Here is a 56276-nt window from a genome sequence, read left to right on the forward strand (position 1 = left end):
CCGCACCTGTCGCTGCACGTGAACGCGGCAGACCTGGCGCAGACGGATAACGATCATGCGCATACCGGTGATGATCCGGATCTGTTCGGCGACAACGACATCGCCCACATGCCTTGGACGGGGCCACTCTCGATCGCCACCGCACGACGCCTCGCCTGCGACTGCCACCTCGCACCCGTCGTCATGGACGACGGAGTGCCGCTCAATCTCGGACGTAGCAGCCGAACAGTCTCCAAGAAGCAGCGCCGGGCGCTAGTGGCCCGCGACCACGGCTGCGCCTTCCCAGGCTGCGGCACACCACCCGCCCACTGCGAAGGCCACCACGTAAAACACTGGGCAGACGGCGGACCCACCGACCTCGACAACCTCGTGCTCATGTGCCGCTACCACCACCGACTGCTCCACCACTCACACTGGCAAGTAGAGATCGGCGACGACCACCACCCATGGTTCACACCGCCAGGCTCACTGGACCCATACAGAAAACCCATCCCCGCCCACAACCGCGCAGGACCACGCGCGGCCTGAAACGCCGCCGCTGTATCCGGCACCCGATGGGTGCCGGCTACAGCGAGGTGCCGGCTACAGCGAGGTGCCGGCTACAGAGCAGTGCGACCGAGGGCTTCCAGCCACAGCCGGATAGTCGATCGGAGTCCGGCGGTGCGCAGGTCCGAATCCTCTTCCAGCACGGAGCGTGGCCCGTACGTCAGGTCGAAGAGCAGACCCTCGAGGAGACTGATCAGGTTGTACGCAGCCGCCAGTGGGTCTCTTGCACCCAACTCCCCCATCAGCCCTGTCGCCTTCTCCACGGAGAACAGGCACGTTGCGAGCGCCGCCCGAAGCTCGTCGTCTGCTGCCGCATCGACGGCGAGCGCATACCGCGCCAGAACATCCCGGCGCCGGTCGGTGAGCAGCAGGTCGAGTTGTCCCGCAATCAGATCCGCGGCACCGTCGATAGTGGGAACCGAGCTATCGGTCCGCGCCTCGAGGAAGGCCTCCCTCGATCTCTGTGCCAACCGCCGGACCGCCGCACCGACAAGCGCGGCCCGCGTACGGAAGTAGTACGACGTCGACCCCTTCGCCAGCCCCAGACGCTTGTCGATCGACTGGTGAGTGACGGCATGATTGCCCCCTTCGGAGGCGAGGTCGAGCGCGGCCTCACAGATCGAATCGCGGCGCGACGGACGGTGACTCATGTCTCCATCCTGCCAGACTCTACGATGATAGAGTTCCGGCCATGAGATGGCCGTGGCGCGTGTCCCATCCGGATCTGTCCGTGCCCGCCGCGGCGTTCGACCGGGCGGCACAAACTCAGGGGTTCACGATCGATCATGCTCAGCAGCAGGCGATCTCGAGACTGCAAAACACCTCCGGTCGGGGTACGTATCTGTGGGGCCCGGTCGGCCGCGGCAAGAGTTGGCTGATGGCAACGTATTTCGCGGCCCTACCCACCGAACACAAACGCCGCGTGCACTTCCACGAGTTCTTTCGAGAACTACACACGGCGATCCGCCGGCACCACAACGATCTGGATGCGGCGCTCGACTCCATCCTCGACGGTGTCCACGTCCTGTGCTTCGACGAGTTCCACCTCCACGACATCGCCGACGCAAAGTTCGTCGAACGCCTGCTCCCCGACCTGTTCGACAGGCACGTCGCCCTCGTGGTCACGTCCAACTATCCCCCGCACCGACTGCTACCGAACCCGCTGTTCCACGAGTCGTTCACGCCGACGATCGAGCTGATCGAACAGTCCCTGGAGATCGTCGAGGTCGACGGCCAGCAGGACTACCGGACCGAGTCGCGCCATGTTTCGGGGTTCGCGTCGGGCCGGTGGATGACGCCCGGCGATGCCGATCAACTGGCCGGGCTGGGGCTCGAACACCCCGGGCCGGACGAACTCCGAACGCTCACGCCGTGTGGGCACCCACTCGTCGCGCTGCGCGCCGAGGCGCACTGCCTGTGGTTCGACTTCCGGGATCTGTGCGAGCACACCACGGCACCGGCGGACTACCTGGCGCTCGCCTCGCGGTACGACCGGTGGACCCTGAGCGGTATTCCCGATCTGGCGCACGCGGGACGCGAACCGACGCAACGGTTCGCGAACCTCGTCGACGTCCTTTACGACAAGGATGTCCCGGCGGTGTTCCTGGCCGAGTGCTCCCTGGATTCGCTGACCACCGCCGAAACGCCGCCCGCCGACATCGACCGCATCCTGAGCAGGCTCAGGCAACTGCAGCCCGTACCGACCGCCTGACCTGCCCCGAAGGCAAAAGGAGGCGCCGCCGACCACGTGGTCGGCGGCGCCTCCTGGCGAAGCAGTCGTCAGTGACCCGAGCGGACTGACTCACCGTCGGCACCCGCGGGCACCTCACGAACGGCATCCCCCTTGCGCGGATTGACGAAGAACAGCACGGCCGCGAAGCCGAGCATCAGCGCGGCGGCCGGCAGCATCGCCGACTGCGCCATGGCGGTCGAGAACGGCTCACGCACGACCTCCGGCAACTGGCCGACATGGAAGCCTTCGCCCCCGACCTCGGCGCCGCCCGAGATGCCGAGGGTCGACAGCTCCGCGGTGATCCGCGACGTCATGAGCGCGCCCATCGCGGCGCTGCCGAGGACGGCACCCACCTGGCGGGTCGTGTTGTAGACGCCCGATCCGGCGCCGACGTGCGCGGGCGGCAGGTTGCGGGTCGCAGTCGCCGCGAGCGGCGCCCAGATGAACGCGTTGGACGCACCGATCAGCGCCATCGGCACCAGGATCTGCCAGATCGGGGTGGTCGGGGTCAGACGCGTCGCCAGCCACGCGGTCGCGAGGGCGAACACGAGAAATCCCGGTCCCGCGATGAGCCGCGGATGCGCCTTGTCGACGAGTCGCCCCACGAACGGAGCGAGGATGCCGGTGACGATCGCCATCGGCGCCATCAGCAGTGCCGAACGCGTCGGGGACAGCCCGGTCACGCTCTGCGCGTAGAACATGAACGGCAGCATGACGCCGGTGATCGAGAAACCCATCGCCGCGATACCGAGGTTGGCGACCGAGAAGTTGCGGTCCTTGAACAACACGAGCGGCACCAGCGGTTCGTTGCGGTTGACCTTCTGCCACCACACGAACGCGATCATGATCACGACGCCGAACCCGATCAGCCCCCACGTGCGGGCGTCCCAGTCGTACGAATTGCCTTCCTGCAGACCGAAGACGATGCAGAACAGGCCGATCGCGCTGAGCGCGACCCCGATCATGTCGAACTTGTGGTTGTTGGTCGGCAACGACGGAACCAGACGCCACGCGAGCACGAAGGCGATGACGCCGACGGGGACGTTGACGAAGAAGATCCACTGCCAGCCGAGGCTGTCGACCAGGACACCGCCGAGGATCGGGCCGACCAGCGTCGCGACACCGGCCACCGAGCCCCACAGGCCCATCGCGGTTCCGCGCTTGTCCGGCGGGAAGATTCGCGTGATGACGGCCATGGTCTGCGGCGTCATCATCGCGGCGCCGAGGCCCTGGAACACGCGGGCGACGATGAGCATCTCGACGCCGCCGGCGAGACCGCACCACAGCGATGCGAGCGTGAACACGACCAGGCCGATGAGGTACATGTTCTTGGGGCCGTACCGGTCACCGAGGCGTCCGGTGACGAGCAGCGGCACCGCGTACGCGAGCAGGTACGCGCTCGTCACCCAGATGACCGCATTGACGTCGGTGTTCAGCTCCGCGGTGATGACCGGATTCGCGACGGCGACGATGGTGCTGTCGACGAGGATCATGAAGAAACCCAGACAGAGGGCCCACAGGGCCGGCCAGGGCCTTATTTCGGTTTTCATGTGTTGCCCTTCATATCTGCAAGTTTCAGGTTTTCGAGGAGTTGCGCGGTGACCCAGGGGATCTCACCGTCGCGGACGCGGTCGACGAAGGTTCGCAGCCAGTCGACTTCGGCCTGCGCCATCGCCCGGGTGTACGAGAACGGGATGGTGAACAGCTCCGGAACTGCGTTCGCCGTCTGGAGCAGGTCGTCCAGTTCGGCGATTTCGGTCGCGAGGGCCTCGATCCGACGTTCCAGCAGTTCGAGGGCGGTACCGGCTTCGAGGTTGTGCAGTTCGGCGAGACCCAGCGGGAACTGCGGGAATTCGCGGGTCGGCACCTCGACGATCTCCACGACACGGTCCCGCACCGCAGCCCGTCCGGACTGAGTGATCTCGTACGTGGTCCGCTCGGGCCGGTTGCCCTGCCGATCTGTGCCCACCACCGCGACGAGTCCGTCACGTCCGAGGCGCTCGACCGTGTGATAGAGCGACCCGGGACGGACCTTGACGATGCGGTCCTTCCTCCGGGTGGACAGCAATTGATACATCTCGTAGGGGTGCATGGGCCGCTCGAACAGCAGCGCGAGCACCGACACCCCCAACGGTGTGACAGAACGCGGCAGCATCCCTCACCCCACTTCCACGTCGTATATTCCACGTGGAATATACGACTGTGGGGACTGGCGATCAATGCCGTTCACCGCCTGTGACGAGCGACACCCCGACTCGGGGTCAGCCGAATACCGCGGGATCCGGTCCGAGGCGCCCGTCAGAAGAGTCGAGGGATCCGATCGCGAACATGTCGTCGACGCCGAGTTCGAAGCCGAATACGTCGAAATTGCTCGCGATCCGCTCGGGCGTCACCGACTTGGGAATCACCACGTTGCCCAACTGGATGTGCCACCGCAGGATCACCTGAGCCGGCGTGCGCCCATGCGCGTCGGCGATCGCGCGGATCGTCGGATTCGCGATCGTGGTCCCCTGGCCGAGCGGGCTCCACGCCTCGGTGACGATGCCCATGTCGGCGTGTACCGCCCGCAGGCGCGCCTGCGCGAACTCGGGATGCAGTTCGATCTGGTTGAGCACCGGCGTCTCCCCGACTGCCTCGACCAGTCGCTCCAGATTCTCGGCCGTGAAGTTCGAGACACCGATCGAGCGGATCCGCCCATCGGCCTTCAACTGCTGGAATGCCTTGAACGTGTCGATGTACCGGTCCTGCGCGGGAGCCGGCCAGTGGATCAGATAGAGGTCGAGGTAGTCGAGGCCCAGGCGGGCGAGGCTGTCGTCGAAGGCTCGCAGCGTCGAGTCGTAGCCCTGGTCGGCGTTCCAGAGCTTGGTGGTGACGAACAGGTCTTCCCGGGCGACGCCCGAATCGGCGAGCGCGCGGCCGGTGCCGGATTCGTTCTCGTAGATGCGGGCAGTGTCGATGCTGCGGTAGCCGACGCGCAGCGCCTCGGCGACCGCGTCGTACGCCTGGTCGTCCGGCACCTGGAACACCCCGAAGCCCAGTTGCGGAATCGCGTTGCCGTCGTTCAGCTCGACGGCCGGTACAGAACTGATGGAAGTCATGTTCGGGGCAACCACCACGACGCCCCGACATGTTCCCCGCCGTCTCAGGAAGTGGACGTCGTTGCGCGGCGAGTCGGGACGGGCCTACGTTCATTCCAGGTGGTCTGATCTCCCGGAAGGGGCGGACGATGAACCTCGGATACCGATTGGCGTACCGACTCGGCTTCACACCGTGGGAGAACGCCGGGCGCTCCATCTTCGCCGAGCAGTTGCGCCACCTCCTCGACGAGGTTGCCGCCCCCGGAGACGCCGCAAAGGCCAAAGCGCTCGATCTCGGCTGCGGGACCGGCGACCATTCGATCGAACTCGCGATCCGCGGATGGTCGGTCACGGCGGTCGACTCCGTCCCGCTCGCCATCGAGCGGGCCCGCGCGAAGCTGCCCGTCGCCGGCGCCGACGTCACGTTCGTGCTGGGCGACGTCACGAACCTGCCCGCATACGTCGATCACGCGTATACCCTCGCGCTCGACGTCGGCTGCTTCCACGGTCTCGCCGACGAGCAGCGCATCGCGTACGGCACCGGGCTGACAGCGGTCACCGAACCGGGTGCCGTGTTCCTGATGTTCTCTTTCTCCCCCGGCCACCGCGGGCCGTTGCCGCGAGGCGCATCGCGGGCCGACGTCGAACGTGCGCTGGACGGGTGGACGATCGTCGGGGACGACGCCATGGACACCAGCGGCGCACCGGGCATTCTCGCGAAAGCCGAGCCGCGCTTCTTTCGCCTCGTGCGCGACTGACGGGCTCGACCCAGTCCGGGCAGAACGAACTCGGCCCACCCACATCGCCGATGTGGGTGGGCCGATCCGTATAGACCTGCGGTCAGGCCTGCGGCGTCCGCTCGGCGGCATCGCGTGCGGCGATGTAACCGAACACGAGACCCTGGCCGATCGTCGCGCCGGCGCCCGGGTAGGTGTGCCCGAACGCGTTGGCGGCGGTGTTACCGATGGCGTACAGGCCGTCGACCACGCTGCCGTCCTCACGCACCACGCGCGCACGCTCGTCGGCCTGGACACCGCCACAGGTGCCGAGGTCGCTCAGCGTCATCTTCACCGCGTAGAGCGGTCCACCGGTCAGGGGCCGCAGGTTCGGGTTCGGCTGCTGGGTGGGATCGCCGTAGTAGCGGTCGTAGGCGCTCTGTCCCCGCTGGAACTCGCTGTCGGTTCCTGTTGCGGCGTCCGCGTTGAACTTCCGGAACGTCTCCGCGAACGCATCCTCCGGCAGTCCGGCCTTGCGGGCCAGCTCGGCCGGATTCGACGCCTGGTGGGCGATGCCGGCCTTGTACCAGGACTCCGGGAGCGGCTGACGTGGGAACAGTCCGGCCGCGAAGATGTAGCTGTTGCGGTACTTCTGGTCGAACACGATCCACTGCGACTCGATCGGGTCACCGGCGCGCTCACGCTCGAGGACCTTCTGCCCGTAGGACATGTAGTCGATGGACTCGTTGATGAACCGGCGACCGGTGTGGTCGACGATGAACGATCCGGGGAGCGAACGCTCGGCCAGCATGACCGTCGGCGGGCGGCCGGGCAGCGCCGCCACGGCGGGGAACCACCACGACTGATCCATCAGGTCGGTGGTCGCGCCGACCTCCTGGGCCAGCCGGATCGCGTCGCCCGTGTTGCCCTCGGCGCCGAGGCTCTCGTGGTCACCGAGCGACTCGGACTGATACTTGTGCCGCATCGCCATGTCGTGGTCGAAGCCGCCGGCCGCGAGCACGACACCGCGGCGCGCGGTCACGGTGACCTCGCGATCGCCCTGGGCGACGACGGCACCGGTGACGCGATCACCCTCGGTGATCAGGCGCACCAGCGTGGTCTCGGTCCAGACGGGGATCCCGGCGCGCACGACGCCGGCGAACAGACCCGCGGCGAGTGCCTGGCCGCCGGCCATGTACTCGCGGCGCAGCGCGAGACCGCCGACGCCCTGGGCGAGACGCTTGACAATCCGCGGGATGCCCTTGTGGGGCACGCGCGCCATCAGGTTCATCCACTTGTAGTCGGCGCCCGTGGTGGGCATCGGCATCGGCGCTTCCATCAGACCCGGGCGCAGACGCGGGCGCTCCGCTCCGAGGACCGAGGCGTCGAACGGGCGGCACTCACAGGTGCGCCCGATCGCCGAACCACCCGGCAACTCGGGGTGGTAGTCCGAGTAGCCCTCGGCCCAGAAGAACTTCATCGGCGTCGTGCGCTGCAGCAACTCGACCGTGGCGGCCGAGTTCTCGACGAAGGCGGTGCCGCGCTCGGCGGGTGCGGTGCCACCGACGACGGCACTGACGTAGGTCTGCGCCCGCTCGCGGGAGTCTCCGGCGCCCGCATCACGCAGGATCGGGTTGTCGGGCAGCCAGAAGGCGCCACCCGAACGGGCCGTCGACCCGCCCACGTACTTGGTCTTCTCCACGATGAGCGTGGACAGTCCCAACTCCTTCGCCGCCAGGGCGGCTGCCATGCCGGTACCGGCACCGATCACGAGCAGGTCGACGGTGGTGTCTTTCGCGGTAGGTGTGGTCGCTGCAGAACTGACGGCCATGAGTGCTCCTTCGCCTAGTTGTGGGAGCACGCTAAGGACGTTCGGTGCGCACCGAAAGCGCCGGTCCCATTCGCTGGGAGGCGACCCCCTCCGAGCGGCGCGAGGACCTTCCCACGCAGCGGGAGAGCAACTGGCATGTGATCTATCCCACTTTCAGAATGTCTGAGCGACCGCCGTCCGACCGAAGGAGTCCCACCGTGCGATTCACCTACGCCGAGGCCATGACCGACCCCGCCTTCTACGTGCCGCTGGCGCAGGCGGCCGAACGCGTCGGCTTCGACTCCATGACCGTCGCGGACAGCATCTGCTACCCCGAGGATTCGGATTCGGTCTACCCGTACACGCCGGACGGCAACCGCGAGTTCCTCGAGAACAAGCCGTTCGTGGAGGCGATGATCCTCGCGATGGCGCTGGGGGCGGCGACGACCACGCTGCGGTTCACGACCTTCGTGCTCAAACTGCCCATCCGTCCGCCGGTGCTCGTCGCCAAGCAGGCCGCATCGGTGGCATACATGACGAACAACCGACTGCGACTGGGTGTCGGGGTGAGCCCGTGGCCCGAGGACTTCCAGGTGATGGGGGTGCCGTGGGAGCGACGCGGCAAGCGAACCGACGAGGCGATCGACATCGTGCGCGGGCTCACGAACGGCGGCTACTTCGAGTACCACGGCGAGATCTATGACGTGCCGTCGATCAAGCTGAATCCGGTATCGACCCAGCCGATCCCGATCCTCATCGGCGGTCACAGCGACGCAGCACTGCGCCGGGCCGTCGTGCGCGGAGACGGCTGGACGCACGCCGGCGGTGACCCCGAGGAACTCGATCGGATGCTGGAGAAACTGCAGAAGATCCGTGCGGCGGAGGGCAAGACCGATGCACCGTTCGAGATTCACGTCGCTTCCGCGGATGCGTTCACCGTCGACGGAATCAAGCGACTCGAAGACAAGGGCATCACCGATGTAATCGTGGGGTTCCGCAATTCCTACGAGGTCGCGCCCGACGCCGAACCGCTGGAGCAGAAGATCGCGAACCTCGAGAACTACGCGGAATCGGTGATCGACCGGGTGGCCTGACGCGGCGCGCGATACCAGTCCCGACCAGTGGAATCGGGGGCGGTTTGCGACCCACGTCACACCATACTCGGGGATACCTGACTGAGCGGACGACCGATCAGGCAGTTCATTCCCGAACGTCGGGATCGAAAAGCGAAGGGACCGATACATGATCGACGCAGCCAAGTACGGGCCGTGGGCCGTCATCGCGGGCGGCTCCGAGGGAGTCGGCGAGGAATTCGCCGTTCAGCTCGCCGAGGCCGGCCTGAACCTGGTCCTGCTGGCCCGCAAGCTGGAACCGCTCGAGGTGGCCGCCGAGAAGGCGCGCGCCAAGGGCGTCGAGGTCCGGACACTGTCCGTCGACCTCACGGCGGCGGACATGCTCGACAAGATCCGCAGCGTCACCGACGGGCTCGAGGTGGGACTGCTCGTCTACAACGCCGGCGCCAACACCTACGGCCACGAGTTCGTCACCGGCGACCTGGATCGCTTCCAGCAGGTGATCGACCTCAATATCACCGGTCAGCTCAAGCTGATCCAGCACTTCGGTGCCCCCATGAAGGATCGTCGTCGCGGCGGCCTGCTGTTGGTGGGCTCGATGGCAGGCTTCCTCGGCTCGGCTCAGATCAGCATCTACGCGGGCGTGAAGTCGTTCTGCCGCACCTTCGCCGAGGGTCTCTGGCTGGAAATGCGCGAGTACGACGTCGACGTCCTCGAGATGGTCCTCGGCGTCACCCGCACCCCGGCGATGGCCCGCGCCGGACTCAACATGGACATCCCGGGACTGAACGTCTCGGAGCCCGCCGACGTTGCGGCGCAGGCACTCGCCAACCTGGGCAACGGCCCGGTCGTGGTCGCGAAGGGCAACGAGCGCGCCGTCGAGAAGCGCAGCGGCGGCAACCGTGTCGAGCTGCTGCTGGCCGCGCAGGCCGCCTCGAAGGCGATGCTTCCGCCGGAATCCAAGTAACACAGCATTGTTCGTGGCCACCCGCATCGCGGGTGGCCACGACTCTACGTGCCTGTCGCGTGCAGTCCGTTTCGAACGACGAGGGGATCGAACAATGATCGACATTGCCAAATACGGACCGTGGGCCGTCGTCGCGGGTGGGTCCGAAGGTGTCGGCGCGGAACTCGCAGTCCAGCTCGCCGAGGCCGGCCTGAACCTGGTCCTGCTGGCCCGCAAACCGGAGCCGCTCGAGGCGACCGCGGAGCGGGCCCGTGCGAACGGTGTCGAGGTGCGCACACTGTCCGTCGACCTCACCGAGGCCGACGTGCTCGACAAGATCCGCACCGTCACCGACGATCTCGAGGTGGGACTGCTGGTCTACAACGCGGGCGCCAACACCTACGGCCACGAGTTCGTCACCGGCGACCTGGACCGGTTCCAGAAGGTCATCGATCTCAACATCACCACGCAGCTGAAGCTGATCCAGCACTTCGGCGCGCCGATGAAGGTGCGTCGTCGTGGTGGTCTGATGCTCATGGGTTCGATGCAGGGCATGTCGGGGTCGGTGCGGATCAGCATCTACGCGGGCGTGAAGTCGTTCTGCCGCACGTTCGCCGAGGGCCTCTGGCTCGAGATGCGCGAGTACGACGTCGACGTCCTCGAGATGGTCCTCGGCGTCACCCGGACGCCGGCCATGGACCGGGCTGGACTCAACATGGACATCGACGGTCTACACGTCTCCGAACCGGCCGACGTGGCCGCTCAGGCCGTGGCGAATATCGGGAACGGCCCGGTGTTCATCACGAAGGGCAACGAGGAGAAGGCCGAACGCCGCAGCGGCCGCGACCGCATCCAGATTCTGCTGGACGCGCACAACGAGGCGCTGTTGATGCTCCCGCCGGAATCGCGGTAGCCCAATGCCCATCGGGGTCGACCGCGACAATGCGATCGACCCCGATGTGCGGTTCGGGGACCGTCAGAGCCCGACGAGCTTGTCCGACAACGCCCACAGCGCGGCCGCAGTATCCGGGTGCACGGCGTGGCGGGAGGCCCTGCCGACGGCGCAGTCCGAGAGATAGGCCCCGCCGTCCGTGCCGAGTTCGGGTGCTGTCGCCGCCCACACCGACGTTGCTGCCGCCTGCGGGATCGTCTTGAGGTTGGACAGCAGACCTGGCTTGCCGGCACTCATCCGCTTCATCTCCGCGAAATCGTCTCGGGACATGTGCCGGGAGAGCCCGGTGGCGCACACCCCCGGATGCACGGAAAAGGCATGAATCCCGCTGTCCGCGTTGCGCCGCTGCACTTCGACGGTCATGAGCACGTTGGCCGCCTTGGACTGTGCGTACGACACGAACTTGTCGTACGGGCGGTCCTGGAAGTTCGGATCGACGAGATCGACGGCGTGCGCCCGGTGCGCGTCCGACGAGACGGTCACCACGCGCGACGCCGTGCCTGATCGGTCTGCCGCGAGCCTCAGGTTCGACAGCAGCAGGTTGGTCAGCAGGAAGTGGCCCAGATGGTTCGTGCCGAACTGCAACTCGAACCCGTCCGACGTGCGCTCGAACGGCGTGTACATCACCCCGGCGTTGTTGATCAACAGATCAATCGGTTGTGCGCCGAGATTGTCGACGGCCGCACGAACACTGGACAGGTCGGCCAAGTCCATTGCCAGGGTATTCAGTTCGGCACCGGGCACAACCTCACGGATACCCGCGGCCACGACGGCCGCGGCATCGCCGTCGCGCGCGGTGAGGATCACCGCCGCGCCAGACGCCGCCAGTGCGCGGGCAGTTTCCCCACCCAGCCCGCTCGTCACCCCGGTCACCAGCGCCGTCCGACCGGTGAGGTCGATGCCGTCGCGAACGTCGTCGGTGGTGCTGTCGGGGCCGAAACCTGTCATTCCCACGGTAGTTCCTTCCAGTTCGTCGATACCCGCGTCGTCCACTCCGGATCGCGGCGTTCGAGGAACGCCCGCACACCCTCGGCGGCATCGGGGCCGCCCATGACGCGATGATGAAGCTCGGTCTCGTAGTCGGCGACCTGTTGCGGCGTGAATCCGTAACGGGCCGTGTCCCACAACAAGCGTTTACTCAGCGCCGCCGACATCGGCGCGACGTTGATCGCGATGTCGCGCGCCAGGTCCAGCGCGGCCGGCAGCACTTCGTCGGCGGGCAACGACCGGCTCGCGATACCCAAGCTGACGGCCTCGCGGCCGTCGAAGGTGCGTCCGGTGAGCAGGACCTCCGCCGCCACCGCCATGCCCGCGGTTCGCGCAACCGTCCAGTGCGACATCGCGTCCGGCACCACGCCCCGACGCACCTGCGGGATCGCGTACTTGGCGTCGTCCGCGACGATGCGGATGTCGGCCTGCATCGCCAGTGTGAGCCCGATGCCGATGGCGTGCCCGTTCACGGCCGCGATCACCGGCTTCCGGATCTCGAACGCGGCTGGATTCACGGGGGACGCGGTGAACGCGCCGTCCGCCGGGGACGCGAACGTCTCGCCGCCCGAGGACAGGTCGGCTCCCGCACAGAATGCAGGCGGGGTGCCGGTGACCACGACGGCTCGAACATCGTCGTCGGCGTCGAGGTCGCCGTACAGATCACCGAGTCGACGACCCATGTCGGCGGTGAAGGCATTGCGCGCCTCCGGCCGGTGGAGCGTGAGAACCGCTACGCCCCCGTCGATCTCGACGAGTACATCGCTCACGACGTCAGCTTCTTCACGGCGGCGACCAGATCAGCGATGTGTTCGTCGCGGATCGGGTAGCCCGGGAAGTAGCAGCACACGCGGTCGCTGTAGGCACCGAATCGCTCGACGATCTCGGCGGCACACTCCTCGGGTGTGCCGTGCACCGCGAGGGTACCGAGCATCTTGTCGTCGATCAGATCTGCCATGCCGGCGAATTCCCCGATCTTGGACAGCGCGTTGAGTTCAGGCTGAAGCTCACCCCATCCCTCGACGTCGAGCACGGGCCGGTAGGCGGGCGTGGACCCGTAGAACGCGAGCAGGCTCCGCACGCCGCGGGATGCCGCGGAGAGTTCGTCCGGGGTGCGCCCCGTCCCGACGATCACCTGCGGATAGATCGCGAGATCCGCGGCAGCACGACCGGCCCGATCGAGTCCTTCCTCGATCGCCGGCACCGTGCGTTCCCGGTAGTGACGGACGCTGTTGAACGGCATCACCAGCAGGCCGTCAGCCACCTCGGCGGCCGTTCGCGTCATCACCGGTCCGAGCGCGCCCAGGCAGATGGGCGGCGGGCCGTACGGATTGGGCCCGGGGTCGAACGTCGGGGTCATCAGGGTGTGAGTGGTGAACTCGCCCTCGAATCGCAGACGCGAATTGCCCTCCCACGCAGCAAAGATCGCCTTGATCGCCAGCACTGTCTCGCGCATCCGTGCGGCGGGCCGCGACCACTGCGTGCCGTAGCGCTTCTCGATGTGCGGACGGATCTGCGAGCCCAGGCCCAGACGAAAGCGGCCGCGGCTGAGTGTCTGCAGGTCGTATGCCGTGTGCGCGAGATGCATGGGACTGCGGGGCAACGCGATCGCGACGTTCGTCATCAGATCTGCGTCGACCACCGCCGCCGCGGACACCAGGGGTAGGAACACATCGTGCGGGCCCTCGAACGTGAAGAGCCCGTCGACACCGAGATCGACGAGTTCCCGCGCGCGCCGCGCGGCGTTCTCCGGGCGACCGTCTAGCTGGACGTCCATCTGCACTGTCAAACCCCTTCCACTGCAGCTGACACCTCGGCGCCGTTGCACGCCAGGACGTACAGCGCGCCGGCCAACGATTCGACGAACTCGTCGGCGCCTGAGCTTCCCTGGATCACGCCCCGCAGTGATGTCGTCCCCGACAGGATGTCGAAGATCATCGACGGGTCGACCGCCCGCGGAATCTCACCGTTGCGCGCGGCCAGTTCGAGACGCGCCGAGAAGGCGTCGCGTACCGGATCCTGCAACGCCGACAATCGTTCTCGGTCCTCCTCGCTGACGGCGTCGGCGAGGAGTCCGGGAATACCGGCACGCGCAGCGGGGCTGGCAGCGCGTACGAGGAAGATGCGCGTCCACGTCACGAGATCGGCCTGCAGGTCGTCCGTCGGCCCCGGGAAGGCGTGCCCTCCGGTGCCGTGGACAGCCTCCTCGAGCAGGGCCTCACGCGTGGGCCACCGCCGATAGATCGCCGGCGCGCTGACCTCCGCCCGGCGTGCGATCGCGGTGATCGTCGTCTGCTGGTAGCCGACCTCGCCGAGCAGCCGGCGCGCCGCGACCAGAACCGCACGATCCTTGGCCGGGTCACGAGGACGTCCGACCTTGCCCACGTTCTCGTTCATTACGTTTCACCGTAATACGTTACGTTTGCGAACGAGAGCGGATTCGCGAGATTCCTCGTTCATCGAGGCCATGCGGCCGCTTCGAACGCGCCGACGCCGACCTGGGACAATGGGCCTCGTGACTGCAACACTGCGTATCTCCGGCCTCTCCGCGTCCCGTGGTGAGCGCACGCTCTTCTCAGACCTCGACCTGACGGTCGGGCCGGGCGACGTGATCGGCCTGGTCGGCGCCAACGGGGCCGGCAAGTCGACGCTGCTCACGACGATCGCCGGGGTCGGGAGCGCTGATGTCGAGGGCACGGTCACGCTCAGCCCGCCGGACGCGACCGTCGGCTATCTCGCGCAGGAACCCGACCGGATCGCGGGCGAGACGATCCTCGAGTTCCTCGGCCGCAGGACCGGCGTGGCCGCCGCGGAGGCCGAGATGAACGCCGCGGCCGAGTCGCTCGCGAACGGCGGCGAGGACCTCTACTCCCCCGCGCTGGACCGGTGGCTCGCGCTCGGCGGCGCGGACCTCGCCGAACGAGCCGAGAAGGTCCTTGCCGACCTGGGTCTCGACGTGGCCGGCGATGCCCACATGACGGCGCTGTCCGGTGGACAGGCTGCGCGTGCGGGGCTGGCGTCGCTGCTGCTCTCCCGCTACGACGTCCTGCTGCTCGACGAGCCGACCAACGACCTCGACCTGCCCGGCCTCGAGCAGTTGGAGCAGTTCGTGGCCGAGACCCGGACCGCGCTGGTGGTGGTGAGTCACGATCGAGAGTTTTTGGCGCGCACCGTGACCGGGATCGTCGAACTCGATCTCGCGCAGCAGCAGATCGCGGTGTACGACGGCGGGTACGACTCGTACCTCGCCGAGCGTGAGGTGGCCCGACGGCACGCACGCGAGGCGTACGACGAGTACGCGGGCAACCTGTCGGCCCTCGAAGATCGTGCCCAGATGCAGCGCAACTGGCTCGAGCACGGCGTCCGCAACGCCCGACGCAAGGCCAAGGGCGGCGACTCCGACAAGATGGGCCGCAAGGCGCGTGCCGAGTCCACGGAGAAGCAGGCCTCCAAGGCACGTCAGACGCAGCGCCGGATCGAACGCCTCGAGGTGGTCGACGAACCCCGCAAGGAGTGGGAGCTGCGGATGGAGATCGCCGCGGCCCCGCGCAGCGGCGCCGTGGTCTCCACGATGAACGGTGCCGTGATCCGCCGGAACGGGTTCACGTTCGGACCTGTGACCGCGCAGATCGAGTGGGGCGACCGGATTCTCGTGACCGGGCCGAACGGCTCCGGAAAGTCCACGCTGCTCGAGGTGCTACTCGGCAAGCTCACGCCCGACGAGGGCTCCGCGACGCTGGGTTCGGGTGTCGCGGTAGGCGAAATCGACCAGGCGCGTGATCTTTTCGAGGGTGACGAGCCCCTCTCGGATGCGTTCGGCGCGCAGGTCCCGGACTGGCCCGACGCCGAGGTCCGCACGCTGCTGGCAAAGTTCGGACTCAAGGGTCACCACGTGCTGCGGTCGGCGGCGACGCTGTCACCGGGCGAACGCACCCGCGCGGCGCTGGCCCTGCTGCAGGCCCGCGGAGTCAATCTGCTGGTGCTCGACGAGCCCACCAATCACCTCGACCTCCCGGCGATCGAACAGCTCGAGGAGGCGATGGAGTCGTTCACCGGCACGCTGCTGCTGGTCACCCACGACCGTCGGATGCTCGACACCATGCGTCACACGCGGCGGTGGCGAATGGAGGACGGACGGCTCAACGAGGACTGAGCCGCCGCCCTCCCCCGTCAGCCGAGAAGACTCCGGCCGAGGTACTCGCCCTTCCGGCAGCCCGGGAGGATCGCGAACACCGCCGACCCGATCGGCGTCGACCACTGGTTGAACATGTCGGCCTCCGCCAGTCGCTGCTGCACCGGCACGTACTGGGCGTCGACGTCCGCCTGGTAGGCGACGAAGATCAGCCCCGAGTCGGACACCCCGATGCCGTCGGGCGCCTCGTCGTAGTTGTATGCGCGGCGGTGGAATCGTTCGCGCGGCGCCATCGGCCGCGCCCGCGCGACGTGCGAGAACTCGGGGATGATCTTCAGCCCGCCCGGGCCGGCGGCCTCGAAGTCCGGTGCGTCGTGCTCGGATTCGCCGGTGAGCGGGGCACCGTCCGACATCCGTCGGCCCATCACCTCGTCCCGCCCGGGACGGTCGAGTTCGTCCCAGCCGTCGAGGTCGAGGTGGATGCGCCGGATCACCACCGAGGTGCCGCCGGCCAGCCAGGGCTGCTCTACGCCGTCGTTCCACACCACCTGAGCGAAGTCGTCACTGCCGCCCTTCGGGTTGACGGTGCCGTCGACCTGCCCCATCAGGTTCCGCATCGTCGTGCCCTCGGGTTCACTGCCCCGCGCCCGGCGGAAGCCGCGCTGGACCCACCGGACCGTCGCGGTCACGCGCGCGGCCTTGAGCAGCACCCGCAACGCGTGCGCGACGGTGACCGGGTCGTCCGAACCGACCTGGAGCAGGACGTCGCCGTCGTTCCAGCGAGCCTCGAGTCTGTCGATCTCGAACGGCGGCAACGGTGTGCACCACGACGGGCGCTTGTCGTCCAGGCCTGCAGCCCGGAACGCGCCCGGGCCGAAACCGACGGTGACGGTGAGCCGCGCCGGCGCGGTCGCGAGGTCGGGTTCGGTGTCGGCGAGAGCGCCGCGCCCCTCGGTGAGCCGGACGGCGTCGTCGGTCCACACCCGCATCAGCCGCACCAGTGCCGCCCGGTCGGTTCCCGGTCGCAGATCGAGTCCGACGAACGTGGTGTGCGCCGGCGGCGGAGTCTCGACTCCGGCCTGGTGTTCCCCGTGGAACGGGACCGTTTCCGCGACGACGTCCGCCGTCGCGGGACGCGCGACCGCCACGCCCGTCCCGAGCCCGAGGCCGACACCGCCGATCGCGGCGGCGCCGACCCCGAACAGTTGCCGGCGGCTGAGGTCAGCCACTGTGTGCCTCGCCGTTGCCGTAGTCCTCGCGGGCACCCGTGAAGTCACGGACCTGTGACGTGAACTGTGCGGTCACGCCGTCGGAGAACGTGAACGTGAACGGGACATCCGTGCCGGCCTGGACGGGTGCGGGCAGGTCGAACAGCATGATGTGGTCGCCGCCCGGTTCCAGTTCGTACGAACCGTGCGCGGGGACGGTGACTCCGCCGTCCTTCTCCCGCATCTTCATCGCGCCGGTGCCGTCGGCTGCCATCTCGTGCAGTTCGACGCGAGGAGAGACACCGGTGGTGACGGATGTGAGGGTGACGTCGGCGCCCGACGCGTTGACGATCGTCCCGAACATCGCGGTCATGCCGGAATCTGCGGCCTTGATCCAGGAGTCCTCGAACGCGATCGCGGACGCGTCCGTACCGGACGCCGATTCCTCGGAATTGCTGCAGCCGGTGAGGACCAGCGCGGTGGCCGCCGTCATGCCGATCGCGACAGTGCGGGCGCGGGTGAATGCCTTCATGTACGTGTGCCTTTCGTGTGCGGGCGCGTGCCGGCCCCGAGCGCAATGGGGCGCAATCGGGGCGCAATCGGGGCGCAGTCCCGCAGGGTGTGGGAGAACGCGCGTCGCCGGCGCGCGAATGACGGCCGTGACGCGGTGAAGTGAAGTGGGCTCAGCAGAAAGCGGGCGGGCCGCGGCGCGCGATGGGTCCGACCTGCACGGACGAGTGCACGGGCCGGATGTCGGCGACGACGTGCGGCAGCGCCGGTTCCAGTCGGACCGGCAGGGTCGCGACGATCCGCGGCAGGATGCGACGCATCGCCGCGCAGGCGCGAGGACCGATGCTTTCGGCGCCCGCGATCAGGACGGCGCACACGACGACCGCGACCGAGTGCGCCACCAGCATCGGCAGGGTGAGGTGTGAACCCGCGTGCATGCCGCTGTGGGCGTCACCGAGGGACAGTGCGGCATGCGAGAGCACCTGCCCGGTCGCGAGCACGGGCACGAGCCAGCGGCGCCGGGTCGCGAGCGCAGGCACCGCGATCACGGCGGCCGCGATCACCGCAGCCAGGCCGCCGAGCAGCAACAGCGTCATCCCCTGCGGCACGCCGCCACCGGCGAGGCCGTGGGCGCCGATCGCGAGGGCGACGACGGACGCGGCGACGGCGAGGCCACGCACCTGCCGTGCGAGCTCCTCACCTGGGCCGTTCCGCATGACCAGAGGGTACTACAGGCGGTCGTACAGACCCATCGGGGAACCGCTCGCGCGTTCCCTCGATTTGACACATCGTTGGGTTTTCCTAACGATGTGTTGCATGAGTCCGGTGCGGCGTGGGACGAGTCTCCCCATCTTCAATCGCCTCGCCGTGCTGCGCGCCGAACGGAAGATGTCCCGCGCGCAACTCGCCGAACTGATCGAGGTCAACCCTCAGACGGTCGGCGCGCTCGAGCGAGGCGACCACTATCCCAGCCTCGACCTGGCGTTGCGGATCTGCGCGGTGTTCGAGCTTCCCGTGGAGGCCGTTTTCTCCCGGACCGAGTTCGGACCGATCAGCGCCGAGTTGTACCGAGCCGACCGATTACGAGGAGTCGACGACGATGGCTGACACCGGCCTACTCGAGCGGTACCAGGATTTCCGCACCCGGCGGTTCCTGAAGAACGAGGAGCAGTTCAAGCACTGGCTACCCGGGTGGCGGACGCGGGCACGACGACGCATCCTGGTCGTCACCCTGGCCGTGATTCTCGGATGCATGGTCGCCGTCGGCGCGGTCTGCCTGACGAACATGCGCGTCGGACCGCTGCTGTGGCTGCCGGCTTGCCTCGCCTTCATGGTGACCTGGACAGCCCTGCAGATCGTCTCGGGCCGCCAGGGCGACGCCCCCCGCCGCGCTCTCGACGAGTGGGAGGTCCAGCAGCGCGACAGCGCACGCTCGATCGGGCTCACCGTCACCCAGGTCCTGACCTTCGTCCCGGCGATGTTCCTGATCATCAGCGCTTCGCTGGACCTCGACATCGACCGATCCAACCTCGTCTACTCAGGCGGACTCTTCGTTCTCACCACGCTGATCATCGGCGCGTGCTCGCCCGCGATGATCCTGGCGTGGACCCGCCCCGACCCTGACACCGACGACCACGAGGAGACCACATGACCGGCCACACCCTCACCTTCGACGGAATCGCCAAACGGTACGGCGACGTCGTCGCGCTCGAAGAACTGAGCTTCGACGTCCGCCCCGGCGAGATCTTCGGATTCGTCGGCAGCAACGGCGCCGGCAAGACGACGGCGATGCGCATCGCACTCGGCGTCCTGGCCGCGGACCGCGGCGAGGTCCGACTCGGCGGCAAGCCGGTGGACCTCGAGGTCCGCCGCTCCATCGGTTACATGCCCGAGGAACGAGGCCTCTACCCCAAGATGAAGGTGGGCCGACAGCTCACGTACTTCGCGGAACTGCACGGACTTTCGCGCAGCGAGGCGAGCGAATCGGCCCGTCGGTGGACCGAGCGACTCGGCATCTCCGAACGCGTGAACGACAGCGTCGATGCCCTGAGTCTGGGCAATCAGCAGCGGGTCCAGCTCGCAGCCGCCCTGGTCCACGATCCGGCCGTCCTCATTCTCGACGAGCCCTTCTCCGGCCTCGATCCCGTGGCCGTCGACGTCATGAGCGACGTCCTGGTGGAAAAGGCGAACACCGGCGTCCCCGTGATCTTCTCGAGTCACCAGCTGGATCTGGTGCAGCGCCTGTGCGACCGGGTCGGGATCATCGCGAAGGGGCGGATGAACTCGATCGGCACGGTCGACGAACTCCGCGGCGGTGGAGACGTCCTGCTCGACGTCCACGCGCCCGCGGCGCCGGACGGGTGGGCCGACAACCTGCTCGGGGTGTCGACCGTCAGCCACGCCGACGGCCGCACCGTGCTGTCCCTGGGTGCGGGCGCCGACGACCAGGCCGTCCTGAACGCCGCCCTGAAGACCGGACCCGTGCACAAGTTCGCAGTCCGCAAGCCGTCCCTGACCGAACTGTTCCGAGAGGTGGTGTCCGCATGAGCGACCGCAGCGGACTGAGCCCTGCCCGCGCGATCGCCCTGGTGGCCCGGCGCGAATTCCTGACCCAGGTCCAGAAGAAGAGCTTCGTGGTCAGCAACGTGATCGTCCTGATCGCGATCATCGGCGGCATCGTCGCCGCATCGATCTTCTCCGGGTCCGACGACGACTCCCGCTCCAAGGTGGGCCTGGTCGGCGACCAGTCGCTGAGCGCGGCACTGACCTCGACCGGCGATGCGGCCGGTAACCCGGTCGAGGTGATCGAGGTGGGCGACGAGAAGGCCGCGCGCAGCCAGGTCGAGAACGGCGACCTCGACGTCGCCGTCGTGCCGGGCACCGGGGGCAGCGTCACCGCGATCACCGAGTCGGAGATCGACGCACCGCTGCGCGTCGTGCTCGACGGCGCCGTCGCCGTGCAGGCCCAGACCGCGGCACTGGCCGCGCAGGGCGTCGACGCCGCACAACTGGCGGAGAGCACCAAGTCCGCCGTCGTCACCGTCGATGCGATCGATCCGCCGGATCCCGAACGCGGACAGCGTATTGCGCTCTCCACCGCCGTCGTGATCCTCCTGTACATGCAGATCCTCGCCTTCGGCATGTACGTCGCGATGGGCGTCGTCGAGGAAAAGTCGTCGCGCGTGGTCGAGCTGCTGCTGTCGACGCTGCGACCGCTGCAGCTGTTGTGGGGCAAAGTGATCGGCATCGGTGCGGTCGGTCTCGCGCAGTTGACGGTGTACGGCGTAGTGGGCGTCGGTGCCGGCGTCGCGACCGGCGTCCTCACCCTGGGCGGCACCGCGTGGGGCACGCTCGTCGGCACCCTGGGCTGGTTCGTCCTCGGCTTCGCCTTCTTCGCGGTGCTCTACGCGGCGACCGGTTCGATGGTGTCGCGCCAGGAGGACGTCAACTCCACCGCGATGCCGCTCACCATCCTGATCATGGCGATGTTCTTCGCCGCCTTCAGCGCCGTACAGAACCCCGAGGGCACGCTGTCGAACGTGCTCAGTTGGATCCCGCCGTTCTCCGCGATCCTGATGCCGCTGCGCATCGCCGCGGGTGTCGCGAGCGGGGCGCAGATCGCGGCCACCGTCGTGCTGATGCTGGTGGTCACCATCGCGATGTCCGCCGTCGCCGCCCGCATCTACCAGCGCTCGATCCTGCGGATGGGCAAGACGGTCTCGTGGCGTGAGGCGCTCGCACGGTAACTAGGCTGGAACCGTGACAGCGGCCGCCGACGGTCTTCTTGTCGGCGGCCGCTGATTCGTACGAAGTGGAGGAAAGCCCGTGCCCACGAAGAAGCTCTCGGCTCGAGAACTGATCGGCCAGGTGTTCGACGCCGACAGCTACGTCTCGTGGGACACCGCGCCGCTCGACGTGTCCCCCGACCCGAAGTACCGGGCCGAACTCGACGCCGCCGCCGCGAAGTCGGGGGTCGACGAGTCCGTGATCACCGGGACCGCGCTGCTGGGTGGGCGCCGCGTCGCGGTCATCGCGTGCGAGTTCTCCTTCCTCGCCGGCTCGATCGGTGTGGCCGCGGCCGAGCGCATCACCACCGCGATCGAACGCGCCACCGCCGAGGGCCTGCCGCTGCTGGCGTCCCCGACGTCCGGCGGTACCCGCATGCAGGAGGGCACGCTCGCGTTCGTGCAGATGGTGAAGATCGCGGCCGCCATCGCGGCACACAAGGCCGCGCACCTGCCCTACCTGGTGTACCTGCGCAACCCCACGACCGGTGGCGTGTTCGCGTCGTGGGGGTCCCTCGGCCATGTCACGATCGCCGAACCCGGCGCGCTCGTCGGATTCCTCGGCCCCCGCGTCTACGAGGCCCTTTACGGCGAGAGGTTCCCCGAGGGCGTGCAGACGTCCGAGAACCTTTACCGAAACGGCGTGATCGACGGGGTCGCCGGGGCGAAGCAACTGCGCGAATTGGTCGACCGCGCGCTCCACGTGCTGGTCGATCCCGCGGACGCGGACATGGCCGTGGCAGATCACGTTGCAGAACACAATCTTCCGGATGTTCCGGATATCCCGACGTGGCAGTCCGTGATGATCTCGCGCCGCGGCGACCGCCCCGGGATCCGGGAACTGGTCCGCCACGCGACGTCCACGCGGGTTTCCCTCAGCGGAACCGGCCAGGGAGAAGTGGATTCGACGGTGCTGCTTTCGCTGGCCAGGTTCCGGGGTCAGCCGTGCGTGCTGTTCGGGCAGGATCGCGCCGGCCAGTCGGCACTGAACACGATGGGTCCGGCCGCACTGCGCGAGGCCCGACGCGGCATGCGAATGGCCGCCGAGCTGCGGCTGCCACTGGTGCTGGTGATCGACACCCTCGGAGCGGCGTTGTCCAAGGAGGCCGAGGAGCGCGGGCTGGCACCCGAGATCGCACGCTGCATCTCCGACCTCGTCACGCTGCGCAGCCCCACGGTCTCGGTGCTGCTCGGCCAGGGCACCGGTGGCGGGGCGCTCGCCCTGCTCCCCGCCGACCGGGTCCTCGCGGCCCAGAACGGCTGGCTCGCGCCGCTTCCGCCCGAGGGCGCCAGCGCCATCGTCCACCGCGACACCAGCCACGCTCCCGAGATGGCGGCCGCTCAGGGCATTCGGTCCCGAGATCTGCTGCGCGGCGGCGTCGTCGACGCCGTCATCCCCGAGATGCCCGACGCAGCGCTCGAGCCCGTCGAGTTCTCTCAGCGCGTCGGCGCGGCCATCGCCGCGGAACTCGTCTCGTTGCGCGCTCTTTCGAGCGAGGACCGAATCTCCGCCCGACTCGACCGGTTCCGCACGCTGGGGTTGCCCGAGAGCTGACCTCGCGGGGCGCCGCGGAGGACACTGGAGGTGAACACCTGCTCCGGTCCGTGCACACGGCGACGAGGAGACCGCTAGCCCCGCATCGCGGACCATTCCGTCAGCTGGTCCAACGCGGTTCGTGCGAGGGCTGCCGCCTCGTCCCTATTGACGCGGGAGAGCAGCAGCGCACTGATCGACAGCGACGTCAGGAGACGGGTGCGATGGACGATCTGGTCGGCCGCGGTCTCGGGGTCGAGTGCGCGCAGGGCATGGGCCAGCGCCGCGGCCAACTCCGAACGGTAGGCGTCGACCACGGCCCGTTGGGCGTCGTCGTGCGCAGCGAAGCCGGCGGCGCTGTTGAGAAGCAGGCAACCACGGCCCGGGTAGTCGTCCGGAAGCGACGCGATCGCGTCGGCGACACTGCGGTAGTAGCGCGCGGCGGCGTCGGGGGCGGTGGGCTCGTCTGTGAGGATCCGCAGTCGCGGGCGCACGACACGGTTCAAATAGTCCTGCACTGCGGCATCGAAGAGTCCACGCTTGCTGCCGAAGGCGTTGTAGAGGCTCGACCGGTTCAGGCCCGTGGCCCGCTCGAGGTGCGGGACGGATGTCGCCTCGAAACCCCTGTCCCAGAAAACATCCCGGGCATGACCCACCACGACGTCCGTATCGAACTCCTGCGTCCGAGGCATGACGACCCTCACTTCCCGTTGTGCAACGACCATTGCAGTATATATTGAAACGATCAGTTCAAAACAAGGAGGAGTGACCATGGTCGTCGCGGGACTGATCTTCGCCGCACTCGCCGGCGTGCTGCACGTCTACATCTTCTTCCTCGAGTCGCTGCGCTGGACCGCCCCGCGCACCCGTGCAACGTTCGGCACCAGCACCGAGGAAGCGGCCGCGACCAAGGAACTCGCCTTCAACCAGGGCTTCTACAACCTGTTTCTGGCACTCGTCACGGCCGCCGGCATCGTCGGCGTCCTGATCGGCGCGACCGCGGTCGGATCGGCGCTCGTGTTCGCCGGAACCGGATCCATGCTCCTCGCGGCGCTCGTGCTGTTGCTGTCGTCGCCGGACAAGGCCCGGGCGGCGATCACCCAGGGAACGCTCCCCCTCCTCGCCGTCATCCTCCTCTCACTCGGACTGATCCTCTGAACCCCGCACACACCCGAAGGGACACACCCATGTCGACCAGCACCCAGATCCAGCTCATCGCCCGCCCGGTGGGATGGCCCACGCCCGACAACTTCCGGACCGCCGTGGTCGAACTTCCCGACCTCGCCCCCAACCAAGTCCGGGTGGCCAACGAGTTCCTCTCCGTCGATCCGTATATGCGCGGCCGCATGAACGACGTGAAGTCGTACGTTCCGCCGTTCGCCCTGGGCGAGAACATGACCGGCGGCGCGGTAGGACGGATCGTCGAGTCGACCTCGCCCTCCCATCCCGTCGGATCCGTCGTCGTGCACGATCTCGGCTGGCGTGACGTCGCACAGGGCGATGCCGCGAGCTTCCGTGTCGTAGAGGAGATTCCGGGAGTCCCGGTGTCCGCATACCTCGGCATCCTCGGGCTCACCGGCTTGACCGCGTACGTCGGACTGATGCACATCGCCCACCTGAAGCCCGGCGAGTCGGTGTTCATCTCGGGTGCCGCCGGCGCCGTGGGAACCGCTGCCGGTCAGATCGCCCGGCTCGAGGGCGCCGCTCGGATCATCGGGTCCGCGGGATCGGCCGAGAAGGTGGAACTGCTCACCGAGCGCTACGGCTACAGCGCGGCATTCGACTACAAGCGCGAACCCGTGCGGAAGCAGTTGCGGGAGATCGCCGGAGACGGCATCGACGTGTACTTCGACAACGTCGGTGGTGACCATCTCGAGGCTGCTCTCGACGTGATGCGGGACGGCGGCCGAGCGGCGCTGTGCGGAGCCATCGCGGCGTACAACGCGACCGAGCGCACCCCCGGGCCCGACAACATGGCCAACATCATCACCCGCGGACTGACGCTGCAAGGCTTCACGCTCGGCAACTACACCCACTTCTTCCCCGAATTCGCCGCCAAGATGGGCCCCTGGCTGGCGTCCGGCGACGTGGTGTTCGACGAGACCGTCGTCGACGGCATCGAGAACTCCGTCGACGCCTTCCTGCAGCTCATGCGCGGCGGCAACGTCGGAAAGATGCTCGTCAGGATCTGAATCGCCCGTCTCGACCGAATGTCACATGCGTTCAGTTCGACTGTACGCATGTGACATTCGGCCCGGATGCGGTTTTCCCGCACCGATGTGGCAGTTGCCTGTAACCTGCCTGTCACGCCACCGGCGTCTACCGCTGGATTCCGAATTCCACTTCGTGGTGAGGGTTTTCGGACTCCGGCGGCGGTGGCGACCCTTTGCAGCGACCTTTCTGTCTTCGCGATGTCGGGGTTGTCCGGCCTGTGACCGATCGTCACGTCCGGGCGAATCGTTCTGTCTTCGAACATGGCTCGCCCACTCGGACAAAGGACCTCTGATGAAACCGCATGCACACACCACCAGCCACAGATTCGCCATCCGCTCAGGGGCGGTGGTCCTCACGGCACTCGCCGCAACACTGGTCACGGCACCTCCGTCGGGCGCCGACGTCGTGATCCGCACGATCGGCGCCGGCGACGGCCCCTTCGGGGTCGCGTTCACGCCGGACGGGTCTCGCGCCTTCGTGACCGGCAATCTGAGCAACAACGTCATCTCGATCGCCACCACGTCCGGTGTACAGGGCGGAATCGATGTCGGACAGGGTCCGGCAGGACTGGCTGTCACGCCCGACGGTGCCCGCGCCTATGTCGCGCAACTGCTCGACGGCAATGTCGCGGTGATCGACACCGCGACGGACACATCGACCACGAGCATCGACGTGGGCGACGGGCCGATCTCGGTGGCGGTCTCCCCCGACGGCGCCCGCGTGTACGTCGCCAACCGCAGCAGCGACGACATCTCCGTCATCGAAACTGCCACCAACACCGTGACGAGCACGTTCGCAGTGGGCGACGGTCCCTTCGGCATCGCCTTCACCCCCGACGGAACCCACGCCTACATCGCGAATCAGTTCGACGGGGCGGTCGACGTCGTCGACACCTCGAACAACTCCGTCGTGACATCGATACCCGCCGGAGTGGGCCTGGCAGGAATCGCGATCGCCCCGGACGGCAAGCGCGCCTACGTGGCCGACAACGAGGCCGGCACCGTCGTCGTGATCGACACGACCAGCAACACCGTCGCCCGTACGGTCCCGGTCGGCGAGGGCCCCACCGCGGTAGCCGTCACGCCGGACGGAAGTCGCGTCTACGTGCCTCTCAGCGGTGAAGCGAAGTTGGTGTCGCTCGAGACGGCCGACGACACCGCCGGCCCGAGCGTCGCGGTCGGACTGTTTCCCGTGGGAGTTGCGATCTCCCCTGACGGCAGCCAGGCCTACGTCACGGGCAACAACAGCGGCACCGTGTCGATCGTGCAGATCGAGTACCCCACGCCCGCAGGTTCCCTCGGCTCGCTCTTCGGCAGCTGACCCCTCGTCCTGAGCGCCCGTTCCTTCCCTGGACACGCGGGTTCCTACCCGGACAGGCAAAGAGTGGGCGCTCAGGACGACCCGGCCACCACTGTCGGCACCATGATCGCCACGAAGGCGGCGGTGTCGAGCTCAGGTGTTCGACGGCGCGAACTCGCCGAACGACATTCCGTCGTCACGCCACCAGTCCGCCGCCCGCAGTTCGTCGATCACCGCGTCGAACGCGTCGACGAGCCATTTCCGGTCCGCTGCCGCGAGCCGCACGTCGGACGGACCGAAGAACTGCACCGACCACGTCCCTTCGCCACCGTCCACCGTGGTCGAGAGATCTCCGCCCTCATTGGTGGCGAGAAGGTACCGACTCAACTCGAACTCGACGCGAATCGCATACATACCGCCCAGGTTGACGATGTTCGCCGGCCGCTGCGTCGCCGCAGCCAAGGCGACCAGGGCATCTCTGTACCTCTTGGTGTGCTCACGCGTCAGCGGCACGAGCGCTCCAACCACCACGGGACACACGGAACACGTCCGCGGTCATGTACATGCATGGCATCGACCCCTCGAACGATGCTGCGCACCTGATCGATTCGCGTGCCTATCGCTCTTTTCCCAGCGCTCTCACCTTCTCACGAAAAACCGTTCGCACCTGCTCTCCCAACCGTTAGACGCTGCCCGGACACCGAACCGAACACCGTTCGACTGTGATGTGTCCCACATTTCGACGTCGCAGCTCGGCCGCCCTGGCGATTCACGGTCGGGTCTGCCGCCCGGTGTAAAGTCTGCGTGCCTCACTCCCGCGACGGCTTCGACGGGAGGAGTGTATTCAGTGACCGAACAGGCCGTGGACGAGTCTGAAGGGCTCGGCCATGCCTTTCACCGGGGCAGCCGCCCCGATGACACCTTTGCGGCGTTCGTCGACCGCTACGGTCCCGAACTGCGCAGATTCTGCCGGCCACTCGCCCCGGACGAGGACACGGCAGAGGACGTCGTCCAGGAGACATTCATCGCCGCCTGGAACCAGTTGGCATCGTTTCGCGGCGAGGCCTCGATCCGCACGTGGCTGTTCGCGATCTGCACCCGAAAGATCTTCGATCTCCACCGGCGTCGACGGCCGGACATGGTGGACGACGAGATACTGGACACACTCCCGGATCGACGAGATCGCGAACCAGCGGCGATGGCGTCGAACAACGCCTTCATGAAGGCCCTCGACGGCGCCTTGTGGCAACTACCCCCTCGACAACGCGCATCATGGGTGATGAGAGAGGTGGAATCGATGACTTTTCCGGAGATCGGCAGGCTGCTGGGACTGAGCCCGGACGCGGCACGTGGCCAGCACCGGCGCGCAGCGGCATCGCTGGCGGTCCTACTGGAGGAGTGGCGATGACCCCCCGACGCACACCCCAGACAGAAGGAGGGCGGCGCCATGGTCGGCACTGACCCGCTCACGAACGGACGGGCGCCCGTCACCTCGGCCACCCCGATGCACGCCGCCGACGTCGTGGCAGTCGCGGAACAGTCGGACCTGTCGCCGACCACACTCGCATCGCTGCTGTTGTCGCTGGGCGAGAGCATCACCGACGAGGACGACCTGGTCGATCTCTTGCAGCGCGTGACGGAGGTGGCGCACGACGTCGTGGGCGGCGCCGACAGCACGGGCGTAACCGTCGACTTCGGCGCACGCACGTACACGGCCGCCTACACCGACGGCCGCACCCTGCGCGTGGACCACGAGCAGTACGCCGCCGGCGAGGGCCCCTGCCTGCACGCCTCGCGGTCGCGGGAGACGGTGCTGGTCGATCTGGACGAAGCGACGGACCGGTGGCCGGCCTTCACCGAATCCGCCCGCGCAGAGGGGATCCGCAGCTTCCTGGCCGCTCCCCTGTTCATCGACGATCGCACCCTCGGCGCACTCAACCTGTACGGCCGCGGGCGCGCCGCGTTCGACGAGGTGGACGCCGACGTCCTGGAACTGCTCACCGGCACGGTCTCCCGTGCCATCGGCGAGTTCGCGCGGTTCAAGTCCGCACGCGATGCTGCGGAGGCGCTGCAACGCGCGCTCGAGACGAGGGCACCCATCGAGCAGGCGAAAGGCATGCTGATGGCCCTTCATCGGATCGACGCGCACGACGCGTTCCAGTTGCTGCGCAAGCAGTCCCAGACTACGAACACACGCCTGCGGGACGTTGCCGTCGACCTCGTCGGGCGACTCAGCGCTGTACACGATTCCGAGGCGACCGAGACCGCGTCTTGACGCCCGCGAGCAAGGCAGACGAGGTTGTCGCCGTCCTGACCGAGATCGCCGACGCCGACGACGCCGCGCAGCTGCAGCGGTTCTTCAAGACCGGGCCGGGCGAGTACGGCGAGGGTGACGTGTTCGTCGGCGTCCGAGTGCCGGCGATCCGCAAGGTGGCCAAGGGATTTGCGCATCTGGCACTCGACGATGTCGATGCGCTCCTGGACAGCCCCGTTCACGAGCACCGACTGGCGGGCCTGCTGATCCTCGTCGAACAGTTCACGCGGGCGAGTCGCGCGCGCAATCGCGACGACGACGCCCGCGAGCGGATAGCCCAGCACTACCTGGCGGCCGTGCTGCGCGGACGGGTGGACAACTGGGACCTGGTGGACCTGTCGGCGCTGTACATCCTCGGCGACTGGCTGTTCGACAAGCCCCGCGAGCTCGTGTTCGAACTCGGCGCCGACGACGACCTGTGGCGCCGACGCGTCGCGCTGCTCACCACGTTCGGGTTCATCCGCCGCGGCGACGCGTCGACGACACTCGATCTGGCGGCCCGGGTCCTGAACGACCGGCGCGATCTCACCCAGAAGGCCACCGGCTGGATGCTCCGCGAGGTGGGTAAGCGGGTGGATCGGGGCCTGTTGCTCGGGTTCCTCGACGATCACGCTGCCGAGATGGGTGCGACCGCACTGAGCTACGCCACCGAGCACCTCGACGCCGAGACCCGCGTGCACTACCGCACGCTGCGCAGGGGCTGACCTCGGCCGTTCATCGCCTGTTCCCCGCCGTCCGCCGCACGAGGGCGCGGCAGACGGTTGTCTTCCCGGCCACCGACCGTCGGTCGAATAGGGTGTTGTGTGCATCACAGATGCAGAGTCACGCGTGCGTCTCCGACGCAGTGTCGGAACCGAGAGGACACGAATCGATGAGCACCGCCGAGCATGCGACCGGGGCCTACGCCGCAGCGTTCCAGGAGAGCGTGGAGCAGCCGGACAAGTTCTGGCTCGCCGCCGCCGAGGCCGTCGAGTGGGACACCGCGCCCACCCGCGCGCTGGACGACTCGAACGCCCCGCTGTACCGCTGGTTCGCGGACGGCACCCTCAACACGTGCTTCAACGCGCTCGACCGGCACGTGCGCGACGGCCGCGGCGACCAGGCCGCGCTCATCTACGACTCCGCGATGGTGCCGGCGAAGCGGACGTACACCTACTCCGAACTGCTCGCCGAGGTCGCCCGGTTCGCGGGTGTGCTCGCCGAGCAGGGCGTCGTGGCCGGCGACCGCGTCGTGATCTACATGCCGATGATTCCGGAGGCCGCGATCGCGATGCTCGCGTGCGCCCGCATCGGCGCCGTGCATTCGGTCGTCTTCGGCGGCTTCGCGGCGAAGGAACTCGCCACCCGCATCGACGACGCCCAGCCGGTGGTCCTGGTGACCGCGTCGGGCGGCCTCGAGCCCGGACGCACCATCGAGTACCTCCCCATGGTCGACCAGGCGCTCGGCCTGTCGGCTACCCCGCCGCATACGGTGATCGTCAAGAACCGCGAGAGCATTCCCGGCGCGGCCGCCGACTACCGTGACCGCGGCGCCGCATGGTTCGACTGGGACGAATTGGCCGCCGACGCAACCGATGCCGCGCCGGTCTCAGTCGCTGCGACCGACCCGCTCTACATCCTCTACACCTCGGGGACCACGGGTAAGCCCAAGGGCGTGGTCCGCGACAACGGCGGTCATGCCGTTGCACTGACGTGGTCGATGCGCAACATCTACGACCTCGGACCCGGCCAGGTCATGTGGACGGCGTCGGACGTCGGCTGGGTCGTGGGCCACTCGTACATCGTGTACGCGCCACTGCTCGCCGGTGCGACGACGGTGATGTACGAGGGTAAGCCTGTCGGCACCCCGGACGCGGGCGCGTTCTGGCGAGTCATCCAGGAGCACGAGGTCACCGCACTGTTCACAGCGCCGACCGCGATCCGCGCGATTCGTAAGGCCGACCCGGAGGCGACCGAGCTCGCCAAGTACGACATCTCCTCGATGACGACACTGTTCGCCGCGGGCGAGCGGCTCGACCCCGACACCTACGTGTGGGCCACCGAGAAGCTGGGCGTCCCGGTGATCGACCACTGGTGGCAGACCGAGACCGGTTGGGCCATTTGCGCGAATCTTCGTGGGCTGGAGCCGATGCCGATCAAGGCGGGCTCCCCCACGGTGCCCGTACCCGGCTACCGCGTGGACATCGTCGACGGCGAGGGCACACCGGTCGAGGCAGGCACCGAAGGCAACATCGTGATCGCACTGCCGCTGCCGCCGGGCACCTTGGCGGGACTGTGGCGCGACGAGGACCGGTACGTGAAGTCGTACCTATCGACGTTCGACGGCTACTACCTCACGGGCGACTCGGGATACATCGACGAGGACGGTTACGTCTTCGTCCTGGGCCGCAGCGACGACGTCATCAACGTTGCCGGACACCGTCTTTCGACGGGCAGCATGGAAGCCGTCGTCGCATCGCACACCGCGGTGGCCGAGTGCGCGGTGATCGGCATTCACGACGAGCTCAAGGGCCAGCGCCCCAGCGGCTACGTCGTCCTCAAGGCCGGCGTCGAGATCGAGGACGACATCCTGCGCAAAGAACTGATCGCGATGGTGCGCGAGCAGATCGGCGCGGTCGCCACGTTCCGTGACGTGACCGTCGTGCAGGCGCTGCCGAAGACCCGCTCGGGCAAGATCCTGCGCAAGACGATGCGTCAGATCGCCGACCACGACGAGTACACCGTGCCGTCGACCATCGAGGATCCGTCGGTCCTCGACGCGCTCGAAAAGCTGCTGCGCGGGTAACGCCGACACCGCCGCAAGGGCCTCACCCCACTCAGGGGCGGGGCCCTTCTTTTCGGATAAATCGGATATTCGGCACCAATTCGTACCAAATGGCAATTTAGCTTAAACAACCAAAAGGGCAGGTCAGGCGCGCATAGGGGTTGACCATCACGGTTCGATCACGGTATGTTTACGAACAGGATCCAAACGATCATCGGATTCGACACCATCAATTCGCAATCGCCCCGAGGGGGAGAATTGTCCGTAGTCGCCACGCCGTCCGTCCACGCACTCCTGCGCGACCTCGTCGCGAACAGCACACGGCGCCATTTCCTGCACGATCCCGAGGGCATCGAGCTGTCGAACCAGGCCGCCCTCCTGCGGGAGGTCGTAGTCACCGTCCAGGCCTGCCTGGCGCCTGATCTGGCCGCGACCCGGGCGGCCGAGCGGCGGGACGCCGCGGAGGACCCGTTCTGGGTCGGCGGCCCCGGACTGCGCCTGATCGCGTCGATCGCCCAATACGAGGAGATCCTGGCCACCCTGCTCGACGCGGCGGCCCTGATCGAGTCCGGGCGGATGAGCACGGCCTGGACGCTGCTCGGATCGGCGGCGGATCGCCTCCGGATCCTCGCGGCCCTCGAATCGTCCTCCGGTGGTGACGTCGCCCGACAGTTGGCCGCCGCGTCGGAGCACGCGCGTGCGCGGTTCACCGCCGTGGCGGAGGCCGACGACGTCGACCTCGGACTCCCCCCGGCGTTCGAATCGGTCGGGAGCCTGGTGACGGCACCGGGTCGGCTGACGCTGCCCCTGCCCACGCGGGCGGTCGCGGACATCGTCGAACTGGCGTCGCTCGGTGCGGCGACCAGTCGCGACGGTGGACCGCTCGACGTCTCGTCGCTGCACAACTCCCCGGAGGACACCGACTACGGCCATCTCGCCACCGTCGGCGGCTACCAGTTCCACCTGGCACTCGACATCGTCCGCGCCGCAACCGATTCCCTGTGCGGCGTCGCCGGTGTGCTCACCACCGAGCAGGTCTGGGAGGACTGGGCGGACGATGTCCGCGACGCGATCGACTTCGCGTGGAACTGTATCTAGGACCCGGCCGCGTCAGCCGCGCACACGCACCGGAACGGGGTCCACGAGCACGCAACGCGCACCCGAGAAGATCGTCGGCATGCACTTGTTGCAGTGGATGCACAGCGAACGTGTACGTTCCTCGGCCTGGATCCGGTTGATCAGATCGGGTTCCCGCAGCAGCGCCCGCGCCATCGCGACGAACTCGAAGCCCTCGCCCATCGCGGTGTCCATGCCGGCCTTGTCGGTGACGCCACCGAGCAGCACCAGCGGCATCTTGACCGCGGCCCGGATCTGACGGGCCTGCTCGAGCATGAACAGCGGCTCGTACGGGTAGGCCTTGATGAAGGCCTTGCCGACCATGCGTACGCCGAGCTTGATCGGCTGCGGCATCGCATTCGCGAAGTCGCGAACCGGGGCATCACCCTTGAACAGGTACATCGGGTTGAGGAGTGAGCTACCCATCGTCAGTTCGAGCGCGTCGAGGCTGCCGTCGGCCTCGAGCCACTGCGCCACCTGGATCGCCTCGTCCACCCAGAAGCCACCGGGCACACCGTCGTCCATGTTGAGCTTGGCGAGGACCGCGATCCGGTCGCCGACCGCCTCGCGCACGGCCCGCGCCGTCTCCCGCACGATCCGTGCACGGTTCTCGAGCGATCCGCCGTAGTTGTCCTTGCGCTTGTTCAGCTTGGGACTCAGGAACGAACTCGCGAAGTAGTTGTGGCCGAAGTGGATCTCGACGGCGTCGAAGCCGCCCTCGATTGCGAACCGCGCCGCGTCGGCGTGCGCCGCCGTGATCCGCGCGATGTCGGACGCGGTGGCTGCATGGATCTTCTTCATGCTCAACGGACTGAACGACATCGACGGCGCCAGGGCGGGCAGCCCGTTCGACTTCTCGTTCGCGACCGGGCCCGCGTGGCCGATCTGCGCCGACACCGCCGCGCCCTCGTTGTGGATGACGTCGGTGAGCTTGCGCAGCCCGGGCACCGCCTCGGGGCGCATCCAGATCTGGCCGCGCTCGGTGCGCCCCTCGGGCTGCACGGCGCAGTACGCGACGGTGGTCATACCGACCCCACCTGCGGCGGGTTGGCGATGGAACTCGATCAAATCGTCCGTGACCAGTGCCTGCGGGGTGCGTCCCTCGAACGTCGCGGACTTGATGATCCGATTGCGCAGCGTGACCGGACCCAGTTTGGCTGGCGCGAACACATCGGGGGGAGTGATCTGAGACACCGGAAATCCTTCCGTCGAGGGGCGGCCCGAGGCTATACCGGTGCCAGCGGTCTCGAAAGTGGGGGCGTCCACTGGGTGGGACGCGCGCCCCTTCGCTCGGGGCAGGCTCAGCCGGCCACGCTCCGCGTCGCGATGCCCAGATAGACGAGCATCAGGACAAACAGGAACCAGCCCGCTGCCTGCCAGATCGGCCACGTCCCGTCGCGACGCCACGCGCGGTAGGCCTGGACGAAAGCACCGATTCCGCCGAGCAGCAGTAGAGCCGACGGCACCACCACCACCACCACGATGCGTGCGGTGTCGGTACACAGTCGCCCCTCGCCCGGAGCGCAGTCCCCGGACGAGGACCCCACCGAGATCGTGACGGCCATCGCGACGAGGGCGAGAACGATCGTGATCGCGTCGAACAGCACCGCTCGCCGGAAGGTCCGGGGGTCCGACCACCGCTTCTCCACGTCGCGCGTCATGTGTCTCCTTCCATGTCGGCCGTCTCGTCCACCTACCCGAACCCGAGCGGAACGAAACCGGCGCTCACCCCCTGCGGATGAGGCCGACCTCGCGGCGGTGCGGTTCATTCGTGGGACAGGACCGAACGGCCCACCGACGGAGGAACTGCGATGACGAGACCGGACCCGACGAACGACGCCCCGTACGACCTCCCCGGCGGGTACCCGACGGCGGAGTCCGCCGCCCGCGCGCGGGACGACGCCGACTTCCAGCGGGCGGTGACCGCCTATCGGTTCTGGTACCCGACGGTGTCCGTCGAGGGGATCTTCAACGGCAACCGGGAGATCGGCATCGCCGACAACGCGGCGGTGGGGATCGCGTCGACCGGACCGCTGCAGGTCGGTTTCACGCTCAACTCCGACACCCCGTACGGTGCGGCCGCCCTCGATCTGCGCGACGGCCCGATGGTGATCGAACTCCCGGCCGGCCCCTACATCGGACTGATCGACGATCACCACCAGCGGTGGATCATGGACATGGGCATCCCCGGCCCGGACGAGGGGAAGGGCGGACGGCACGTGGTGCTGCCCCCGGGATACGACGGCGATGTCCCGTCGGGTTGTCATGTGGGCCGGTCGAACTCGTTCACGGTGTTGATGGCCCTCCGTGCGCTGCCCGTCGGCGGCGACATCGACGGCGCGCTCGAGGCGCTGCGCGAGGTGAAGATTCATCGCCTGGGTGCGGACACCGAGTGCCTCACCTTCGTCGACTTCAGCGACAAGCCGCTCGACAGCACTTGCCTGCGGTGGGAGGACAACACCGAATTCTGGACGGTGCTGCACGGGATCATCGACCGCGAACCGGTGGTGGACGAGTTCCGACCCATGTACGGCCTGCTCGCGGGACTCGGCATCCGGAAGGGCGCGCCCTTCGCACCCGATGCGCGAACCACCCGGATCCTCGACCGCGCGGCCCGGGTCGGCCGCGATCAGATGCTGGTGTCTGCCTTCGCCGGGACCCGTCCCGACCGGATCGCGTGGCCGAATCGTGCGTGGGAGTGGGTGGGGCTGGTCCCGGACAACGCCGAGTTCGAGACGCCCACCGGGCTCGATCTCGAGGCGCGCGACCGCTGGTTCGCGCAGGCGATCGTCGCGTCCCCGGCGATGTTCCGCAGGCAGGTCGGTGGCGGTTCCCTGTACTGGCTCGGGACTCGGGACTCACGGGGCGACTATCTCGACGGCAACGCCGACTACACGCTGACGGTGCCCACACCCGTTCCCGCCGGCTTGTTCTGGTCGCTCACCGTCTACGACGCACAGACCCGGTCGCAGGTCCGGACTCCGCTGGGCCGGGCCGCCCTGCGCTCGCTCTTCGAACTGCCACAGAACGACTCGGAATCGATCGACCTCTACTTCGGTCCCAACGCTCCGGTCGGCGTCGAGAACCTGTGGGTCCAGACCCTCCCGGGCCGAGCCTGGTTCGCGTACCTGCGGATCTACGGTCCGCAGGAGAGCTCATTCGACGGCTCCTGGCGGCCGGGCGATTTCGTCCGGATGCCCCCGCTCAGCTGAGCTCGCCGTACCGCGCCAGCGCCTCGCGTCGCTCCTCGGCGTGGTCGACGATCGGATCCGGATAGTTCTCCGGCCGAGCATCTTTCAGCGCGTGCACCGCCTTGCCGCCGATGCCCCGCAATTCCGGAATCCAGCGCCGCACGTAGTCGCCGGTGGGATCGAACTTCTCGCCCTGGCTGATCGGATTGAAGACGCGGAAGTACGGTGCGGCGTCGGTGCCGGACCCGGCGGTCCACTGCCAGCCGTGCTGGTTCGACGCCAGATCGCCGTCGACCAGGTGCTGCATGAAGAACCGCGCCCCGCGCCACCACGGCAGGTGCAGGTCCTTCACCAGGAACGACGCGACGATCATCCGCACCCGGTTGTGCATCCAGCCCTCGGTTGCCAGTTGCCGCATGCCTGCGTCGACGATCGGGAAGCCGGTGCGGCCCTCGCACCAGGCCGCGAACAGCGCGTCGGCTTCGCGTCCGGTGTCGTGGCGGATCGCGTCGAATTTGGCGACGTAGTTGCGACGCGCGCTGTCCGGACGCTGGAACAGGATGTCGGCGTAGAAGTCTCGCCACGCCACCTGCCGCCGGTACTGCTCGGCGCCGTGACTGCGCTTGCGGGCCAGATCCGCGAGCATGGTCCGCGGGTGGATGTTGCCGAACTTGAGGTACACCGACATCCGGCTGGTCGTGTCGAGATCGGGGCGGTCGCGTTCGTCCTCGTAGCGGATCAGGTCGTCGTCGCAGAACTCCCGCCAGCGCTCCAGCGCCGCCGCCTCGCCCGCCGCGAGGCCGGGCCCGTCGGGTGCGGGAATCACGGTGCGCACCGTCGACACGTCGACGTCGTCGGGGTCGATCCAGTCGAGGGTGTCCGGGCCGGTGCGGGCCGGTCCGCGCCAGCCGTGATCGAGCCAGCGCTTGAACCACGGCGTGAACACCTTGTACGGGCTGCCGTCGTCCTTCGTCACCCGACCCGGTGCGATCGCGTACGGGGAACCGGTGGCCACCAGGTCCACGTGCTCGGCGACAGCCGCGTCCCGCTCGCGCCCGTACGGACCGTAGTCGGCGCTGACGTGCACTTCCCGCGCGGCGATCGCTTTCGCGATTCGGGGCACCACCTCGACCGGGTCGCCGCGCACCACGAGCAGACGGCCACCGAGTTGCTCGTCGAGCGCGGACAGGCTGCGGTACAGGAAGTCTCGTCGCGGGCCGCCGGACGGGCCGAGTAGCCGGTCGTCGAGCACGAACAACCCCAGCGCCCGCTCCCCCGCCGCGCTCAGTGTCGGCAGATCCCCCACCCGCAGGTCGCGGCGGAACCAGACGAGCGATTCGGTCACGGCGTCCTCCTGATCGATCGTGTGTCCGGCACACACGACCACGGTAGTTCAGGCGTCGTCTGCGCCGCCCGTCACCGCCTCGCGTGACGCGGTGCGGCGTCGGCGCAGAATTCGTGCTGCGACTCCGACGAAGAGAAGCAGCACCAGCGCCAACAGCAAACCGGCATCGGACACACAATTCGCCCAGTCCCCGAGGGAGACCTGGAGCTCGAACTGGTCGTCCACTCCCAGGATGCCGCCGAGGTTGGCGGTACCGTCGGTGAGCAGGAACAACACTCCGATCGCCACGAACAGCAGACCCGACACGAGCGACGTGGTGTGCGTGCGAACCGGTCCGAAAGCCAACTCCCGGCCCCGCAACCACTGCCGCCGCCCCAGATCGAAGCGGTCCCACAGCAGCGCCAGCACGAACAGCGGGACGGTCATACCCAACGCGTAGAGGGCCATGAGCAGTCCTCCGTATCCGGCGCCACCGCCTGCCACGGCGATGGCCAGAACGCTGCCGAGCAACGGGCCCGAACAGAAGCCCGCGAACCCGTACACCGCGCCCAGCACGAACACGGAGAACGCTCCCGAGGCTCGCACGGAACTGGCGGCGCGCTGGGCAGGAGCGAACGCGAAGCCCTTGCCGAACACCGTCGCGACGCCGAGCACGATCAGGACGAACCCGCTGACCGTGGTCACAGTCTCCCGGTGCCGGGTCAACAGCGACCCCATCGCCCCCAGACCTGCGCCCAGGGGAACCAACACCGCGGCGAGGCCGGCGAAGAACACTGCAGTCCGCGTCGCGAGGCGCCCTACCCCGTCGAAGGCGTACGCGAAGAAGGACGGCAACAGCAGCGCCGAGCAGGGGCTCACCAGGGAGAGCAGCCCGCCCAGCAGAGCACCGAGCAGCCCGATGTCCGTCAAGGCAGGTTCCCTCCGGCCATCTCGATCGTCTGCTCGAAGACGGCCAGGGGTTGGGCACCGAGTACCGGGAATCCGTCGATGACGAACGAGGGCGTGCTCGACACTCCGATCATGTTGGCCTCGAGGACATCCGCCGCAATGTCCTGATCGACCGACGAGTCGGCGGAATCCCGTACGAAACGATCGAGATCCGGAACGCCCGCCTGTTCCGCGAATCCGCGCAGAGCCTCCGCGCTCAGGTCGGGGTGGCCGCGATCAGGGGACGCCGCGTACAACGCGGAGTTGAACTCCCAGAATTTTCCCTGCGCCGCCGCGGCCCTCCCGGCGCGCGCCGCCACCATCGACTGCTCCCCGAAGATGGGCAGGTCGCGCCACTCGATGCGCAGCACGCCCGCGTCGACGTACTTGTCGACCAACTGCGGCTCGATGTCCCGACTGAACTTGGCGCAGAACGGACAGCGATAGTCGGAGTACGCAACCAGAACCACCGGTGCGTCCACCGTCCCTCGCGCCAGCGGATCCCCGTCCTGCCGGCGTGCCATGTCGCCGACCGGTCCGATTCCCGTCTGGGCTTCACCCGCCGCGATGGCGCCGGCGGACGACGCGTTCTCCTCACTCTCACGATCGAGCACGAGGAAACCCACCAGCAGCAGTGCGACGGCCCCCAGCGCACCGAGCAACCACACGTCTCGTCCGATCCCGAAGAGTCGACTCCTGGACGCCATCCGCTTCCTCCACCATCATCGTTCTCGGACCCCAACTACTATCGGCGATAGTACATAGAACTACTATCGTCCTTAGTAGTTCGCGAATTGCAAGAGCGTGAGGGACGACCATCCGATGATCGAATTCTCAAGAACCGCAAAGAGTTTTCTTCGCAGTACGGCTGCCGGAATGCTGACGTTGATCGTGGTGGGCGTGCCGACCGATGTCATCGACACCCCGTGGTTCGGGCGCGAAGTGCCGGTGCGATGGTGGGAGTACCCGGTTCTCGCGGCCACTGTGGTGTTGACTGCCCTGTGGTTCGGCATCCGGCCCGAGCGCGAACAAAGCGCGACCGCCCCGCTGACGGGCGTGATGCTCGCGGTCTTCGCGGTCGGCTGTCCCGTCTGCAACAAAATCATCCTGCTCGCCCTCGGGACCACTGGCGCACTGGGATTCTGGGCGCCGATCCAGCCAGTCCTGGCCGCGGTATCGCTCGCGATTCTGGCCGCAGCCGTCGTGCTACGACGCCGCCGCACCCTGTGCGGACCGGTGTGCGCGGCGCCGCCCGCGCAGGACGGCGCCGACTCGCGTCAACCGCCGAGCATCGCGCAGTAGTACGCGATCGCGGTCACCACGACCGACAGCGTCGCGAACACCGGGAGCGCGGACAACACGAACGCGAACGGATAGTGCAGCACCGCCGCGCCCCTGCGCGTCGCGCGTAGTCCGGACAGCCACGCGATCCGATCCTCCGCGAATCCTGTGTCCGCCGATGCGGCACCGCGACCGTTCCCCGACCCGGCGAGCAGTGCCGCCGACAGGGCACCGCAACCGCACGATGCCGCGGCATGACGGTCCGCCGACAACTCCACGAGCACCCGTACCCACGCCGCACCCTCGCGCGCCAGGGGGACCGCCGGAAGCGCGGCCCTCAGAGCGTCGGCCCACGCCACCAGGAGGTGGTGTCGTCCACGCAGATGAGCTCGCTCGTGCGCGAGGACGGCCGCGCGGACGTCCGGATCGAGACCGGCAGCGCCGGCTCCCAGCACGATCGTGGGAACGCGGCCACCGATGCTGTAGGCCTCGAACTCCCCGCCGTGCACCCGGACCACGTTTGCGCCGTCACCGGCGACGTTGTCGCCCACGAGTCGCAGCATCGAGGCACGCTCGTCGGAGTCGCGGCGGTGACGCAACAGTCCGCCCGACACGGTGCCCACGAGCCATCCGAACAGCAGCACTCCGACACCCCAGGTCGCGGTCTCGATCGCGAGGATCCACGGAACGGTGCCGGCCTCGCGGAGCGAGCGGATGCACGCGACAGTCGTCGCAGGCAGCAGATGCCATCGGTCCCCCGGCCGCAGCCACAGCACCAACGGTATTGCCGCGATGGATGCCACGAACATCACCTGCGACGACAGCCACGCGGCGAGAGATACCCGCGGATGCCGATGGGGCGCGGCCAGGCGATCGAGCCACCGGGGCGCCGCGAACCCGAGCACACCGACCGCTGCGAGGAGTCCGAGTGCGACGATCACGAGACGCCTTCGTCGCGGCGGGATCGGGTCCGCCGCGCGGCGCGTCGGAGAATCCGCGATTCGTCCTCCGAGGCGGAGTTGGCGAAGTGCAACATCACCCGTTCCGCATCCCCGCTCGCTCGGAGAACCTGACGAACGAGGTCGGCTGCAGTCTCCTCCCGACTGAGCGTTGCCCGGTAGCGATAGGCCCGCCCCATCCGCCGACGCGACACCATGCCCTTGGTGTGCAGATTGTCGAGCACGGTCATGACGGTGGTGTAGGCCAGCGGCCGGGGCGGCTGCAATCGATCCATGACGTCGCGGACACGGGCCGGCTCTTCCGAGTTCCAGAGCACGTCCATCACGGCGCTCTCGAGTTCCCCCAGACCGATCATGCCCCGGCTCCGGCGATCAGCAGGTCGGTCGTCAGTTCGATGTGCCGGCGCAACTCGTCCACCGCACGGTCGGCGTCCCGGTCGACGGCGGCCGCGGCGATGCGTTCGTGTTCGCCGTCGACGTCGCGGGCCGCCGACCGCGTGCTGCGGATGCTCCAGCAGCGGTACACCTCGGAGACGTCGCGCAGCGATTCGGCGATGTGCACCAGCCGCGAGTTGGGACATGCTGCAAGGAGCGTGCGGTGGAAGCCGCTGTGCGCCGACAGCCACGCGTCGGAGACCCGGCCGTCGGCATCCGTCGGCGCGGTCCGCGACAGCTTGTGCCGCGCGGCCAGCACCGCGGACTCCCACTCGACGTCGCCGTACGCGATCGAGCGCCGCAGCGCCTCCGACTCGACGAACACCCGAGTTTCGGTGAGCTCCAACAGGTCCGGCACCGACACCGGCACCACCCGGAAACCCAACTGCGCCTCGGACACCGCGAGCCCCTGCTCGACCAGTCGGGGCAGGACCTCGCGCAGGACACCGGTGCTCACGTCGTAGCGCGTCTGCAACTGGCCGAAGGCGAGCTTCTCCCCCGGCGCGAGCATGCCGCCGAGAATGTCGGCGCGCAGCCGCGCATGGATCTCGTCAGCGCGGGTGCCGGTCGCTCGTGCCATGCAGCCAGTACAGGCCGTTCCGAATCGTCAGTCAAGTTTCGAAATTATATTGCGTTTCCGACATTTTTCGGGTCTACTGGCCGTCCAGCACCCCTCGACAGACAGGAACCGACAACGATGCGCATCGCCAATCTCGCCGGACGCGCCGTGCTGATCGACGGCGACCGAGCCGTCGACGTCCACACCGCCAGCGCCGGACGCTTCGGCCCCGACCCCGTCGCGATCTTCGCCGAGTGGGACGCGTTCACAGACTGGGCCGCCACTACCACCGACGTCGAGGTGGGAGTCGCATTCGACCGCCGCGACCTCGGCGCCCCGTCCCCGGCACCGGCGCAGGTGTTCGCGATCGGCCTCAACTACCGCGATCATGCGGCGGAGACCGGACTCGCCGCGCCGGACGCCCCGCCCACGTTCACCAAGTTCGCCAGCTGCCTCACCGGACCCGAGACCGATCTGGCGCTGCCGACCGACACCGTCGACTGGGAGGTGGAACTGGTGGCGGTGATCGGCCGCGAGGCCACCGACGTCGCGACCGACGACGCCTGGTCGCACATCGCGGGATTGACCACGGGACAGGACTTCTCGGAGCGAACCTCGCAGATGGCCGGGCCGGCACCGCAGTTCTCGCTCGCCAAGTCGTTCCCCGGCTTCGGCCCGACCGGACCGTGGCTCGTGACGCCGGACGAGTTCGCCGATCCGAACGACCTGGCGATCGAATGCGCGATCGACGGCGAGACGGTCCAGTCCGGGCGCACCGCGCAGATGATCTTCCCTGTGGCCGAACTGATCGCGCACGTGTCAGCGGTGTGCACGCTGCGCCCGGGCGACCTGATCTTCACCGGCACCCCGGCGGGTGTGGGCGTCGGCCGGAGCCCGCAACGCTTCCTCGCCCCCGGCAACATCGTCACCAGCAGCATCGAGGGGATCGGTCCGCTGGTGCAGCGCTGCGTGCCCGGAGCGAAGTAGGGCGCTCGCCCGCGCCGACGTCGGCGGTGCCGCCCGGCCGGTGGGCTGACGCGGTTTAGTGAACAGCATTCACAATGAATTAGCATCACCGCCGTGCCAGACCACCCCGACAACTACGACGCCGGCGACGCGCTGGGCCGCGCCTACGCGTTGGCCGAGCATCTGTCGACGTCTCTGCAGTCGGACACCAAAATCTTCGGGCTGACGATGGCGCGGACCCGGGCACTGCTGTGTGTGCTCGAGAATCCGCCGATGACGCAACGCGATCTCGCGGCCGCCCTGCGCTGCAGCACGCGGCAGGTGACGGCACTGGTCGACGCGCTCGAGACGTCCGGTCACCTGCGCCGGGACCCGCACCCCACCGACCGGCGCGCCCACATCGTCGCCCTCACCGAACGCGGCCACCACGACGCCGACCGGGTGCGCGAACTCGGGGAGAACACCGCTCGACGCCTGTTCGACGGCGTCGCCCCGGACGACGTCGCCGCCTTCGTCAGGGTCGCGGATTGCTTGATCGCGAACTTCGAACACTCGGCTCCCGGGACGGACGGGGAACGAAGATGAGCGGAACCGCGTCGATCGCCGGGCACAATGCTCAGGTGACCACAACCGCAACCGTACTGGTCGTGGACGACGACCCGGATGTGCTCGCCTCGCTCGAACGGGGACTGCGCCTGTCCGGCTTCACCGTCCTCACCGCGTCCGACGGGTCGATCGCATTGCGGGTGGTTTCGGACGCCTCACCCGACGCCGTCGTCCTCGACATGAACATGCCCGTGCTCGACGGCACCGGTGTGGTCACGGCCCTGCGCGCGGCGGGCAACGACGTGCCGATCTGCGTCCTCAGCGCCCGCAGTTCGGTCGACGACCGGATCGCCGGACTCGAGTCCGGCGCCGACGACTACCTCGTCAAGCCCTTCGTCCTTGCCGAACTCGTCGCCCGGATCCGCGCGATGCTGCGCCGCCGCGCGGTTGTCGCGGCCGTCGGTGTCACCGGAACGCCGGTCGTCGTCGGCCCGCTGTCCGTGGATGTCTCCGGGCGCCGAGTCTGGCTGCGTGAAACCGAGATCCCGCTCACCAAAAGGGAATTCGAACTCGTCGAGGTGCTCACCCGCAACGCCGGCGTGGTGCTGAGCCGGGAACGACTGCTCGATCTGGTGTGGGGCTACGACTTCGTCGCCGACACCAACGTCGTGGACGTGTTCGTCGGCTATCTGCGCCGCAAGTTCGAGGCCGACGGTACGCCGCGACTCGTGCACACCGTGCGCGGTGTGGGCTTCGTTCTGCGAGAACAGACATGATGCGGCCACAGTCGCTGCGGGCGCGCGTCGCCGCGGCCACCGCGCTGGGGGCGACCATCGTCGTCGCCGCCGTCGGCGTGTACCTGGCCCTCGCGATCGCCCGCAACAATCTCCTGCAACTCGACCGCCGACTCGAGACGGCGTCTCGCGTCCTGGTCGTCAACGCGCCGGCCGCGGCACCGTTCCTCAACGTGCTCGGCGACGGCGGCGCGTTCGCGGTCACCATCCGCGCCGGCGACAAGGTCATCTCGAGCACGTCCAGCCGACTGCCCGCGCTCGCCCCCGGCTCGCAGACCGTCGACCTCGGCGACACCCAGTTCCGTACGTTCACGGCCTCGCTCGGCCCCGACTCGACGGCACTGCTGTCCGTGGCCGTGCCCCTCGCCGAGGCGAAGGACCCCACGACCGAGCAGCAGCAACAGGTCGCTCTGGTCGGCGTCCTCGCGATCCTCGCCGCGACCGGCCTCGGCTGGCTCTTCGGCGGACGCGCGGTCCGCCCGCTCGTCGACCTCACGCAGCGCGTCGGCCGCCGTGACCGCGACCTCGCGCCGGCCGCGTCCGGTGTCCGGGAGGCCGACGAACTCGCCGCCGCGGTCGGCGCGATGCTGCAGGACGTTTCCGACGCCCAGGACCGCACCACGGCCGCCCTCGACACCGCCCGCGACTTCGCGGCCGCGTCCGCGCACGAACTGCGGACGCCGCTCACCGCGATGCGCACCGACCTCGAGGTCCTCACGACCCTCGACCTGTCCGACGACCAGCGCGCCGAGATCCTCGGCGACCTCGCGCGCACCCAGGGCCGGCTCGAGGCCACCCTCACCGCGCTGGAGCGACTCGCGTCGGGTGAGCTGTCGAGCGAGAACGACCACATCGACCTCGATCTCACCGAACTGTGTGACCGCGCCGCCGAGGACGCACAACGCCAGTACCCGGGTGTCACCGTCACCGTCGACGCACCCCCAGGACTGGTGGTCCGTGGTCTGCCGGTGGGGCTGCGTCTCGCGATCGACAACGCGATCACCAACGCCGTCCGGCACGGCGGCGCCCGGCACGTGTCCATCGGTGCGCGCACGGGCGACGACGGTGCCGTCACCATCGCCGTCGACGACGACGGGGCCGGCATTCCCGCCGAGGAGAGGTCGGCGGTGTTCGAGCGCTTCCGGCGCGGCAGCGGCGCCGCCAAGGGCGGCTCCGGGCTGGGGCTGGCGCTCGTGGCGCAGCAGGCCGGACTGCACGGGGGCGCGGCCCTCATCGAGGACAGCGCCCTCGGCGGCGCCCGACTGGTGGTGACCCTTGAAGGTTGACGGACGCGAGATCCCGGTCAGCGGCAGCCTGTTGCAGCCGCTGGCCCGGCGAACCAGTGACATCCTGCGGGTCGTCTTCGCCCTGATCTTCCTCGGCGCGGTCATCGCCGGGTCGGTGATCACCCGTAGCGAGTGGGACGCCCTCGAGACATCGGTGTCCGACATCGTCGGCATCCTGTCGCCCGAGGTGTCGGACACGGTCTACCTGCTGTACGGCATCGCGATCTTCGCGCTGCCGTTCGCGATCCTGATCCAGCTCATCGTCGGCCGACGCTGGAAACTGCTCGCCGGTTACGCCGCGGCGGGGCTCATCGCGGGAATCGCGCTGTCCTTCACCGGGTCCGGGCTGGCGGCCCCGCGCTGGCACCTCGACGTCTCCGACCGCCTCAACACGTTCCTGTCGCAGTTTCTCGACGATCCCCGATGGATCGCGATGCTCGCTGCCGTTCTGACGGTGTCCGGGCCGTGGCTGTCGAAGCGCTGGCGGCGCCTGTGGTGGGCGCTGCTGCTGCTGTTCGCGCCGATCCACCTGGTGGTCAGCTCGATCGTGCCTGCCCGTTCGATGCTGGGCCTGGCCGTCGGATACCTGGTCGGCACGGTCATCGTCCTGCTGGTGGGCACCCCGGCGCTGGAGGTGCCGCTCGAGTCCGCGGTCGAGGCGCTGCACCGTCTGGGCCACCGGATCACGGCCTTCCGGGTCATCACCCCGGCGGGCAGCGGTCCACTGGTCCTCGGCGCATCCCGCGACGGCGAGCCGGAGATGATCGTCGAGCTGTACGGACAGAATCAGCGCAGCCGGGGCGCGATCCGGCAGGTATCGAAGTGGCTGACACTGCGCAGCGGCGAGAGCACACCGGCGCATGCCTCACTCGCGCGCTCCGTCGAACACCGCGCGCTCATGGGCATCGCGGTGGCCGATCTGGGACTCGCCGCGTCCAAGCCGATGGCCGTGACCGCGCTGGACCGCGGGTGGGAGCTGTACGCCCGCCCGCTCTCCCACGGCGCCCCCATCGTCACCCTCCGCACCGACAACGCCCGGCCTCGCGACACCCTGCTCGAGATGCTGTGGGACTCACTCGGCGAACTGCACAGCCGTCAGATCACCCACGGCGATCTGCGCGCGTCGGAGATCCGGATCGATGACGGGCAGGCCCTGTTCGACGGCTTCTCCTACGCCGAACTCGGCGCGTCCGAGGCGCAGATCCAGTCCGATACCGCACAGCTACTGCTGACCACCGCGTCGCTGTTCGGCGTGGAACCGGCGGTCCGCGCCGCCCTCTCCGCACGCGGAAGCGACCGGATCCTCGCCGCGTCGGGCCGTCTCACGAAGTCGGCGATGCCGTCGCGGCTGCGCAAGCCGATCCCGAATTCGACGGCGTTGCTCGGGTCGATCCGCGACGAGGTGAGCAACCAGACCGACATCGAGAAGATCGCACCCGAACAGGTCACCCGCTTCACCCGGAACCAGATCATCCAGCTGGTGCTCCTGATCGGCCTGGTCTACGTTGCGTACCCGTTCATCAGCCAGGTCCCCACGTTCGTCACCGAACTGAAGACCGCGAACTGGTGGTGGGCGCTGGCCGGTCTGGTCGTCTCTGCTCTCACCTATGTGGGGGCCGCGGCCGCACTGTGGGCCTGCGCGTCCGAACTGGTGCGGTACCGGAACCTGCTGATCATGCAGGTCGCCAACACGTTCGCCGCCACCACCACACCCGCCGGTGTCGGTGGCCTCGCCCTGAGCGTGCGGTTTCTGCAGAAGGGCGGTCTCGGCACGGTCCGCGCGACGGCCGCGGTGGCGCTGCAGCAGACGGTGCAGGTGGTCACCCACGTCGCGCTGCTCATCTTCTTCAGCGTCACCGCCGGACGCAGTGCCGACCTGTCGCATTTCGTGCCGAAGAGCACCACGCTCTATCTGATCGCGGGTGTCGCGTTGGGCGCGATCGGCACCTTCATGTTCATCCCCAAGGCGCGGCGCTGGCTGCGCAACGAGGTCCGGCCGCAGCTGACCGAGGTGCTCGGCTCGCTCGCCCAGTTGGCCCGCAATCCGGGCCGATTCCTGCTCATCGTCCTCGGAAGCGCCGGCACGACGCTCGGCGCGGCACTGGCGCTGTGGGCGAGTGTCGAGGCGTTCGGCGGCGGGACCACGTTCGTGACGGTGACGATCGTGACGATGATCGGAGGGACCCTCGCGTCGGCGGCCCCGACGCCCGGCGGTGTGGGTGCCGTCGAGGCCGCTCTGATCGGTGGCCTGACCGCCTTCGGGCTACCCGTCGGCATCGCTGTACCGTCAGTGCTGCTGTACCGCGTTCTGACCTGCTGGCTGCCGGTGTTCTGCGGCTGGCCGACTTTGCGCTGGTTGCAGAAAAACGACATGGTCTGACGGTTTGTGACCGATAATTCTGGAACGCCGGAAGAATTTTCCGGTAACCAGTAGCAAATCGAGACGTAGTCCCGATAGCGAAAGTGATATACACACGTTCAAGTACCGCGGGGCTGATCATTGCTCCCCGGCCGACCACCGAAGCGGAGAAAGCATGCGCGTAACCCAGAAGTCCCGCCGACTCAAAGCGTTGATCGGCGCCACGACGGCGGCTGTCGTCGCGCTGCCCATCTTCATCGGGGCCGGAACGGCCGGCGCGGCGGCGCCCGGCAGCGACGCCGCGAAGGTGCAGGCTTCCTCGCAGTCGAACGGTGGCACCAAGCTCGTCTCCTCGACGCAGGTCGGCACCAACAAGCTGCGTCTCACCGTGCGGTCCGAATCGATGGGTCGCGACATCCCGCTCGACGTCATCCGCCCGTCGGATACCAACAGGCCGGCTCCCACCCTGTACCTGCTCAACGGTGCCGGTGGCGGCGAGGACTCCGCGTCGTGGCAGAAGCAGGCCGACATCGGCACGTTCTTCCAGGGCAAGCACGTCAACGTCGTCACCCCGATGCAGGGTGCGTTCACCTACTACACCGACTGGCAGCAGCCGGACGAGGCGCTCCACGGCGTCAACAAGTGGGAGACGTTCCTGACGAAGGAACTGCCGCCGGTCATCGACTCCGCGCTCAACACCACCAAGGTCAACACCCTCGCCGGCATCTCGACGTCGGGCACCTCGGTGTTCAACCTCGCGCTGAAGGATCCGCAGCTCTACAAGGCCGTCGGCGCCTACAGCGGCTGCGCGGACACCGCCACCCCGGTCGGCCAGACGTACATCCAGATCGTGATCGCCGCCCGCGGCAGCGCCGAGGCCACCAACATGTGGGGCCCCGTCGGTAGCCCGGACTGGATTGCCCACGACCCGATCATCAACATCGGCAAGCTCAAGGGTGGCCCGCGTCTGTGGGTCTCGAACGCGTCCGGTCTCCCGGGCCCGCACGACACGCTCGACAGCCAGGGCATCAACGGTAACGTCTCGACGCTGGCCAACCAGATCATCGTCGGCGGCATCATCGAGGCTGCGACCAACGAGTGCACCCACCGTCTGTTCAACGCGGTCAACGCCAACGGCATGGGCCAGCAGGCGTTCTTCGACTTCAAGCCGGCCGGCACCCACTCGTGGGGCTACTGGCGTGACGATCTGAACAACTCGTGGCCGATGCTGGCCGACGCCATGGGGACCCCGCGGTAGTCGTTCGGCACCAGCAACACCACTCTGAGCAGAGGGCGCTCCGACTTCGGTCGGGGCGCCCTTTCTCGTCCCGCGACACCGCTCTCCCGGCTCATACTGGTCGTGTCCCGGACCGAACCGGCACGAGGAGATGCGGTCATGACCTTCAGCCATCCCACGGGAACCCGTGGCGGAAAACCCCCGCACGGGCGCATGGTGCGATGGGTGAACAAGGTAGCCATGAACCGTATCCGCCGTAAGGGCGGCAAGTTCATGGGCATGGACACGCTCGTCCTCACCACCGTCGGCCGGAAGAGCGGGGAATCACGCTCCACGCCGGTCGGCTGGTTCCAGGGCCCCGACGGCAGCTGGGTCATCGTGGCTTCCGCGGCCGGGGCCCGCTCCAATCCGGCCTGGTACCTCAATCTGGCCGCCCACCCGGACAAGGTGGCGATCGAGGTGGGCGGCGAATCGATTCCGGTGACGGCACGCGAACTCCACGACGGCGAACGCGACGACGCCTGGGCGGCGATCACGGCGGCGGCGCCGCAGTTCCTGAAGTACGAACAGAAGACCGACCGGCTCCTGCCGATCATCGAGCTGACGCGTCGGTCCTGACACCACCCCGTAGAGACGACTCAGGCCCCGCACCGGAACGGTGCGGGGCCTGAGTCATGTTGTTCCAGGGACTACTGGGTGCCCAGCAGGTCGATGATGAACACCAGCGTCTTGCCCGACAGCTGATGACCGCCACCAGCCGGACCGTACGCGAGCTCCGGCGGGACCGTGAGCTTGCGGCGTCCGCCGACCTTCATGCCGGGGATGCCTTCCTGCCAGCCCGGGATCAGCCGGTTGAGCGGGAAGGCGACGGACTCGCCACGCAGGAACGAGGAGTCGAACACCTCGTTGGAGTCGTACTCGACACCGTGGTAGTGCACGTCCACGACTCCGCCCGGCTGAGCCTCCGCGCCGTCGCCGACCGTGATGTCCTCGATCACCAGTTCTGCCGGGGCCGGGCCCTCGGAAGGCTCGATGACCGGCGGCTTCGGCGGCACGACGACGTCGAGCAGGTCGATGACGAACACGAGGGTCTTGCCCGACAGCTGGTGCCCGCTACCGGCCGGACCGTACGCAAGCTCCGGCGGAATGGTCAGCTGACGCCGGCCGCCCACCTTCATGCCCGGGATGCCCTCCTGCCAGCCGGCGATGAGGCCCTGCAGCGGGAAGGTGATGGACTCGCCACGGCCCCACGAGGAGTCGAACTCTTCGCCGGAGTCGAACTCGACGCCCACGTAGTGGACCTCGACCTTGGCGCCGGGGGTGGCCTCGGTGCCGTCACCGACAACGATGTCCTTGACGACGAGCTCGGTGGGCGCGGGGCCCTCCTGGAACTCGATCTCGGGCTTGGTGCTCATGTCTTTGTCCGATCAGTAGTAGTCGGGCAGAACGGTCAGCGTGCGGAGAGGTCCACGTAGCCGCGCTGGGTGTAGCCGGTGTAGATCTGACGCGGGCGGCCGATCTTGGTGGCCGGATCCTCGTGCATCTCACGCCAGTGCGCGATCCAGCCGGGCAGCCGGCCCATCGCGAACAGCACCGTGAACATCCGCGTCGGGAAGCCCATCGCGCGGTAGATCAGGCCGGTGTAGAAGTCGACGTTCGGGTACAGCTTGCGCTCGATGAAGTAGTCATCGGTGAGCGCGGCCTCCTCGAGCGCCTTCGCGATCTGGAGCAGCTCGTCGTCGCCGCCGAGCTTCGCCAGGATGGTGTCCGCAGCCTTCTTGGCGATCGCGGCGCGCGGGTCGTAGTTGCGGTAGACGCGGTGCCCGAAGCCCATGAGCTTCACGCCGTCTTCCTTGTTCTTGACCTTACGGACGAACTCCTTGACGTCGCCGCCGCCGGCCTTGATCTCGTCGAGCATCTCGAGCACGGCCTGGTTGGCGCCGCCGTGCAGCGGGCCCCAGAGCGCGTTGATGCCGGCCGAGACCGAGGTGAACAGGTTGGCATCCGACGAGCCGACCATGCGCACCGTCGACGTCGAGCAGTTCTGCTCGTGGTCGGCGTGCAGGATCAGCAGCATGTCGAGGGCCTTGGCAACCTCGGGATCGACCTCGTACGGCTCGGCCGGGAAGCCGAAAGTCATCCGGAGGAAGTTCTCGACGAGGCTCAGCGAGTTGTCCGGGTACAGGAACGGCTGGCCGACGGACTTCTTGTAGGCGTAGGCCGCGATGGTCGGCATCTTCGCCAGCAGTCGGGTCGTCGACAGCTCGACCTGCTCCGGGTCATCGGGGTCGAGCGAGTCCTGGTAGTACGCGGACAGCGCGTTGACTGCACTCGACAGCACCGGCATCGGGTGCGCGTTGCGCGGGAACCCGTCGAAGAACCGCTTGAGGTCCTCGTGCAGCAGCGTGTGTCGACGGATCTTGTCCGTGAACGCCTCGAGCTGGATGTCGGTGGGCAGCTCCCCGTAGATCAGCAGGTAGCTGACCTCGATGAACGTCGAGCGCTCCGCGAGCTCCTCGATCGGGTATCCGCGGTAGCGCAGAATGCCCTGTTCACCGTCGATGTAGGTAATAGCGGAACTGGTGGACGCGGTGTTCACGAAGCCCGGGTCGAGCGTCGTGTAACCCGTGTTGGCAAGGAGCTTGCCCAGCTCGATGCCGTCATTGCCTTCAGTCGCCTTGGCGATGGACATTGTGTGCTCGCCACCGGGGTAGCTGAGTGTGGGTTTGTTGTCATTCTCAGCGGGCACGGAAGGATCCCTCTCAAACTCAGACCAGTGAGTAACTTCGTAACATTCAAGTAGAAACTAGCCGCCCGTAAGCTCCGATGCCCACGGAGGGTCCGCCCCGGGCCGCGAAACGGTGATCGCCGCCGCACGAGCCGCAAAATCCAAGGCCTCGGACCATTGTCCCCTGCCGAGCCCCGCAACCGAATTCGGATGGAGCAATCCGTGACGGTCGAGCCAGTGCAGAAGCGCCGCTTGTACCGTGTCACCTGCACCGATGGTGTCCACCACCGGTACCTGGACGCCCCGAACGCGCACGAGCAGGCTGCGGGTTCGCACGCTCAACCCGTCGGCGCCGTGCGTTGTCACGACGGCGGTGGTTCCGCGCTCGAGCCAGTGCTCGGGCGTCGACCCGTCGGCGCCTCGTCCCAACCACTGGACGTCGTCGTCGGAGACCTTCAGGACATCGACGGACGGCAACAGGTCGGAGAATCGGCGGCGGTAGTCGTCAGGGAAGACGGCTGGGCGGATGTTGGGGTCGAGGACCGTCAGGCGTCCCTCGTCGTGGCTGCGGCGCATCAGGTCGCTGTACACGCTCGCGCCGGGTTCGAACACGAGTGACAGCGTGCCGAACGACACCGCCGTCACCGAGTCCGGGAGACCACCAGGATCGGTGACGAGCCTGTCGGCGGTGCCGTCTGAGTAGAACGCGTACTGCGCAGCGCCGTGGGGGTCGAGTCCGGCGACGGCCAAGGTGGTGGGTTCGGGTCCGCGCTGCACCAGCCGGGTATCCACATTCGACCCGGCCAGGGCCGCGATCAACCGTTCACCGAACTGGTCGGTCGAGATACGGGAACAGAAACCGACGGGGCTCCCGAGACGTCCGAGCGCCACCGCAACGTTGAACGGTCCGCCGCCGAGGCGCGCATCGAACGACTCGTCGCCCGCGGGGACGAGGTCGACGAGGGCCTCGCCGCACACCAGGATTCGCGGATCAGACATGTTCGGGCTCCCCGGTCCGGCTGACGCGATACCGGACGAAAGCCGGGAAGGCGAGAACGCATAGGACGACACCGATCACAACCAATACGCCACCGCCCGCGGATGCGACCGCCGTGCCGAACGCGAAGGCCGCGGCCCCATGCAGGACGTCGCCGATGCGCGGACCGCCGGCCACGACGACGGTGAAGACGCCCTGTAGCCGTCCGCGCATGTCGTCGGTGGCCACCTGCTGCAGCATCGTGCTGCGCAGCGCGGCGGAGATCATGTCGACGGCGCCGCCGAACGCGAGGAACGCAAGGGCGAGCCACAGCAGGATCGCCGGACTGTCGGGGTTCGCGACGCCGATGACCACGCCGAACCCGACCATCGCCAGACCCCACAAGACGATGCAGATCACGACAGCCCTGCCCTGGAATCGGATTCGCGGCAGCCAACCGGAGAACACTCCGCCGAGGACTGCGCCCGCCGACATCGCGGCGAACAGCAGACCGAGGGCGACACCGCCCTCGAGCGGGTCGCCGAACGATTCGTGCGCGATCTGCGGGAACAGGGCCCGCGGCATGCCGAACACCATCGCGACGATGTCGACGACGAACGACGCGAGCAGCACCTTCTGCGTGGCGAGGTACGCGAAACCCTCCCCCACGACCCGCAGTCCGGCACGGCGGGCGGGACCTGTCGGTGGCAGCGCGGGCAGTTTGATCACCGCCCACAGCGTCGCGAGCAGCGCGATCGAGTCGAGCAGATACACCATCGACAGCCCGGCTACAGGGATGAGGACGCCCGCGAGCAGCGGCCCGGCGATGGCACCGAACTGCATCACCGTCATGTTGAGCGAGTTCGCGGCCGGGAGGTCCTTCATCGGCAGCAGTCGCGGGATGATCGCGCTGCGGGTGGGCGAGTTCACCGCGAAGAAGACCTGTTGCAGCGAGAACAGGCACAGCAGCAGCCACACGTTGTCGACGTTCGCGGCGGCCTGCAACCACAGCAGCAGCGACGTGCCGATCATGCCGAGCGTCGTGATGATGATGAGTTTGCGCCGGTCCATGACGTCGGCGAGCGCGCCGCCCCACAGCCCGAACAGGACCAGCGGCACCAGCCCGAACAGGCCCGCGAGACCGACGTAGGCCGAGTTCTGGGTGATCGCGAAGATCTGCAGCGGCACCGCGACGACGGTGAGCTGTCCCCCGATGACGGTGACGATGCCGCTCGTCCACAGCCTTCGATAGTCGCGGTTGCGGAGCGGTGTGACGTCGGCGAGCAGTCCCCTCATCAAGGCTGCAGGCGCTCGACGGTCCACGCGCCGTCGACGAGTCGGGCGCGGACGCGGTTGTGCATGCGGTTGGGCCGGCCCTGCCAGAACTCGACCGACTCGGGTCGGATCCGGAAACCGCCCCAGTGCGGTGGCACCGGAATGTCGCCGTCGACGCTGAAACGCTGACCAGCGTCCACGAGTTGGGCCTCGAGGTCGGCGCGCGAGGCGATCGGGCGCGACTGATTCGATGCCCACGCGCCGAGACGGGACCCACGCGGACGGCTGTTCCAGTATTCGGATGTCGTATTCGCGCTGGTTCTTTCGACGGGCCCGCGCACGGTGAGCTGGTGTGCCAACGGGATCCACGTGAACGTCACCGACGCGTACGGCGTCGCGGTCAGCTGACGGCCTTTGTCGGACTCGTAGTTGGTGTAGAACTGCACGCCGTCGGCGTCGAATCCCTTGCACAGCACGGTCCGGGTGCACGGGTGCCCGTCCGAGTCCACGGTGCCGAGCACCATCGCGTTCGGTTCGGGGAGCCCGGCCTCGACGGCCTGCTCCACCCACCGGCGCGCCAGCGCCGCCCATCCGTCGTCGAGCCACGACGGTTCCAGATCGGGTTCGACGACGGGCCGCTGTGGCCCGACCTCGCCGTAGCTCACTCGCATCGCGGAGAGGTCGGACTTCCGGGAGCCTCGACGGCGGGAATCTGACGACACAGCTTCAGACGCTACTACCGGGTATGCGCTGGCCAGGCGTCCGGTGCGACCGGCTAGAGTTTGGGTAGCCGACTCGCGGCAGTTCCCGGGTCGAGCACGGACGAGCACGAGACGCGCACGCCGGTGCGAGTGCGAACGAGTCGGACGGATCGTAAGGATCGAGTAGTCGAAGGCCGAATCAGTGGCAAGGCAGTGCGGCTCTGCAGGGCAGCACTCGGATGAGGAGAGTCCAGGAGCAATGGCACCCAGCGCTGTAGTACCCGAGGATTTCGTCAGCGGTCTCGAAGGCGTCGTCGCCTTCACCACGGACATCGCCGAGCCGGACAAGGACGGCGGTGCGCTCCGCTACCGCGGCGTCGACATCGAGGATCTGGTCGGTCGTCGGGTCACCTTCGGCAACGTGTGGGCACTGCTCGTGGACGGCCGTTTCGGCCCCGGTCTTCCGCCGGCCGAGCCGTTCCCGCTGCCCATCCACACCGGCGACGTCCGCGTCGACGTACAGGCCGGCCTCGCGATGCTCGCCCCGATCTGGGGCTACCAGCCGCTGCTCGACATCGACGACGAGACCGCCCGTGAGCAGGCGGCGCGTGCGTCCGTCATGGCACTGTCCTACGTTGCGCAGTCGGCGCGCGGCATCTATCAGCCCGCCGTGCCGCAGAAGCTGATCGACGAATGCCCCACCGTCACGGCCCGTTTCATGACGCGCTGGAAGGGTGACCCGGACCCCGCGCACATCGAGGCCATCGACGCGTACTGGGTGTCGGCGGCCGAGCACGGCATGAACGCCTCCACCTTCACCGCGCGTGTCATCGCGTCCACCGGAGCCGACGTGGCCGCGTCGCTGTCCGGCGCGATCGGCGCGATGTCGGGTCCGCTGCACGGCGGCGCCCCGGCCCGCGTGCTGCCGATGATCGAGGAAACCGAGCGCACCGGCGACGCCCGCGCGCTGGTCAAGGGCATCCTCGACCGCAAGGAGAAGCTCATGGGCTTCGGTCACCGGGTGTACCGGGCCGAGGATCCCCGGGCCCGCGTGCTCCGCGCCACCGCCAAGCGCCTGAATGCTCCTCGCTACGAGGCGGCAGCCGCGCTCGAGCAGGCCGCGCTCACCGAGCTCCGTGAGCGTCGTCCCGATCGTGCGATCGAGACGAACGTCGAGTTCTGGGCGGCGGTGATCCTCGATTTCGCCGAGGTCCCGGCGCACATGATGCCGGCGATGTTCACGTGCGGCCGCACCGCCGGCTGGTGCGCGCACATCATGGAACAGAAGCGCCTGGGCAAGCTCGTCCGCCCGGCCGCGATCTACACCGGCCCCGAGCCCCGCAACCCCGACTCGGTCGAGGGCTGGGACCAGATTTCCCACAGCTAGAAACAGTTGGACATCACCACAACCGAGAAGGACAACTCACACCGATGAGCACCCCGATCATCCCCGCCGACCTCAAGCCCGTCGACGGCCGCTTCGGTTGCGGACCGTCGAAGGTCCGCCCCGAGCAGCTGCAGTCCCTGGTCGACGTCGGCGCTTCGGTGTTCGGCACCAGCCACCGGCAGAAGCCCGTCAAGGACGTCGTCGCGCGCGTGCGTTCGGGTCTGCGCGACCTGTTCACGCTGCCCGAGGGCTACGAGGTCGTCCTCGGCAACGGCGGCTCCACCGCGTTCTGGGATGCGGCCGCGTTCGGTCTGATCCGTGAGCGCTCGCAGCACTTCACCTACGGCGAGTTCTCCTCGAAGTTCGCGTCGGTCGCCAAGGGCAACCCGTTCATCGGCGATCCGATCGTCGTGTCGAGCGATCCGGGCACCGCGCCGGCGATCGTCGCCGACGGCTCCGTCGACCTCATCGGCTGGGCGCACAACGAGACCTCGACGGGTGTCGCCGTGCCGGTGACCCGCCCGGCGGGTTCGGAGAACGCACTCATCGCGATCGACGCCACGTCGGGTGCCGGCGGCCTGCCGGTCAACGCCGCCGACGCCGACGTCT

General features: G+C 68.1%; 58 protein-coding genes and 1 pseudogene (1 of these 59 running past the window's edge). 31 read left to right on the forward strand and 28 right to left on the reverse strand.

Translation table 11 applies throughout. The annotated features are described in order from the left end of the window. A partial coding sequence (locus C8K36_RS09970; protein WP_146176486.1) for an HNH endonuclease signature motif containing protein occupies positions 1-528 on the forward strand: 528 nt, incomplete at its 5' end. Positions 529-599: 71 nt separating this feature from the next. On the opposite strand, the gene C8K36_RS09975 is transcribed toward C8K36_RS09970, so the two are convergent. After that, complete coding sequence (locus tag C8K36_RS09975) at positions 600-1196, reverse strand: TetR/AcrR family transcriptional regulator (protein WP_107984350.1); 597 nt, start codon at positions 1194-1196, stop codon at positions 600-602. Positions 1197-1237: 41 nt separating this feature from the next. Between C8K36_RS09975 and zapE the strand changes: the two genes are divergently transcribed. After that, positions 1238-2257 carry a cell division protein ZapE gene (gene zapE / locus C8K36_RS09980; protein WP_107984351.1) on the forward strand — a complete coding sequence of 340 codons (1020 nt, stop codon included), beginning with the start codon at positions 1238-1240 and terminating at the stop codon, positions 2255-2257. A 68-nt stretch (positions 2258-2325) separates the two neighbouring features. On the opposite strand, the gene C8K36_RS09985 is transcribed toward zapE, so the two are convergent. The 3 genes from C8K36_RS09985 to C8K36_RS09995 form a co-directional block, all read right to left on the reverse strand. Then, positions 2326-3828, reverse strand: coding sequence for a DHA2 family efflux MFS transporter permease subunit (locus C8K36_RS09985; RefSeq protein WP_107984352.1), 1503 nt, complete (start codon positions 3826-3828; stop codon positions 2326-2328). Further along, positions 3825-4433: a PadR family transcriptional regulator gene (locus C8K36_RS09990; RefSeq protein ID WP_107984353.1), complete on the reverse strand. Its 609-nt coding sequence runs from the start codon at positions 4431-4433 to the stop codon at positions 3825-3827. The genes C8K36_RS09985 and C8K36_RS09990 overlap by 4 nt, the downstream gene beginning before the upstream one ends. Before the next feature lie 106 nt (positions 4434-4539). Then, positions 4540-5376 carry an aldo/keto reductase gene (locus tag C8K36_RS09995; RefSeq protein ID WP_107984354.1) on the reverse strand — a complete coding sequence of 279 codons (837 nt, stop codon included), beginning with the start codon at positions 5374-5376 and terminating at the stop codon, positions 4540-4542. 128 nt (positions 5377-5504) lie between these two features. Here C8K36_RS09995 and C8K36_RS10000 point away from each other — a divergent pair, with 128 nt between their 5' ends. After that, positions 5505-6113 (forward strand): class I SAM-dependent methyltransferase, encoded by a 609-nt coding sequence (locus C8K36_RS10000; protein ID WP_107984355.1) that lies wholly within the window; start codon positions 5505-5507, stop codon positions 6111-6113. 82 nt (positions 6114-6195) lie between these two features. On the opposite strand, the gene C8K36_RS10005 is transcribed toward C8K36_RS10000, so the two are convergent. After that, positions 6196-7902: a 3-ketosteroid-delta-1-dehydrogenase gene (locus C8K36_RS10005; protein ID WP_107984356.1), complete on the reverse strand. Its 1707-nt coding sequence runs from the start codon at positions 7900-7902 to the stop codon at positions 6196-6198. Positions 7903-8099: 197 nt separating this feature from the next. Here C8K36_RS10005 and C8K36_RS10010 point away from each other — a divergent pair, with 197 nt between their 5' ends. The 3 genes from C8K36_RS10010 (at position 8100) to C8K36_RS10020 (ending at position 10813) form a co-directional block, all read left to right on the forward strand. After that, positions 8100-8975 carry a TIGR03619 family F420-dependent LLM class oxidoreductase gene (locus C8K36_RS10010; protein WP_107984357.1) on the forward strand — a complete coding sequence of 292 codons (876 nt, stop codon included), beginning with the start codon at positions 8100-8102 and terminating at the stop codon, positions 8973-8975. A gap of 148 nt (positions 8976-9123) precedes the next feature. Then, a complete protein-coding gene (locus tag C8K36_RS10015; protein WP_107984358.1) occupies positions 9124-9921 on the forward strand; it encodes an SDR family NAD(P)-dependent oxidoreductase in 798 nt (265 codons plus the stop codon). Between the two features lie 94 nt (positions 9922-10015). Beyond that, positions 10016-10813, forward strand: a complete 798-nt coding sequence (locus C8K36_RS10020; RefSeq protein ID WP_107984359.1) for an SDR family NAD(P)-dependent oxidoreductase — start codon at positions 10016-10018, stop codon at positions 10811-10813. 63 nt (positions 10814-10876) lie between these two features. Here C8K36_RS10020 and C8K36_RS10025 read toward each other — a convergent pair whose 3' ends face one another. From C8K36_RS10025 to C8K36_RS10040, 4 genes are read right to left on the reverse strand one after another with little or no spacing between them, the layout of a single operon-like run. After that, the gene (locus C8K36_RS10025; RefSeq protein ID WP_107984360.1) at positions 10877-11800 is read right to left on the reverse strand and encodes an SDR family NAD(P)-dependent oxidoreductase; all 924 of its coding nucleotides are present in this window, start codon (positions 11798-11800) and stop codon (positions 10877-10879) included. Continuing rightward, positions 11797-12609, reverse strand: a complete 813-nt coding sequence (locus C8K36_RS10030; protein WP_107984361.1) for an enoyl-CoA hydratase/isomerase family protein — start codon at positions 12607-12609, stop codon at positions 11797-11799. Before C8K36_RS10030 ends, C8K36_RS10025 begins: the two co-directional genes overlap by 4 nt. Further along, the gene (locus C8K36_RS10035) at positions 12606-13622 is read right to left on the reverse strand and encodes a TIGR03617 family F420-dependent LLM class oxidoreductase (RefSeq protein ID WP_107984362.1); all 1017 of its coding nucleotides are present in this window, start codon (positions 13620-13622) and stop codon (positions 12606-12608) included. Before C8K36_RS10035 ends, C8K36_RS10030 begins: the two co-directional genes overlap by 4 nt. A 2-nt stretch (positions 13623-13624) precedes the next feature. Continuing rightward, positions 13625-14236: a TetR/AcrR family transcriptional regulator gene (locus C8K36_RS10040; protein ID WP_107984363.1), complete on the reverse strand. Its 612-nt coding sequence runs from the start codon at positions 14234-14236 to the stop codon at positions 13625-13627. Between the two features lie 118 nt (positions 14237-14354). Here C8K36_RS10040 and C8K36_RS10045 point away from each other — a divergent pair, with 118 nt between their 5' ends. Then, the gene (locus tag C8K36_RS10045; protein WP_107984768.1) at positions 14355-15992 is read left to right on the forward strand and encodes an ABC-F family ATP-binding cassette domain-containing protein; all 1638 of its coding nucleotides are present in this window, start codon (positions 14355-14357) and stop codon (positions 15990-15992) included. Between the two features lie 17 nt (positions 15993-16009). On the opposite strand, the gene C8K36_RS10050 is transcribed toward C8K36_RS10045, so the two are convergent. From C8K36_RS10050 to C8K36_RS10060, 3 genes are all read right to left on the reverse strand, one after another. After that, positions 16010-17200 carry a Dyp-type peroxidase gene (locus C8K36_RS10050; RefSeq protein ID WP_107984364.1) on the reverse strand — a complete coding sequence of 397 codons (1191 nt, stop codon included), beginning with the start codon at positions 17198-17200 and terminating at the stop codon, positions 16010-16012. Beyond that, positions 17193-17711 (reverse strand): copper chaperone PCu(A)C, encoded by a 519-nt coding sequence (locus tag C8K36_RS10055; protein WP_107984365.1) that lies wholly within the window; start codon positions 17709-17711, stop codon positions 17193-17195. Before C8K36_RS10055 ends, C8K36_RS10050 begins: the two co-directional genes overlap by 8 nt. Positions 17712-17862: 151 nt before the next feature. Continuing rightward, a complete protein-coding gene (locus tag C8K36_RS10060; RefSeq protein ID WP_107984366.1) occupies positions 17863-18405 on the reverse strand; it encodes a hypothetical protein in 543 nt (180 codons plus the stop codon). 100 nt (positions 18406-18505) lie between these two features. Between C8K36_RS10060 and C8K36_RS10065 the strand changes: the two genes are divergently transcribed. The 5 genes from C8K36_RS10065 to C8K36_RS10085 all read left to right on the forward strand — a co-directional run bounded on the left by C8K36_RS10065 (position 18506) and on the right by C8K36_RS10085 (position 23029). After that, positions 18506-18796: a helix-turn-helix transcriptional regulator gene (locus C8K36_RS10065; protein ID WP_107984367.1), complete on the forward strand. Its 291-nt coding sequence runs from the start codon at positions 18506-18508 to the stop codon at positions 18794-18796. After that, the gene (locus C8K36_RS10070) at positions 18789-19340 is read left to right on the forward strand and encodes a hypothetical protein (protein WP_107984368.1); all 552 of its coding nucleotides are present in this window, start codon (positions 18789-18791) and stop codon (positions 19338-19340) included. The genes C8K36_RS10065 and C8K36_RS10070 overlap by 8 nt, the downstream gene beginning before the upstream one ends. After that, positions 19337-20236 (forward strand): ABC transporter ATP-binding protein, encoded by a 900-nt coding sequence (locus C8K36_RS10075; protein ID WP_107984369.1) that lies wholly within the window; start codon positions 19337-19339, stop codon positions 20234-20236. The genes C8K36_RS10070 and C8K36_RS10075 overlap by 4 nt, the downstream gene beginning before the upstream one ends. Further along, positions 20233-21435 carry an ABC transporter permease gene (locus C8K36_RS10080; protein ID WP_107984370.1) on the forward strand — a complete coding sequence of 401 codons (1203 nt, stop codon included), beginning with the start codon at positions 20233-20235 and terminating at the stop codon, positions 21433-21435. The genes C8K36_RS10075 and C8K36_RS10080 overlap by 4 nt, the downstream gene beginning before the upstream one ends. Before the next feature lie 79 nt (positions 21436-21514). Further along, the gene (locus C8K36_RS10085) at positions 21515-23029 is read left to right on the forward strand and encodes an acetyl-coenzyme A carboxylase carboxyl transferase subunits beta/alpha (protein ID WP_107984371.1); all 1515 of its coding nucleotides are present in this window, start codon (positions 21515-21517) and stop codon (positions 23027-23029) included. 74 nt (positions 23030-23103) lie between these two features. Here C8K36_RS10085 and C8K36_RS10090 read toward each other — a convergent pair whose 3' ends face one another. Further along, positions 23104-23700, reverse strand: a complete 597-nt coding sequence (locus tag C8K36_RS10090; protein ID WP_107984769.1) for a TetR/AcrR family transcriptional regulator — start codon at positions 23698-23700, stop codon at positions 23104-23106. Between the two features lie 79 nt (positions 23701-23779). On the opposite strand from C8K36_RS10090, the gene C8K36_RS10095 reads away from it, so the two are divergent. From C8K36_RS10095 to C8K36_RS10105, 3 genes are all read left to right on the forward strand, one after another. Next, on the forward strand, positions 23780-24166 hold the full coding sequence (locus C8K36_RS10095) for a DUF1304 domain-containing protein (RefSeq protein WP_107984770.1): 387 nt from the start codon (positions 23780-23782) through the stop codon (positions 24164-24166). 29 nt (positions 24167-24195) lie between these two features. Beyond that, positions 24196-25200 (forward strand): NADP-dependent oxidoreductase, encoded by a 1005-nt coding sequence (locus C8K36_RS10100; protein WP_107984372.1) that lies wholly within the window; start codon positions 24196-24198, stop codon positions 25198-25200. 313 nt (positions 25201-25513) lie between these two features. Next, positions 25514-26542: a YncE family protein gene (locus C8K36_RS10105; protein WP_107984373.1), complete on the forward strand. Its 1029-nt coding sequence runs from the start codon at positions 25514-25516 to the stop codon at positions 26540-26542. Positions 26543-26674: 132 nt separating this feature from the next. Here the strand turns inward: C8K36_RS10105 and C8K36_RS10110 are convergent, their stop codons facing one another. Beyond that, positions 26675-27052 (reverse strand): hypothetical protein, encoded by a 378-nt coding sequence (locus tag C8K36_RS10110; protein ID WP_258195361.1) that lies wholly within the window; start codon positions 27050-27052, stop codon positions 26675-26677. Positions 27053-27368: 316 nt separating this feature from the next. Between C8K36_RS10110 and C8K36_RS10115 the strand changes: the two genes are divergently transcribed. From C8K36_RS10115 to C8K36_RS10135, 5 genes are all read left to right on the forward strand, one after another. After that, entirely contained in the window at positions 27369-27929 is a 561-nt protein-coding gene (locus tag C8K36_RS10115) for an RNA polymerase sigma factor (RefSeq protein WP_258195362.1), read from the forward strand. Positions 27930-27968: 39 nt separating this feature from the next. After that, positions 27969-28796 (forward strand): GAF and ANTAR domain-containing protein, encoded by an 828-nt coding sequence (locus C8K36_RS10120; protein WP_107984374.1) that lies wholly within the window; start codon positions 27969-27971, stop codon positions 28794-28796. Further along, the gene (locus C8K36_RS10125; protein WP_107984375.1) at positions 28793-29539 is read left to right on the forward strand and encodes a DNA alkylation repair protein; all 747 of its coding nucleotides are present in this window, start codon (positions 28793-28795) and stop codon (positions 29537-29539) included. Before C8K36_RS10120 ends, C8K36_RS10125 begins: the two co-directional genes overlap by 4 nt. A 167-nt stretch (positions 29540-29706) precedes the next feature. Then, the gene (locus C8K36_RS10130) at positions 29707-31620 is read left to right on the forward strand and encodes a propionyl-CoA synthetase (RefSeq protein WP_107984773.1); all 1914 of its coding nucleotides are present in this window, start codon (positions 29707-29709) and stop codon (positions 31618-31620) included. 237 nt (positions 31621-31857) lie between these two features. Further along, complete coding sequence (locus tag C8K36_RS10135) at positions 31858-32697, forward strand: hypothetical protein (RefSeq protein ID WP_107984774.1); 840 nt, start codon at positions 31858-31860, stop codon at positions 32695-32697. Between the two features lie 12 nt (positions 32698-32709). On the opposite strand, the gene C8K36_RS10140 is transcribed toward C8K36_RS10135, so the two are convergent. After that, entirely contained in the window at positions 32710-33909 is a 1200-nt protein-coding gene (locus tag C8K36_RS10140; RefSeq protein ID WP_107984376.1) for an NADH:flavin oxidoreductase, read from the reverse strand. A gap of 107 nt (positions 33910-34016) precedes the next feature. Continuing rightward, positions 34017-34376 carry a hypothetical protein gene (locus C8K36_RS10145; protein WP_107984377.1) on the reverse strand — a complete coding sequence of 120 codons (360 nt, stop codon included), beginning with the start codon at positions 34374-34376 and terminating at the stop codon, positions 34017-34019. Between the two features lie 150 nt (positions 34377-34526). Between C8K36_RS10145 and C8K36_RS10150 the strand changes: the two genes are divergently transcribed. After that, positions 34527-35927, forward strand: a complete 1401-nt coding sequence (locus C8K36_RS10150) for a DUF1254 domain-containing protein (RefSeq protein WP_107984378.1) — start codon at positions 34527-34529, stop codon at positions 35925-35927. On the opposite strand, the gene C8K36_RS10155 is transcribed toward C8K36_RS10150, so the two are convergent. Genes C8K36_RS10155 through C8K36_RS10165 form a run of 3 tightly spaced genes read right to left on the reverse strand, consistent with a single transcriptional unit; the run spans position 35920 to position 38885 of the window. Continuing rightward, positions 35920-37251, reverse strand: coding sequence for a cryptochrome/photolyase family protein (locus C8K36_RS10155; protein WP_107984775.1), 1332 nt, complete (start codon positions 37249-37251; stop codon positions 35920-35922). The genes C8K36_RS10150 and C8K36_RS10155 overlap by 8 nt on opposite strands. Positions 37252-37299: 48 nt before the next feature. Then, complete coding sequence (locus tag C8K36_RS10160; RefSeq protein ID WP_107984379.1) at positions 37300-38160, reverse strand: cytochrome c biogenesis CcdA family protein; 861 nt, start codon at positions 38158-38160, stop codon at positions 37300-37302. After that, a complete protein-coding gene (locus tag C8K36_RS10165) occupies positions 38157-38885 on the reverse strand; it encodes a DsbA family protein (RefSeq protein WP_107984380.1) in 729 nt (242 codons plus the stop codon). The genes C8K36_RS10160 and C8K36_RS10165 overlap by 4 nt, the downstream gene beginning before the upstream one ends. Before the next feature lie 169 nt (positions 38886-39054). On the opposite strand from C8K36_RS10165, the gene C8K36_RS10170 reads away from it, so the two are divergent. After that, complete coding sequence (locus C8K36_RS10170; RefSeq protein ID WP_219910005.1) at positions 39055-39480, forward strand: hypothetical protein; 426 nt, start codon at positions 39055-39057, stop codon at positions 39478-39480. On the opposite strand, the gene C8K36_RS10175 is transcribed toward C8K36_RS10170, so the two are convergent. Genes C8K36_RS10175 through C8K36_RS10185 form a run of 3 tightly spaced genes read right to left on the reverse strand, consistent with a single transcriptional unit; the run spans position 39456 to position 41433 of the window. Then, entirely contained in the window at positions 39456-40400 is a 945-nt protein-coding gene (locus C8K36_RS10175; protein WP_107984381.1) for a M56 family metallopeptidase, read from the reverse strand. The genes C8K36_RS10170 and C8K36_RS10175 overlap by 25 nt on opposite strands. Continuing rightward, positions 40397-40774 carry a BlaI/MecI/CopY family transcriptional regulator gene (locus C8K36_RS10180; protein WP_181319500.1) on the reverse strand — a complete coding sequence of 126 codons (378 nt, stop codon included), beginning with the start codon at positions 40772-40774 and terminating at the stop codon, positions 40397-40399. The genes C8K36_RS10175 and C8K36_RS10180 overlap by 4 nt, the downstream gene beginning before the upstream one ends. Beyond that, positions 40771-41433 (reverse strand): GntR family transcriptional regulator, encoded by a 663-nt coding sequence (locus C8K36_RS10185; protein WP_107984382.1) that lies wholly within the window; start codon positions 41431-41433, stop codon positions 40771-40773. The genes C8K36_RS10180 and C8K36_RS10185 overlap by 4 nt, the downstream gene beginning before the upstream one ends. Before the next feature lie 117 nt (positions 41434-41550). On the opposite strand from C8K36_RS10185, the gene C8K36_RS10190 reads away from it, so the two are divergent. The 7 genes from C8K36_RS10190 (at position 41551) to C8K36_RS10220 (ending at position 49218) form a co-directional block, all read left to right on the forward strand. Then, the gene (locus C8K36_RS10190) at positions 41551-42399 is read left to right on the forward strand and encodes a fumarylacetoacetate hydrolase family protein (protein WP_107984383.1); all 849 of its coding nucleotides are present in this window, start codon (positions 41551-41553) and stop codon (positions 42397-42399) included. Positions 42400-42492: 93 nt separating this feature from the next. Then, positions 42493-42963, forward strand: a complete 471-nt coding sequence (locus tag C8K36_RS10195) for a MarR family winged helix-turn-helix transcriptional regulator (RefSeq protein WP_107984384.1) — start codon at positions 42493-42495, stop codon at positions 42961-42963. Then, positions 42960-43700: a response regulator transcription factor gene (locus C8K36_RS10200; RefSeq protein ID WP_107984385.1), complete on the forward strand. Its 741-nt coding sequence runs from the start codon at positions 42960-42962 to the stop codon at positions 43698-43700. The genes C8K36_RS10195 and C8K36_RS10200 overlap by 4 nt, the downstream gene beginning before the upstream one ends. Further along, positions 43697-45004 (forward strand): sensor histidine kinase, encoded by a 1308-nt coding sequence (locus tag C8K36_RS10205; protein ID WP_107984386.1) that lies wholly within the window; start codon positions 43697-43699, stop codon positions 45002-45004. The genes C8K36_RS10200 and C8K36_RS10205 overlap by 4 nt, the downstream gene beginning before the upstream one ends. Beyond that, positions 44994-47384: a lysylphosphatidylglycerol synthase transmembrane domain-containing protein gene (locus C8K36_RS10210; RefSeq protein WP_107984387.1), complete on the forward strand. Its 2391-nt coding sequence runs from the start codon at positions 44994-44996 to the stop codon at positions 47382-47384. Before C8K36_RS10205 ends, C8K36_RS10210 begins: the two co-directional genes overlap by 11 nt. Before the next feature lie 154 nt (positions 47385-47538). After that, positions 47539-48621 carry an alpha/beta hydrolase gene (locus C8K36_RS10215; protein ID WP_107984388.1) on the forward strand — a complete coding sequence of 361 codons (1083 nt, stop codon included), beginning with the start codon at positions 47539-47541 and terminating at the stop codon, positions 48619-48621. Between the two features lie 138 nt (positions 48622-48759). Beyond that, a complete protein-coding gene (locus tag C8K36_RS10220; RefSeq protein WP_107984389.1) occupies positions 48760-49218 on the forward strand; it encodes a nitroreductase/quinone reductase family protein in 459 nt (152 codons plus the stop codon). A 71-nt stretch (positions 49219-49289) separates the two neighbouring features. Here C8K36_RS10220 and C8K36_RS25150 read toward each other — a convergent pair whose 3' ends face one another. The 6 genes and pseudogenes from C8K36_RS25150 to pdxH all read right to left on the reverse strand — a co-directional run bounded on the left by C8K36_RS25150 (position 49290) and on the right by pdxH (position 54250). Then, positions 49290-49655 (reverse strand): FKBP-type peptidyl-prolyl cis-trans isomerase, encoded by a 366-nt coding sequence (locus C8K36_RS25150; RefSeq protein WP_301331710.1) that lies wholly within the window; start codon positions 49653-49655, stop codon positions 49290-49292. 9 nt (positions 49656-49664) lie between these two features. After that, positions 49665-50015, reverse strand: a pseudogene (locus C8K36_RS25155) (FKBP-type peptidyl-prolyl cis-trans isomerase); the annotation flags it as partial. A 35-nt stretch (positions 50016-50050) separates the two neighbouring features. Then, positions 50051-51349, reverse strand: a complete 1299-nt coding sequence (locus tag C8K36_RS10230; RefSeq protein WP_107984391.1) for a citrate synthase — start codon at positions 51347-51349, stop codon at positions 50051-50053. A 57-nt stretch (positions 51350-51406) separates the two neighbouring features. After that, entirely contained in the window at positions 51407-52327 is a 921-nt protein-coding gene (locus C8K36_RS10235; protein WP_107984392.1) for a carbohydrate kinase family protein, read from the reverse strand. Next, positions 52320-53600 (reverse strand): MFS transporter, encoded by a 1281-nt coding sequence (locus tag C8K36_RS10240; protein ID WP_107984393.1) that lies wholly within the window; start codon positions 53598-53600, stop codon positions 52320-52322. Before C8K36_RS10240 ends, C8K36_RS10235 begins: the two co-directional genes overlap by 8 nt. Then, positions 53600-54250, reverse strand: a complete 651-nt coding sequence (gene pdxH, locus C8K36_RS10245; protein ID WP_107984394.1) for a pyridoxamine 5'-phosphate oxidase — start codon at positions 54248-54250, stop codon at positions 53600-53602. Before pdxH ends, C8K36_RS10240 begins: the two co-directional genes overlap by 1 nt. Positions 54251-54539: 289 nt before the next feature. On the opposite strand from pdxH, the gene C8K36_RS10250 reads away from it, so the two are divergent. Both C8K36_RS10250 and serC read left to right on the forward strand, forming a co-directional pair. Further along, positions 54540-55667: a citrate synthase 2 gene (locus tag C8K36_RS10250; RefSeq protein ID WP_107984395.1), complete on the forward strand. Its 1128-nt coding sequence runs from the start codon at positions 54540-54542 to the stop codon at positions 55665-55667. 44 nt (positions 55668-55711) lie between these two features. Further along, a protein-coding gene (serC, locus tag C8K36_RS10255) for a phosphoserine transaminase (RefSeq protein ID WP_107984396.1) crosses the window boundary here: on the forward strand, positions 55712-56276 show its 5' portion. 554 nt of this gene lie beyond the right edge of the window; only the first 565 of its 1119 coding nucleotides appear in the window; its start codon is at positions 55712-55714; the stop codon falls past the right edge of the window.

Source organism: Rhodococcus sp. OK519 (genome assembly GCF_003051005.1).
Taxonomy (GTDB): Bacteria; Actinomycetota; Actinomycetes; order Mycobacteriales; family Mycobacteriaceae; genus Prescottella.

Excerpts from the sequence above, each read along its gene's own strand:
- C8K36_RS09975 (WP_107984350.1), bottom strand. The coding sequence starts at position 1,196 with ATGAGTCACCGTCCGTCGCGCCGCGATTCGATCTGTGAGGCCGCGCTC.
- zapE (WP_107984351.1), top strand. The coding sequence starts at position 1,238 with ATGAGATGGCCGTGGCGCGTGTCCCATCCGGATCTGTCCGTGCCCGCC.
- C8K36_RS09985 (WP_107984352.1), bottom strand. The coding sequence starts at position 3,828 with ATGAAAACCGAAATAAGGCCCTGGCCGGCCCTGTGGGCCCTCTGTCTG.
- C8K36_RS09990 (WP_107984353.1), bottom strand. The coding sequence starts at position 4,433 with ATGCTGCCGCGTTCTGTCACACCGTTGGGGGTGTCGGTGCTCGCGCTG.
- C8K36_RS09995 (WP_107984354.1), bottom strand. The coding sequence starts at position 5,376 with ATGACTTCCATCAGTTCTGTACCGGCCGTCGAGCTGAACGACGGCAAC.
- C8K36_RS10000 (WP_107984355.1), top strand. The coding sequence starts at position 5,505 with ATGAACCTCGGATACCGATTGGCGTACCGACTCGGCTTCACACCGTGG.
- C8K36_RS10005 (WP_107984356.1), bottom strand. The coding sequence starts at position 7,902 with ATGGCCGTCAGTTCTGCAGCGACCACACCTACCGCGAAAGACACCACC.
- C8K36_RS10015 (WP_107984358.1), top strand. The coding sequence starts at position 9,124 with ATGATCGACGCAGCCAAGTACGGGCCGTGGGCCGTCATCGCGGGCGGC.
- C8K36_RS10020 (WP_107984359.1), top strand. The coding sequence starts at position 10,016 with ATGATCGACATTGCCAAATACGGACCGTGGGCCGTCGTCGCGGGTGGG.
- C8K36_RS10025 (WP_107984360.1), bottom strand. The coding sequence starts at position 11,800 with ATGACAGGTTTCGGCCCCGACAGCACCACCGACGACGTTCGCGACGGC.
- C8K36_RS10040 (WP_107984363.1), bottom strand. The coding sequence starts at position 14,236 with ATGAACGAGAACGTGGGCAAGGTCGGACGTCCTCGTGACCCGGCCAAG.
- C8K36_RS10055 (WP_107984365.1), bottom strand. The coding sequence starts at position 17,711 with ATGAAGGCATTCACCCGCGCCCGCACTGTCGCGATCGGCATGACGGCG.
- C8K36_RS10060 (WP_107984366.1), bottom strand. The coding sequence starts at position 18,405 with ATGCGGAACGGCCCAGGTGAGGAGCTCGCACGGCAGGTGCGTGGCCTC.
- C8K36_RS10065 (WP_107984367.1), top strand. The coding sequence starts at position 18,506 with ATGAGTCCGGTGCGGCGTGGGACGAGTCTCCCCATCTTCAATCGCCTC.
- C8K36_RS10070 (WP_107984368.1), top strand. The coding sequence starts at position 18,789 with ATGGCTGACACCGGCCTACTCGAGCGGTACCAGGATTTCCGCACCCGG.
- C8K36_RS10075 (WP_107984369.1), top strand. The coding sequence starts at position 19,337 with ATGACCGGCCACACCCTCACCTTCGACGGAATCGCCAAACGGTACGGC.
- C8K36_RS10080 (WP_107984370.1), top strand. The coding sequence starts at position 20,233 with ATGAGCGACCGCAGCGGACTGAGCCCTGCCCGCGCGATCGCCCTGGTG.
- C8K36_RS10090 (WP_107984769.1), bottom strand. The coding sequence starts at position 23,700 with ATGCCTCGGACGCAGGAGTTCGATACGGACGTCGTGGTGGGTCATGCC.
- C8K36_RS10095 (WP_107984770.1), top strand. The coding sequence starts at position 23,780 with ATGGTCGTCGCGGGACTGATCTTCGCCGCACTCGCCGGCGTGCTGCAC.
- C8K36_RS10100 (WP_107984372.1), top strand. The coding sequence starts at position 24,196 with ATGTCGACCAGCACCCAGATCCAGCTCATCGCCCGCCCGGTGGGATGG.
- C8K36_RS10105 (WP_107984373.1), top strand. The coding sequence starts at position 25,514 with ATGAAACCGCATGCACACACCACCAGCCACAGATTCGCCATCCGCTCA.
- C8K36_RS10120 (WP_107984374.1), top strand. The coding sequence starts at position 27,969 with ATGGTCGGCACTGACCCGCTCACGAACGGACGGGCGCCCGTCACCTCG.
- C8K36_RS10130 (WP_107984773.1), top strand. The coding sequence starts at position 29,707 with ATGAGCACCGCCGAGCATGCGACCGGGGCCTACGCCGCAGCGTTCCAG.
- C8K36_RS10145 (WP_107984377.1), bottom strand. The coding sequence starts at position 34,376 with ATGACGCGCGACGTGGAGAAGCGGTGGTCGGACCCCCGGACCTTCCGG.
- C8K36_RS10150 (WP_107984378.1), top strand. The coding sequence starts at position 34,527 with ATGACGAGACCGGACCCGACGAACGACGCCCCGTACGACCTCCCCGGC.
- C8K36_RS10165 (WP_107984380.1), bottom strand. The coding sequence starts at position 38,885 with ATGGCGTCCAGGAGTCGACTCTTCGGGATCGGACGAGACGTGTGGTTG.
- C8K36_RS10170 (WP_219910005.1), top strand. The coding sequence starts at position 39,055 with ATGCTGACGTTGATCGTGGTGGGCGTGCCGACCGATGTCATCGACACC.
- C8K36_RS10180 (WP_181319500.1), bottom strand. The coding sequence starts at position 40,774 with ATGATCGGTCTGGGGGAACTCGAGAGCGCCGTGATGGACGTGCTCTGG.
- C8K36_RS10185 (WP_107984382.1), bottom strand. The coding sequence starts at position 41,433 with ATGGCACGAGCGACCGGCACCCGCGCTGACGAGATCCATGCGCGGCTG.
- C8K36_RS10190 (WP_107984383.1), top strand. The coding sequence starts at position 41,551 with ATGCGCATCGCCAATCTCGCCGGACGCGCCGTGCTGATCGACGGCGAC.
- C8K36_RS10200 (WP_107984385.1), top strand. The coding sequence starts at position 42,960 with ATGAGCGGAACCGCGTCGATCGCCGGGCACAATGCTCAGGTGACCACA.
- C8K36_RS10205 (WP_107984386.1), top strand. The coding sequence starts at position 43,697 with ATGATGCGGCCACAGTCGCTGCGGGCGCGCGTCGCCGCGGCCACCGCG.
- C8K36_RS10215 (WP_107984388.1), top strand. The coding sequence starts at position 47,539 with ATGCGCGTAACCCAGAAGTCCCGCCGACTCAAAGCGTTGATCGGCGCC.
- C8K36_RS10220 (WP_107984389.1), top strand. The coding sequence starts at position 48,760 with ATGACCTTCAGCCATCCCACGGGAACCCGTGGCGGAAAACCCCCGCAC.
- C8K36_RS10235 (WP_107984392.1), bottom strand. The coding sequence starts at position 52,327 with ATGTCTGATCCGCGAATCCTGGTGTGCGGCGAGGCCCTCGTCGACCTC.
- C8K36_RS10240 (WP_107984393.1), bottom strand. The coding sequence starts at position 53,600 with ATGAGGGGACTGCTCGCCGACGTCACACCGCTCCGCAACCGCGACTAT.
- pdxH (WP_107984394.1), bottom strand. The coding sequence starts at position 54,250 with ATGCGAGTGAGCTACGGCGAGGTCGGGCCACAGCGGCCCGTCGTCGAA.
- C8K36_RS10250 (WP_107984395.1), top strand. The coding sequence starts at position 54,540 with ATGGCACCCAGCGCTGTAGTACCCGAGGATTTCGTCAGCGGTCTCGAA.